Annotated in this window: 44 protein-coding genes and 8 tRNA genes; 43 read left to right on the top strand and 9 right to left on the bottom strand. The window is 42.4% G+C overall.

Translation table 11 applies throughout. From position 1 onward, the window contains the following. Positions 1-2 precede the first annotated feature (2 nt). The 16 genes from AB5916_RS15065 (at position 3) to AB5916_RS14990 (ending at position 11,556) form a co-directional block, all read left to right on the top strand. Positions 3-75, top strand: a tRNA-Asn gene (locus tag AB5916_RS15065). A gap of 15 nt (positions 76-90) precedes the next feature. Next, a tRNA-Glu gene (locus AB5916_RS15060) sits at positions 91-162 on the top strand. A 57-nt stretch (positions 163-219) separates the two neighbouring features. Continuing rightward, positions 220-292 (top strand) — tRNA-Thr (locus AB5916_RS15055). Between the two features lie 4 nt (positions 293-296). After that, positions 297-370, top strand: a tRNA-Ile gene (locus tag AB5916_RS15050). Positions 371-395: 25 nt separating this feature from the next. Further along, positions 396-469, top strand: a tRNA-Asp gene (locus AB5916_RS15045). 23 nt (positions 470-492) lie between these two features. Next, positions 493-565 (top strand) — tRNA-Val (locus tag AB5916_RS15040). Between the two features lie 25 nt (positions 566-590). After that, positions 591-676, top strand: a tRNA-Leu gene (locus AB5916_RS15035). Continuing rightward, positions 641-1,774: a choloylglycine hydrolase gene (gene bsh / locus AB5916_RS15030; protein ID WP_368191616.1), complete on the top strand. Its 1,134-nt coding sequence runs from the start codon at positions 641-643 to the stop codon at positions 1,772-1,774. The genes AB5916_RS15035 and bsh overlap by 36 nt, the downstream gene beginning before the upstream one ends. Before the next feature lie 275 nt (positions 1,775-2,049). Next, positions 2,050-2,868, top strand: coding sequence for a hypothetical protein (locus tag AB5916_RS15025; protein WP_368191615.1), 819 nt, complete (start codon positions 2,050-2,052; stop codon positions 2,866-2,868). Positions 2,869-3,212: 344 nt separating this feature from the next. Further along, a complete protein-coding gene (locus AB5916_RS15020) occupies positions 3,213-4,247 on the top strand; it encodes a DUF4428 domain-containing protein (protein ID WP_368191614.1) in 1,035 nt (344 codons plus the stop codon). 244 nt (positions 4,248-4,491) lie between these two features. Continuing rightward, the gene (locus tag AB5916_RS15015) at positions 4,492-6,159 is read left to right on the top strand and encodes a histidine kinase N-terminal 7TM domain-containing protein (protein WP_368191613.1); all 1,668 of its coding nucleotides are present in this window, start codon (positions 4,492-4,494) and stop codon (positions 6,157-6,159) included. Continuing rightward, positions 6,156-7,496 (top strand): ATP-binding protein, encoded by a 1,341-nt coding sequence (locus AB5916_RS15010; RefSeq protein ID WP_368191612.1) that lies wholly within the window; start codon positions 6,156-6,158, stop codon positions 7,494-7,496. Before AB5916_RS15015 ends, AB5916_RS15010 begins: the two co-directional genes overlap by 4 nt. After that, on the top strand, positions 7,444-8,070 hold the full coding sequence (locus AB5916_RS15005; RefSeq protein WP_158422186.1) for a response regulator transcription factor: 627 nt from the start codon (positions 7,444-7,446) through the stop codon (positions 8,068-8,070). The genes AB5916_RS15010 and AB5916_RS15005 overlap by 53 nt, the downstream gene beginning before the upstream one ends. Positions 8,071-8,154: 84 nt before the next feature. Next, the gene (locus tag AB5916_RS15000; protein ID WP_173727534.1) at positions 8,155-9,006 is read left to right on the top strand and encodes a hypothetical protein; all 852 of its coding nucleotides are present in this window, start codon (positions 8,155-8,157) and stop codon (positions 9,004-9,006) included. 80 nt (positions 9,007-9,086) lie between these two features. Then, a complete protein-coding gene (locus AB5916_RS14995; protein ID WP_173727536.1) occupies positions 9,087-9,611 on the top strand; it encodes a hypothetical protein in 525 nt (174 codons plus the stop codon). 124 nt (positions 9,612-9,735) lie between these two features. Next, on the top strand, positions 9,736-11,556 hold the full coding sequence (locus AB5916_RS14990) for a leucine-rich repeat domain-containing protein (protein WP_368191611.1): 1,821 nt from the start codon (positions 9,736-9,738) through the stop codon (positions 11,554-11,556). A gap of 132 nt (positions 11,557-11,688) precedes the next feature. Here AB5916_RS14990 and AB5916_RS14985 read toward each other — a convergent pair whose 3' ends face one another. Next, positions 11,689-12,294, bottom strand: coding sequence for a PQQ-binding-like beta-propeller repeat protein (locus AB5916_RS14985; protein ID WP_368191610.1), 606 nt, complete (start codon positions 12,292-12,294; stop codon positions 11,689-11,691). A 226-nt stretch (positions 12,295-12,520) separates the two neighbouring features. Between AB5916_RS14985 and AB5916_RS14980 the strand changes: the two genes are divergently transcribed. The 4 genes from AB5916_RS14980 to AB5916_RS14965 all read left to right on the top strand — a co-directional run bounded on the left by AB5916_RS14980 (position 12,521) and on the right by AB5916_RS14965 (position 14,938). Continuing rightward, on the top strand, positions 12,521-13,246 hold the full coding sequence (locus AB5916_RS14980; RefSeq protein ID WP_368191619.1) for a histidine phosphatase family protein: 726 nt from the start codon (positions 12,521-12,523) through the stop codon (positions 13,244-13,246). Positions 13,247-13,282: 36 nt separating this feature from the next. Further along, positions 13,283-13,648, top strand: a complete 366-nt coding sequence (locus AB5916_RS14975; RefSeq protein ID WP_368191609.1) for a hypothetical protein — start codon at positions 13,283-13,285, stop codon at positions 13,646-13,648. Positions 13,649-14,205: 557 nt separating this feature from the next. Further along, positions 14,206-14,541 (top strand): nucleotidyltransferase domain-containing protein, encoded by a 336-nt coding sequence (locus AB5916_RS14970; protein WP_158422193.1) that lies wholly within the window; start codon positions 14,206-14,208, stop codon positions 14,539-14,541. Beyond that, complete coding sequence (locus AB5916_RS14965; protein ID WP_158422194.1) at positions 14,534-14,938, top strand: HEPN domain-containing protein; 405 nt, start codon at positions 14,534-14,536, stop codon at positions 14,936-14,938. Before AB5916_RS14970 ends, AB5916_RS14965 begins: the two co-directional genes overlap by 8 nt. A 453-nt stretch (positions 14,939-15,391) precedes the next feature. Here AB5916_RS14965 and AB5916_RS14960 read toward each other — a convergent pair whose 3' ends face one another. Next, the gene (locus tag AB5916_RS14960; RefSeq protein WP_368191608.1) at positions 15,392-17,113 is read right to left on the bottom strand and encodes an ABC-ATPase domain-containing protein; all 1,722 of its coding nucleotides are present in this window, start codon (positions 17,111-17,113) and stop codon (positions 15,392-15,394) included. A gap of 183 nt (positions 17,114-17,296) precedes the next feature. Here AB5916_RS14960 and AB5916_RS14955 point away from each other — a divergent pair, with 183 nt between their 5' ends. From AB5916_RS14955 to AB5916_RS14930, 6 genes are all read left to right on the top strand, one after another. After that, positions 17,297-18,691 carry an aminopeptidase gene (locus tag AB5916_RS14955; protein WP_368191607.1) on the top strand — a complete coding sequence of 465 codons (1,395 nt, stop codon included), beginning with the start codon at positions 17,297-17,299 and terminating at the stop codon, positions 18,689-18,691. 18 nt (positions 18,692-18,709) lie between these two features. Further along, on the top strand, positions 18,710-18,877 hold the full coding sequence (locus AB5916_RS14950) for a hypothetical protein (RefSeq protein WP_262582991.1): 168 nt from the start codon (positions 18,710-18,712) through the stop codon (positions 18,875-18,877). 135 nt (positions 18,878-19,012) lie between these two features. Next, positions 19,013-19,086, top strand: a tRNA-Arg gene (locus tag AB5916_RS14945). A 311-nt stretch (positions 19,087-19,397) separates the two neighbouring features. Continuing rightward, the gene (locus AB5916_RS14940) at positions 19,398-20,522 is read left to right on the top strand and encodes a DUF362 domain-containing protein (protein ID WP_368191606.1); all 1,125 of its coding nucleotides are present in this window, start codon (positions 19,398-19,400) and stop codon (positions 20,520-20,522) included. Continuing rightward, on the top strand, positions 20,522-21,079 hold the full coding sequence (locus AB5916_RS14935; RefSeq protein ID WP_173727548.1) for an HD domain-containing protein: 558 nt from the start codon (positions 20,522-20,524) through the stop codon (positions 21,077-21,079). The genes AB5916_RS14940 and AB5916_RS14935 overlap by 1 nt, the downstream gene beginning before the upstream one ends. A gap of 87 nt (positions 21,080-21,166) precedes the next feature. After that, positions 21,167-21,901 (top strand): class I SAM-dependent methyltransferase, encoded by a 735-nt coding sequence (locus tag AB5916_RS14930; RefSeq protein WP_368191605.1) that lies wholly within the window; start codon positions 21,167-21,169, stop codon positions 21,899-21,901. A gap of 152 nt (positions 21,902-22,053) precedes the next feature. On the opposite strand, the gene AB5916_RS14925 is transcribed toward AB5916_RS14930, so the two are convergent. Together AB5916_RS14925 and AB5916_RS14920 are read right to left on the bottom strand one after the other, a co-directional pair. Next, positions 22,054-22,602 (bottom strand): hypothetical protein, encoded by a 549-nt coding sequence (locus AB5916_RS14925; RefSeq protein WP_368191604.1) that lies wholly within the window; start codon positions 22,600-22,602, stop codon positions 22,054-22,056. A gap of 142 nt (positions 22,603-22,744) precedes the next feature. Beyond that, positions 22,745-23,215, bottom strand: coding sequence for a hypothetical protein (locus tag AB5916_RS14920; protein WP_158422201.1), 471 nt, complete (start codon positions 23,213-23,215; stop codon positions 22,745-22,747). Between the two features lie 59 nt (positions 23,216-23,274). On the opposite strand from AB5916_RS14920, the gene AB5916_RS14915 reads away from it, so the two are divergent. Then, positions 23,275-24,360, top strand: coding sequence for a serine/threonine protein kinase (locus AB5916_RS14915; protein ID WP_368191603.1), 1,086 nt, complete (start codon positions 23,275-23,277; stop codon positions 24,358-24,360). A gap of 78 nt (positions 24,361-24,438) precedes the next feature. After that, complete coding sequence (locus tag AB5916_RS14910) at positions 24,439-24,876, top strand: GatB/YqeY domain-containing protein (protein WP_158422203.1); 438 nt, start codon at positions 24,439-24,441, stop codon at positions 24,874-24,876. Positions 24,877-24,942: 66 nt separating this feature from the next. Here AB5916_RS14910 and AB5916_RS14905 read toward each other — a convergent pair whose 3' ends face one another. Further along, positions 24,943-25,653, bottom strand: coding sequence for a glycosyltransferase family 2 protein (locus AB5916_RS14905; protein WP_158422204.1), 711 nt, complete (start codon positions 25,651-25,653; stop codon positions 24,943-24,945). A gap of 134 nt (positions 25,654-25,787) precedes the next feature. Further along, positions 25,788-26,279 carry a Gx transporter family protein gene (locus AB5916_RS14900; protein WP_368191602.1) on the bottom strand — a complete coding sequence of 164 codons (492 nt, stop codon included), beginning with the start codon at positions 26,277-26,279 and terminating at the stop codon, positions 25,788-25,790. 184 nt (positions 26,280-26,463) lie between these two features. Here AB5916_RS14900 and AB5916_RS14895 point away from each other — a divergent pair, with 184 nt between their 5' ends. The 15 genes from AB5916_RS14895 to AB5916_RS14825 all read left to right on the top strand — a co-directional run bounded on the left by AB5916_RS14895 (position 26,464) and on the right by AB5916_RS14825 (position 45,426). Next, complete coding sequence (locus AB5916_RS14895) at positions 26,464-27,105, top strand: FMN-binding protein (RefSeq protein WP_368191601.1); 642 nt, start codon at positions 26,464-26,466, stop codon at positions 27,103-27,105. Further along, entirely contained in the window at positions 27,102-27,866 is a 765-nt protein-coding gene (locus AB5916_RS14890) for a 4Fe-4S binding protein (RefSeq protein ID WP_368191600.1), read from the top strand. Before AB5916_RS14895 ends, AB5916_RS14890 begins: the two co-directional genes overlap by 4 nt. Before the next feature lie 228 nt (positions 27,867-28,094). Further along, positions 28,095-29,192: an FAD:protein FMN transferase gene (locus tag AB5916_RS14885; RefSeq protein WP_368191599.1), complete on the top strand. Its 1,098-nt coding sequence runs from the start codon at positions 28,095-28,097 to the stop codon at positions 29,190-29,192. Positions 29,193-29,274: 82 nt separating this feature from the next. Beyond that, positions 29,275-32,505 carry a penicillin-binding Tp47 domain C-containing protein gene (locus AB5916_RS14880; RefSeq protein WP_368191598.1) on the top strand — a complete coding sequence of 1,077 codons (3,231 nt, stop codon included), beginning with the start codon at positions 29,275-29,277 and terminating at the stop codon, positions 32,503-32,505. Position 32,506: 1 nt separating this feature from the next. Continuing rightward, entirely contained in the window at positions 32,507-33,985 is a 1,479-nt protein-coding gene (locus tag AB5916_RS14875; protein ID WP_368191597.1) for an FMN-binding protein, read from the top strand. 130 nt (positions 33,986-34,115) lie between these two features. After that, a complete protein-coding gene (locus tag AB5916_RS14870; RefSeq protein WP_368191596.1) occupies positions 34,116-35,015 on the top strand; it encodes a hypothetical protein in 900 nt (299 codons plus the stop codon). Positions 35,016-35,152: 137 nt separating this feature from the next. Further along, the gene (locus AB5916_RS14865; RefSeq protein WP_368191618.1) at positions 35,153-35,851 is read left to right on the top strand and encodes an ABC transporter ATP-binding protein; all 699 of its coding nucleotides are present in this window, start codon (positions 35,153-35,155) and stop codon (positions 35,849-35,851) included. Positions 35,852-35,863: 12 nt separating this feature from the next. Further along, the gene (locus AB5916_RS14860; protein ID WP_368191595.1) at positions 35,864-38,218 is read left to right on the top strand and encodes an ABC transporter permease; all 2,355 of its coding nucleotides are present in this window, start codon (positions 35,864-35,866) and stop codon (positions 38,216-38,218) included. A 42-nt stretch (positions 38,219-38,260) separates the two neighbouring features. Then, complete coding sequence (locus tag AB5916_RS14855; RefSeq protein ID WP_368191594.1) at positions 38,261-38,521, top strand: heavy-metal-associated domain-containing protein; 261 nt, start codon at positions 38,261-38,263, stop codon at positions 38,519-38,521. A 111-nt stretch (positions 38,522-38,632) separates the two neighbouring features. Next, entirely contained in the window at positions 38,633-39,505 is an 873-nt protein-coding gene (locus AB5916_RS14850) for a phosphoribosylaminoimidazolesuccinocarboxamide synthase (RefSeq protein WP_368191593.1), read from the top strand. Between the two features lie 82 nt (positions 39,506-39,587). Beyond that, the gene (locus AB5916_RS14845) at positions 39,588-40,763 is read left to right on the top strand and encodes an NADP-dependent malic enzyme (RefSeq protein WP_368191617.1); all 1,176 of its coding nucleotides are present in this window, start codon (positions 39,588-39,590) and stop codon (positions 40,761-40,763) included. A 102-nt stretch (positions 40,764-40,865) separates the two neighbouring features. After that, positions 40,866-41,315, top strand: a complete 450-nt coding sequence (locus tag AB5916_RS14840) for a group II intron maturase-specific domain-containing protein (RefSeq protein ID WP_368191592.1) — start codon at positions 40,866-40,868, stop codon at positions 41,313-41,315. 635 nt (positions 41,316-41,950) lie between these two features. Beyond that, the gene (gene ilvD / locus AB5916_RS14835) at positions 41,951-43,696 is read left to right on the top strand and encodes a dihydroxy-acid dehydratase (RefSeq protein WP_368191591.1); all 1,746 of its coding nucleotides are present in this window, start codon (positions 41,951-41,953) and stop codon (positions 43,694-43,696) included. A 1-nt stretch (position 43,697) separates the two neighbouring features. Then, positions 43,698-44,750, top strand: coding sequence for a sugar kinase (locus AB5916_RS14830; RefSeq protein WP_368191590.1), 1,053 nt, complete (start codon positions 43,698-43,700; stop codon positions 44,748-44,750). Positions 44,751-44,787: 37 nt separating this feature from the next. Next, positions 44,788-45,426 (top strand): bifunctional 4-hydroxy-2-oxoglutarate aldolase/2-dehydro-3-deoxy-phosphogluconate aldolase, encoded by a 639-nt coding sequence (locus AB5916_RS14825; RefSeq protein ID WP_368191589.1) that lies wholly within the window; start codon positions 44,788-44,790, stop codon positions 45,424-45,426. 542 nt (positions 45,427-45,968) lie between these two features. Here the strand turns inward: AB5916_RS14825 and AB5916_RS14820 are convergent. The 3 genes from AB5916_RS14820 to AB5916_RS14810 all read right to left on the bottom strand — a co-directional run. Further along, positions 45,969-46,334 carry a hypothetical protein gene (locus AB5916_RS14820; protein ID WP_368191588.1) on the bottom strand — a complete coding sequence of 122 codons (366 nt, stop codon included), beginning with the start codon at positions 46,332-46,334 and terminating at the stop codon, positions 45,969-45,971. A 238-nt stretch (positions 46,335-46,572) separates the two neighbouring features. Then, a complete protein-coding gene (locus tag AB5916_RS14815) occupies positions 46,573-46,863 on the bottom strand; it encodes a hypothetical protein (RefSeq protein WP_368191587.1) in 291 nt (96 codons plus the stop codon). Between the two features lie 640 nt (positions 46,864-47,503). After that, a partial coding sequence (locus AB5916_RS14810) for a transposase (protein ID WP_368191586.1) occupies positions 47,504-47,941 on the bottom strand: 438 nt, incomplete at its 5' end.

The following is a 47,941-nucleotide window of genomic DNA, read 5'->3' as shown; positions in this document are numbered from 1 at the left end:
ATTCCTCCTTAGCTCAGTCGGTAGAGCATGCGGCTGTTAACCGCAGTGTCGTTGGTTCGAGTCCAACAGGGGGAGTTTAAAATTAAATATGGCTCCATGGTCAAGCGGTTAAGACACCGCCCTTTCACGGCGGTAACAGGGGTTCAAATCCCCTTGGAGTCACTTACAAAATGAGATTTTTGAGAGGCTTAACTCTGACATTTGGTATGTTTTTTATGTGCCGATGTGGCTCAATTGGCAGAGCAGCTGATTTGTAATCAGCAGGTTATCGGTTCGAGTCCGATCATCGGCTTTTTGGACCTTTAGCTCAGTTGGTTAGAGCAACCGGCTCATAACCGGTCGGTCCTGGGTTCGAGTCCCCGAAGGTCCATTTTTGTTATATAAATATTTTTTCTGGCCCGGTGGCTCAGTTGGTTGGAGCGCCGCCCTGTCACGGCGGAGGTAGAGAGTTCGAGTCTCTTCCGGGTCGTTGCTGTATTTAGCAAATTTTATGGGGTCTTAGCTCAGCTGGGAGAGCATCTGCCTTACAAGCAGAGGGTCATAGGTTCGAGCCCTATAGGCCCCATCCTATTTTACTAAATTATATGCATGCCGCAGTGGCGGAACTGGCAGACGCCCGGGACTTAAAATCCCGTGGGTAGTGATACCCGTACCGGTTCGATTCCGGTCTGCGGCATTAATTAAAGCCCTTGATTTTCAAGGGTTTTTTTATGTTGTAGAAGATGACATTGATAAAAAGTATTCATTTGGCTATAATAAAAAAGAAAATACAGAACGTGTTATAGGAGAAACGATTATGTGTACAGCAGCTACTTATAAAACAAAAGACTTTTATTTTGGAAGAACGCTGGATTATGAATTTTCTTATGGTGATCAGGTTACTATTACACCTCGAAGCTTCCCGTTTCATTTTCGACATGTGAGAGAACTGAAGAACCATTATGCGATTATCGGGATGGCTCATGTTGCGGGAAACTATCCACTGTACTATGATGCCATCAATGAAAAAGGACTCGGTATGGCAGGTCTTAATTTTGTGGGAAATGCTTCTTATTCAGATGTACAGAGCGAAGTGGATAATATTGCACAGTTTGAATTTATACCTTGGATTTTAAGCCAGTGTTCCTCTGTAACAGAGGCCCGGGAATTGCTTCATCGTATTAATATAGTGAATACGCCTTTCAGTGAACAACTGCCTCTGGCACAGCTGCATTGGCTTATTGCTGATGAAAAGGAGTGTATTACAGTAGAATCTATGTCTGATGGATTGCATGTTTATGACAACCAGGTAGGAGTCCTCACAAACAACCCACCTTTTCCACAACAGATGTTTCAGCTGAATAACTATATGCATCTTTCTCCCAAACAGCCAGTGAACACATTTTCAAGTGATTTGAATCTTAATGCTTATAGCCGGGGAATGGGAGGTCTGGGTCTTCCTGGGGATTTATCTTCTGCTTCTCGCTTTGTCCGTGTGGCATTTACAAAAGTAAATTCATTTTCCGGTGAATCCGAGATGGAAAGCGTCAGCCAGTTTTTCCATATTTTAGGATCAGTAGATCAGCAGCGCGGTTGCTGCCAGGTCTCTGATGGAAAGTATGAGATTACGCTGTATACTTCCTGCTGTAATGCTACAAAGGGAATCTATTATTATAATACCTATGAGAATCACCAGATCAGTGCGGTGGATATGCACAGTGAAAATCTGGATAGCGATAAACTGGTTTGTTATCCGTTAATTCAGGGAGAACAGATTAAATATCAAAATAGATAACATTCTTCAATAGTATTAGATGCATTTTCAGATTTATATCTTTGCATCTACAGGAATGAGAGATATGTGTAGTATCTGTACTGAGTTAAGAATATGGCTATTTCCTTTATGCCGGGAAGTAGTCATATTTTTTTTGATGAATTTTTGGCAAAATACCTGGCAGGATGTTACCTGGAACAGTTACTGTCAGAAGTGCTAGTGTAAATATTGAAGTGTTTACGTATAATGAAGATGAACGAAAAACACACGAGTATAACAAGAAAGGAGATGTTTTTATGAACAAAAAAATGAAATTATGGGTGGCTGGATCTGTTGGAGTTATAATGGCAGATATGATGAGCGTGAGTGTTTATGCACTTGAAGAAAAGGACGTTATTGGAACCTGGTATGTAAATGAGCTTTCTATGGGCGGAAACATGACGTTCCATCCGGAATCAATGGGAATGGAAGTAACCGTTGACATTAAAGAAGGCGGACAGATAGAGACAACGACATCTAGTAGTGGAGAGGAGCCAGAGGTAGATCAGGCAGAGTGGAAAATAGAAGATGATAAATTACTGATAACCAATGATGGTGAATCTAAAGAATGTGAGTATGCTGATGGCAAGTTAACTATAGATGCAGACGGAATGACAATGATCATGAGCCAGGAAAAAGAAGAATATGAGCCATATGTACCTGGTGAACCGGTAGAAAATCCTGCAATAGAGGATTTTGAAGGAGAATGGATGTGTACTTTGATGGAAGCATTTGGAATGCAGATGCCGGTCGATGCTGAACTGACTGGATTCGAGATGATGCTGACAGTTCAAGGGGATACGGCTGAGCTTTCTTTAATAGAGAGCGGAGAAGAGAGCAAAGTAGAGCTTTCAGGTGAGGTGGAAGGAAATAACCTGATCTTGAAGGCTGTGTCCGAAGATGAGGCAGGGACTATGTTCTTCAGTTGTGATCTTATGAAGTTTACTTTGCTGGATGATGGAAAGCTTTGTTTTGAAGCAGACGCTGATGACAGTGAAGAATCAGAAGATTCTGAAACAGATGGGGAAGATTTCTCTGTAAAGACATATTTTGACAAAATAACTGTTACTGAATAGAGTAAAACACTGCCGTACCGGAGATATCTTATTCCAGTGCGGCAGTATAGGATTGCCAAGATGTGTAGAAAAATATGTGATGCGTTGCATGACGCACATCTTCCGGCAAGAATACCAAGGCATTTTTGAAATTCTTCTTGACTGAATTCAAGTTGAGCAGTTGCGAGACTTGGCGCGTGATTCTGGTCAGCGTAAGCTGACATATTCTTTACGGAATCACTGCGCATCCTCGCGAAGCGTTTATCTCAGTCGGAGATTGGACTCCCACTGAGACGAACTTGTTGTTACTCACCACCTGAAAGAGGTGGGAGTCTTCTCGACTGAGATAAAAAGGGAGGTAAGGCATGGGATTATTTGATAAAAAAATTTGTGATATCTGTGGAGAAAAAATAGGTTTACTTGGAAATAGAAAATTAGACGACGGAAATTTGTGTAAGGATTGTGCAAAAAAATTATCACCATGGTTTGAAGAGCGGCGGCACAGCACAGTAGAGGATATCAAACGTCAATTGGAATATCGTGAAAAGAATAAAAAGGCGGTAATGGATTTTTGCGTTACCCGTCAGATCAATACCAGAAATTACACTGTTTTTATTGATGATCATAAGGGAAATTTTACAGTTGCACGAAAACTGGATGTGAATGAAAACCCAGATATCGTTCCTTTATCAGCTATTGTGCAGTGCAGAGTAGAGGTAGAGCAACAGCAGCTTGAAGAAACATATACAAAGGATGGAAAGACAGTAAGCTATCAGCCACCAGTATATAACTATGAATATGATTATACGATGCGTATAAAGGTTAATACTCCCTGGTTTGATGATATGGATTTTCGTTTGAATACATTTTCCATAAGTAGTGAAAAGAGAAACGAATTGATGGAAGTAGAGCAGACGGGATATCAGATTGTTGCCGCACTGACACCAAATGCAGCCGGAATGCAGCCGGGAATGTCCGGGATGAACATGAACGGAGGGATGCAGCCAGGAATGTCCGGGATGAACATGAACGGAGGAATGCAGCCGGGAATGTCCGGGATGAATATGAACGGAGGGATGCAGCCGGGAATGTCCGGGATGAACATGAACGGAGGAATGCAGCCGGGAATGTCCGGGATGAATATGAACGGAATGCAGCCGGGAATGTCCGGGATGAACATGAACGGAGGAATGCAGCCGGGAATGTCCGGGATGAACATGAACGGAGGGATGCAGCCGGGAATGTCCGGGATGAACATGAACGGAGGGATGCAGCCGGGAATGTGCGGGATGAACATGAACGGAGGAATGCAGCCAGAGGGTAATTCCTGGAAATGTCAGTGTGGCGCAGAGAATACAGGAAGATTTTGCGAATACTGTGGTCTGCCGAGACCGTTTTAAAAATATAAACAAAAGGTTATGATAGACCGTCCTGTGACTCCCAATGAGATGAACTTGCTGTTACTCACCACCTGAAAGAGGTGGGAGTCTTCTCGACTGAGATAAAAAGATTTTGTGGAAGTTTCTAATGATTGCCAGCCTACCCGGTGTGAACAGATAACCAATTTCTCTAAAAACTATATGCCAGTACATGGGCTTTATAGTATACTTAGTACAATAAAGTATTAATGAGAGAGGAATTTTCATGACATACAATAAAAAAAAGATGCTGTCGTGTGGAGTGATTTTGATAAGCGTGTTACTGGCTTATATCTGCAGGCTGGCACGACCGGAAAATGTTTTTATGAGAAACATTGCAGACCAGTGCCGTAACTGTATTTATCTGGGTATTTACTGTGCCTGGGTGATTTACCTGGAAAAGCACGTAGTACATAAGAAAATGCGCAGATGCCTCACTGCAATTGGCTGTCTGATGGTATTCTGGTTTTTTGTAAGGACAGTGAAATTTCATATTCTTCATGACCCCCTTGGAGAACACGTTTGTTGGTATCTGTATTATATTCCAATGATTTTAATCCCGGTTTTGGGTTTGGCAGCAGCCATGTTTTTTGGTGAAAAGGATGAAGAGAAAACAGTCAGAAGAATCAAAATCCTGTTGACTGTGGCGGTGGTATTGATCGTAAGTGTTTTTACAAACGATTTACATCAGATGGTATTTCATTTTGCAAAACAGCCTCCATTTTCAGATAACGATTACAGTTATGGCATTCTTTTTATGGTGATACAGGGATGGATGTTGATTTGCCTGACAGGAATGGAAATCATACTGATCAGAAAAAGCAGAATCCCGGGAAAGAAGCAGTTCTGGCTGCCAATTATTCCGGGAATCCTGCTCCTGGGATGGAACATAGGAAATATATTCCGACTGCCTTTTATCCAAACCTTTGCAGGGGATATGACTGCAGTATGTTGTCTTTTAATGGCAGCAATTTATCAGGGCTGTATCTTATGCGGACTGATACAGACGAACAATCGTTATTTTGAATTATTTCAGACTTCCGGAGGATTGGATGCAGAGATCACAGATTATTCTTTTCAGCGTTATTATCATTCCGGTGATTTTCCGCAGCTTTCGCCTGAATTGCGTTCAATGATCGTTAACAGATCATTTGTACAAGAACAGGGGATTCGGATCAACCACATTCCCATAAGAGGAGGGCATCTGTTTTGGTCGGAAGATATTTCGGTATTGCTGGATCAATATCAGGATATTCGGGAACAGCAGGAAGAACTGATTGCTAGAAACAGGCTGTTGAAAAAAACCTATCAGAAAGAAGCAGAGCGGAGAAAAGCTGAAGAACAAAATCGGCTGTTAAATATGATACAGAGTCAGACTGCCGGCCAGCTGGAATTGCTGTCACAGCTGATGGATGAACTGGAAAAGACAGAGTCCAGGGAACGATATAATTGGATTCTTGGTAAAATTGTAGTTGTTGGTACGTATTTGAAGCGGAGAAAGAATCTGGTATTGACACAGTACACATCAGATGGAAATCTGCTTACAATGGAAGATCTTAGACAAAGCATTGCAGAATCCTGTGATAGCTTAAAACTATGCAAGATTCGTGCTGCTTATTACGTTGAAAGCGGAGATGTGCAGCTGAATGCAGATGATATACTAAAATGCTATGATACTTTTGAATGGCTTGTGGAACAGTTATCTGATGTTATGCATTCTATATTTTACCGTGTATCGCAGATTGATGAGGATCTTCGAATTTCCGTTCATATTGTGTCAGAAGCGGATCTGCGTGACTTAGTGTCGGAAAGACCGGAATTAAAAGTGCAGCAGGAAGATGAAAATGAATGGTTTGTTGGGTGTATCGTACTCAGAAAAGGAGGCAGCAGATGACCAGTTTTGGGGAATGCAGCATGGTAATGCAGAATTTTCTGATGATTCTCCTTGAGATATGCCTGATTCTGGAATTGATCCTTCTGATGGCAAGAATCACCGGTTTGTCCGGGAAAAAGAAAATCATAACGGCAATGACTGTTTTTGTAGTTTCTTTTATTCTTATGGGTTTTCTTATGAATGACCACAGGTATTGCCTGGGAGAAAGCGCATATCAGCCTATGCTTAGGTATCCGGTCAGCATTTTAATTGCAGTGGTGATTGTATTGACTTTGTATCTTTGCTGGGCGATCTGGAGGGAGAAACGCAGATATCAGCATTCTTTATCATACTGGTCTGTGAATGAAGCGGTGGATGATGTTCCCTGCGGGGTGTGCTTTTCAGATCCTCTGGGAAGGATTGTTTTATGTAATACCAAGATGCAGGAATTGTGCAGAATGATGACAGGTTCCTATCTGCAGGATTATGAAACCTTGCGAAAAGTAATGAATGGCGAGCCTGTTTCCGAAGGTTTTTTCAGGTTGAGCAGCGACAGCAATGTATTTTATTTTCCGGATGCTTCTGTTTGGATGTTTCAGGAATATCATCTGCAGGAACCGGATTTTGCGGGATACCTGCAGACAGTAGCTGTTAATGTGTCAGAAATATACTACAATAGTGAAAAAATCCGGGCAAACAATGAAGAATTGGCGATTCTGAACTGTAAGCTGGAGGAAATGTACGAAAAAATCGGAGATAAGATCAGAGAACAGGAAACTCTTGCTTTGAAAATGCAGGTTCACGATAATTTTGGACGAAGCTTACTGTCAATACGCAGAATATTGGAAAGAAAAGAAAAACAGGATAAAATGGATAAACAGTTGTCCACATTGAAGCACCAGGTTTATATTCTTACTGGTTCAACAGTTGAAAATATGGAAGAGCTGTATGAGGACACAGTGAAACATGCGGAAGAGCTTGGAATCTCCGTTCAGATCATTGGAAGCTTTCCGCAGCATCCTGCATATAGGCTGCTGGCAGACAGAGCAATTCGTGAATGTGTGACAAACTGCGCCAGACATGCCCATGGCAGTATCGTTTTTGTGAAGATAGATAAATGCGCAGATGAATACAACATTCAGATCACCAATGATGGAGATGCGCCTGAACAAAATGCAGAAGAAGGCGGTGGCTTGTCAGCACTGAGAAAAGCGGTTGAATCAGAGAAATGTATGATGCAGATTTCTTTTGCCCCTGAGTTTTGCCTGGTATTGAAAATGCCTCTGACAGAAAGGATGAGATTCGATGGTACGGGTACTGATAGTAGAAGATCAGAAGATCATGCAGAAGTATTTTGAATATATGCTTATGCAGGATTCGGAATTACGACATGTCCAGACGATTTCGGATGCCCGTGAAGCTGTAAAGATCTGTGGTTATTCGGCAATAGATCTTGTGCTTATGGATGTGCAGACATTTCATAATCATGATGGATTAAGTGCCGGCAAAACGATCAGGGAAAAGTATCCACATACAAAGGTTTTGATTGTTACTTCCCTGATTGATCCAAAAGTGCTGGAAAGAGCCAAAAGCGGATGTGCAGATAGCCTCTGGTATAAGGATCATGGTGAAGAGGAAATACGGAATGTGATTTACAGAACTTTAAATGGTGAGCGTGTATTTCCGGATGTAACGCCGAAGGTGGAACTTAACTGGATCACAAGTGGAGATATCAGCCCCAGACAGCTGGAGATGCTGCGCCTGTATATTCATGGAATGTCATATTCAGAGATTGCCAAGAAAATGGAATGTTCCACCTCTGGGGTAAGATGGAATTTTCAGGAAATGATTGCCAAGGCAGGATATAGCTGCAAGGAAGACCTGATAGCAGCTGCACTGGAAAGTAAATTGATTGTGACTACACTAAAATAGAAAATCCGTAACTGTGAGGATACAGAACAGTTATGAAAACACACAGAATGTAGAAACATATTCTGACAGGAAGGAGATACGAGCATGAAAAAATTTTCTGTTGTTGTATGTGTTTGTGCGGCACTGCTTTCTTTTGGTATTTATGGGAAATGTGTGAGAGAAGTGTCTGCCCAAATACCTGGGGCAGAAGAGAATCTGGCAATTTTAAGGGATATCATCAGGGAAAATGAATGTCAGGTGGGAATGGCATTTCTTGGATATACCTATGAAACTGCAGAAGCGTCAGATATACTTGAATATACTAAAATGGAAGAAGTGGCAGCGGCTTATCCTTTCTTACAGGAGGGGACAGTTGTTGATGCAGGGGGATATGAAATTTATGCTATTGTTCCGGGATGCGATTGTAAGATCAGTGTGTATCCGACTCAGATTACGGAAGATGGGGAATATCTGGATGACCTGAACGCCCCATATTATATAGGGCAGGAGGACGAAATCATTATATTGCGATGCAATATGAGTGAGATTCATTCCAATGTGATGGTTTCAGTGCAGAAGCAGAATATGAGTGTGCAATACCATCCTATGGTATCACTAAAGGACGGGCATCTTGCCACAGAAGCTTACTGTTATGATTTTTCCATATATCATGATTGGGAGGAGTATCACTCGGAGGATGATTCATCATTGGATATAAATATTGCCCGGGAAGTGCTTTCACAAACTGACGAGGTGCGTTACTATCTGGGGCTTGGTATGTCATTGTGGTATACAGGTACAGAGGAATACATTGAAGGAAGAAATTGTCCGGTATTTGTACTTGGAACAGATCATGAGGATCATTTTACAAAAGAAAATTATTATGCAGTAGGAGACAATGTGGTTTATTACTATGATGCGACAGGCGACGCATGGCTTCTGCTGGGAGCAGGCTGATAAAGGTATTTCGCAGGGACAGACAGAAGATTCACCAATATATCATTGCATTTGATTAACCAGAGAAAGAGGAAACAGACATGAGTGATTTTTTGACGGAAAAAAATAAAAAAGCAGGAGTTCTGGGGAAAATAAAATGGGTTCTTTGTGGCTTATGTATACTTTTGTCCCTGGGTGCTATTGGCGCCTCAGAAAAGTATATTGGTGAAAGACGATTGGGAATGGCAGCAACAGAGATCTTACTGGGATTGTTGTTTCTGTATCCTACTTTCAGGGAAATTCAGAAAATACGAAAGAAGAAACAAGCCAGTGAAATTGCCTGCTGGTTTGAATCTTATGCGCAGAGTACGCTCTCATTTGAAAAGTATGAGAAGGAGATGGGAAAAGGTGCAGTAAAAAAACTGGAAAAATATATTGCCAGAGGATATATTCGGAATATCCAGATAGACAGAGAAGGGGATTATATATTGATTACTGCACCAAACCGACGTGTGAATGAGAAGATTTATATTACAGTTACCTGTTCCAGCTGCGGCGCGAAGAATCAGGTCATAAAAGGCCGTCTGAGCAATTGTGAATACTGCGGACAGCGCCTTACCCCATGACGTAAGGTTTGAAAAGGGAGTAAAAGACTGTGTAGCTTACAGACATATCACCTGCCGGCGACATCATTTAGTACAGCTATTTGCAGAATGCTGTACTATGAAAGATTTGGAAAGGAGAATAGATGTGAAAAGCTTAAAAAGAATAATGCTTACGGCTGTATTTTTGTGTATGTTTCTTTTGTGTGCATGTGGAGAGAAGGAATCCAAAGAAGAGGCTGCGTCCACAGAGGCACCTGCCCCTACAGAGACACCAGCACCCACAAAAGCACCGGAACCGACAGTGACGCCAGAACCAACGGCCACACCAGCACCGACAGCGACACCTACACCGATTCCAGAGTACAAAGAGTATGATTATGCAGAAGGAAATCTTACGATTACTCTGCCCTATGAAGCGGAAGAACCAATAGAGCAGGAAGGCCAACTGGAATTTACAGATCCAAACGGGAAATGGACGATGACAATTGAGCCTATAACAGCAGGGCAGATTTCTAATTGTATTTTGAGTATAGAATCTGCACAGAAATACCGGGAAGAAGGCGCAAAGCAGGTCAAAACCGAAGAAACCAATATCTGCGGTATGAATGCAATTGTATTTAGTTCCAATCTGGATGAATCTAAAAACGGACCAGATCAGACCGCAATATATCTGGGCACAGGAGAGTATGCTGCGATTCTCAAATATGAGGATCATTATATAGGACCATGGGATGGCCTGCAGATTGAGGTAAAAACCACGGAACGTTTTGATGACATATATACAGTGATGGAAGATGAACTGATACAGACGGTACTGAATGGAATCAAATTCCAGGAAGGAATCCAGTATGAAGAAGTAACTTCCAAAGGAATTACAGTGAAAATGCCGACTCGATGGCAGGGCAGAGAATTAGATGATTTCTTTATAGGTGGAAAGATCCATTGTGCTTATGAGGGCCTCCTGAATATTCAGACTATTTCAGCTCCAGACGCAAAGGCACAGGCAGAATCAAGAGCAGACGGAGCCATAAAAGAAATAGACGTAGGTGACAGTCATTATTACGTGGCATGCAATAAGCAGGATTCGCACATAACCCTGCATAAGAACCTGACTGACCGGAAGAGTTTGGTGATACTTGTGAGTATTCCTGACTGCTCTGAAGAAGAGCTTTGGAAATTCCTGGACAGAGAAGAAATGAAAACATTATTGGAAAGTCTGGAGATCGATCAGGAGCTGCTTGAAAATCCTGAAAAGGGACAGAAGAGTGGTACAGGGTATGAAAAGAATAATGGGATGAAGGTAAGCGGTTATACAGGAGAAGAAACAGATCTTGTCTTACCTTCCAGTATCGATGGTACTGACATGAAGGGTGTTGCGGCAGTGGCATTTAAGGACAATACAAAGATTACTTCCGTTGAATGTCCGGCTGGAATGCTCTCGATTGATGACTCTGCTTTCGAGGGGTGTACCAGTCTGAAGAAAGTAATACTTCCGGATTCTCTGACATGGATCGGTCCGTATGCTTTTTCGGGCTGCACCAGTCTGGAAACAGTGGTTTTTGGAAACCGTGTTATGCAACTTCAGAACTCTGCATTTAGAAACTGCACAGCCTTGAGAGATGTGGATCTGTCATTAAAGAATCATTTTCTTGCAGATTCAGTTTTTGATGGCGCAGGTGCCGGAGGATATATTCACATAGGAAAGGGTTCAAAAATAGGAAGCTGCTGCTTTAACAGTTCAGGATTTGAGGAAGCGGTATTTGGAGAAGAATGTGTTTTTGAAGGTTACGGAACGTTTTCCGGTTCAAAAATTAAAAAGATCACATTGGGTGAGGGTATAACGGAATTACCATCCATGTTTGCTTCTTTCTGTGAGAATCTGGAGCAGGTAGATATGCCGGAAAGTCTGACGAAAATACCGGACGACTGTTTTGATGCCAGCCCAAAGATGGAAAAAGAAGAATAAAAAGAACAGTAAAAAGAACAGTAAAAAGAACAGTAAAAAGAACAGTAAGTTGATTATTGAACTGATGGGATTCATCAAAAACAGCGACAGGGCTCTGTCGCTGTTTTTGTGATTCATTTCATGATCGTTAACTTATGAATATTTTATGATTTTACCATTTTTTGAATTAAAAACAATTTTGTGTGTTTTATCAGATGAATAATCATCAGGACTGCATTCATACAGAATGGTTATCTTATTGCGGGAAACGGTTATTTTATAAGGCCAGTAATTACCGGTTTTGGATATGTTTGTTTTCCAGAGAATCTTGCCCTTTTTAGATACTTTGTAAACAGTTTGATCATAGTAGCCTGTTACATACAGGTTGCCATTTTTGTCAAATTTGCAAAGATGTCCTGCCGGACTGACTTTTTTTGCCGTCCATAATTTTTTGCCGTCTTTTTTTCTAAGGACAACGATTTTGGAATTATCAAAAATATAAACCTTATCCTTGCGGACGATACATTTGGTTTTAGGAAGCTCTGTAGCCGTGTATTTCTTTGTAACATATTTCCAGACCGCTTGCTTATTTGCGTCCAGCCCCCTTACGATCATGCGTTCTTTGGAATTTGTATAAGAGGTTTTGAACTTAACAGTTGTAGCTTCCGGACCGGCAGCCTGAGCTGGAACAGATATGATCAGTATGGAGAACAAAAACAATAGTGACATTAAAAGGATTGGTTGGATTTTCTTTTTCATATACACATGCTCCTTTCTGATAAATGAGTGGTTTAGGATTGGGCATAATATTATAAGCTCATCCTTGTAATCGCTGCACATCTTTTGATATTATTATCATACCATATTGAGAATAAAAATGTAAGCAGTTCAGTTACGGAAGATTGCTTCCTGTCTTGAGTTTTCATAGGATTTTTGGTATTTTATTCTACAGAATGAGTAATGGAATACAGAAAGGAATTTGAAAATGAAATTAATGATCGTGCGGCATGGAGAGCCGGATTACTCCATAGATTCACTGACACCGAAGGGATGGCGAGAAGCAGAATTGCTTGCAAAGAGACTGAGCAAGCTGGATATAAAGGACTTTTATGTTTCACCACTGGGAAGGGCACAGGATACGGCGTCCTTTACATTAAAGAAAATGGGGCGGCAGGCAAAAGTGCTGCCCTGGCTGCATGAATTTGATGCACCTATGCGTAAACCGAATTATCCGGAAAAAGATACAGTGACCTGGGACTGGCTGCCTCAGGATTGGATGGCTGACGAACGCTTTTTCCATTATGACCAATGGCTTGAAAATGAATATATGCAGAAATATGGGGTAAAGGAGAAATATGATCAGGTCATCCAGGAATTTGACCAGTTTATGGAAGGATATGGTTATAAAAGAGAAGGTCATTTTTATCGGGTGGTAAAAGCAAATCACGACCTGGTAGTCCTTTTCTGTCATTTTGGATTGGAATGTGTCCTTTTAAGCCATTTGTTGGGAGTATCACCTATGATCCTGTGGCACAACACCTGCGTGCTGCCTTCAGCTGTAACGCTTTTGATTTCTGAAGAACGTAAAAAGGGAATCGGTGCTTTCCGTATGAACTATATGGGGGATATTTCCCACCTGTATGCCGGTAATGAAGAACCGTCTTTTGCTGTCCGTTTTTGTGAAACGTTTGAAGATGATACACGGCACTGACAAGTGGAATTATACTTTTTTTTACCAAGGCTTTATATGCTGGGTCTGCGTGCGAATCTTGCAGCTATGTGGGTTCCCATTGCTGTCCTAATACTATGGGGACTGTTTGCGAACCGTAAGTTTAAGAATGCGGGGGCTAATATTTTATCCGGGATGCTTGGCTTGATTCTTGGGTTTAGCCCAATGCTTCTTTATGGAGCGTACACCCATAGCTTAAAAGATATGTTTCAACAGTCTATTTTGTTTAATCTGGCATATGCCGATAGTGGAAAATTCCGGATTCTTTCACTATTTACATCTGTAAAGACATCCTGGGTGGTTTACCTGTCCATGATTTCTTTATGCTTGGTTATTTTTTCCGGATATATATTGAAATTCAAGGTATTATATACAGCCTTATAATAGTTTTGGTGTTATTCCCCAGGAAAAATATTTTTACATTCCATCCATCAGTTATAGTAAATTTCCGGAACCCATTGACAGTCAGGCAGAATCCATATTAAGCGGCAGAAACGAGATCGTAGTGATCAAGTATAGGGATTATAAGAAAAAAAAGATTTTTCAAACGGCCAAGTATGATACACAGATAAAAACCTACTTAAAAAAGAATTATACATTAGTTGATGAAAATAAATATATGGAAATGTATATTAAGAAAGAGTAAAACTATAATGACTGAAACGTTTGAAACTCCCTTTTTCAATGTTGCAGTTGTAGAAAGGGAGGATATTAGCTATAATATAAAAAAGGAGTAAGCTGTTGAAGAGAGCAACTGGTCTTGACCAGGGGAGCGAGTGAAGCAATCGTTTTCACGGATGAATTAAAAGAGGATTTACTGCTGATGGATGAAGCAAAAGTAAGAAATGTATCAGTGCAGATGGACTTAGAATTATGGGAATCATAGGAATTCTTATGGCAATATATAAGGAACATGAATGTCTGATGAAGGAAGTGATTGTATGCCGGAAAATGTAAGCAGCATTATATATAATTTTTCACGGGAAGTGAAGCGTTTGCTGGGAGAAAAACTGACAAAGGTTATTGTATATGGTTCGTACGCCAGAGGCGATTATCGAGATAATTCTGACGTAGATATTATGATACTGGTAAAAATGACTGATGAAGAAATTCGGACTGTTAAAAACGATATTTATGATCTTGCTTTTGAGGTAGAGATGAACACAGGGATTGAAATATCTCCAGTTATCAAAAATGAAGAACAGTATGAATATTGGGTAGATACGTTACCTTTTTATCGAAACGTGAGGGATGAGGGGATAGTAGTTAGTGAGTGAAAAGAAAATAGATTTGTGTATATATCGCATGAGAAGCGCAATTGAGACGTTGGGTGTATCTGCATTATGTCTGGAAAGCCAGCATTATAAGGATTCAATAAACCGTAGCTATTATGCTGCCTTTTATGCGGTGAAGGCGGTGTTGGCTTTAGAAGAGATAGATTTTAAGAGACATAAAGATGCTGTTGCACATTTTAATAAGACATATGTTGCAACAGATATTTTTCCAAGAGAGATTGGAAAAAAACTGGGAAGATTAAAACAAGAACGTGAAACTAGTGATTATGACGATTTTTATATTGCGTCCTCTACAGATGCTGAAGAACAGTATGCAGCTGCAGAACTTATCATTGCTGAGGTAAAGAAGTATTTGGACAGGAAAAACATTCAATACTAAGGTTACTGGATATAATCTGGTGTTTGCAATGGGGGTGGCATGTTTATAATTGCTACCAGTTTTTTTATAAATTTTATAGATTTATTAGAAATAGGACAAAGTTTTCTCACATTTGTATTGTATGATATATACATCTTAAGAGAAAGAACTCTTAAGACAAACTCTTTCCTTTCCCTAGAAAAATGTAAAACAAAAACATAAACCACCACCTTATATACAAGAACAGTTATAGGGTGGTGGTTTTGTATATGCTGATTCAAGAATGCCTCGGCATTCTTGCTGCGAGGTGCGCGTCATGCAATTGCATGACATACTTCTCCTGCGCACCTCTGCAATCCTGCCGGAGGCTGTATCAGCTGGGGGATTGACTCCCACCACTGATATCAACTTGTTGCTCACCATCCTATAGAGGTGGGAGCCATCTCCCAGCTGATATATCAGTTTGTATGAAACTCAGGGTCTGCGGCAGCGGTTAAAACAGGAGTAGATTTCCTGGATCCTGGGGATAGCATAGCCACAGGAGGTATACCCGTCAAAGAAGAATGCAAGTCCTTCTTTTTCCAGATGGGAAGCAAGGAAAGCAATAATCTCATCAATTGTCCGTTTACCATCTATCAAATGTTCTGATGCATATTTTAGAAGCAGACCAAGAGAGGCGGTTTGCTCACTGTCGATCAGCTGTTCAATATAATGCAGGTCTATTTCCTGTTTACCAAGGGAAAATCCGTCACAGCCATGATTTTTGACTTTCAGCCGTTCAGGCTGATTTCTGGTGTTTCCATAATAATCCTTGTGTGTTTTTGTAGTGGGGGCTTTCGTCATAATCCGATGATTCTTTGGCAGTACAAAGTCTGGTGTGTCCGAAGCAGGAAGAGGGAAATCCAGGCAAAGCTTTTTGACTTTGGAGGTGATATCCACCGGAACATAGTTGTCCATCTGGATAACTGTATCTGCAATGTGGAAAAAAGCACCAGAGCTTCCTGCAACAAGAATAGTGGAAATCCCGGCTTTGGTATAAAGGTCCACAGCACGTTCCAAAAACGGGGTGATTGGCTCCTTTTCTCTAAGGATCACTTTTTGCATAAAAGCATCCCGAACCATAAAATTGGTAGCAGAGGTATCTTCATCCAGAAGGAATAAACGGCTGCCGGACTGGATACCCTCAATAATGGCAGCAGCCTGGGAAGTGCTGCCACTGGCATCCTCAGTACAGAAATTGCGGGTGTCTTTTTTATTGGGAAGATCATTGATGAACATGGAAATATCCACATCTTTAATAAAACGTCCGTCTTCGGAACGGAGTTTTTGTGCGGAGATATCTGTGATCACATATTCACGGCCATCCCCTGGAATATGATTATAGACTCCTAGCTCCAGCGCATTTAGAAGCGTGGATTTGCCATGGTATCCACCGCCCACGATCAGGGTAATGCCCCAGGGAATACCCATGCCTGTGATGGTTCCGTGATGAGGAAGATCCATGGTAATGCGAAGACTTTCCGGAGAAGCAAAAGGCACACAATTCTTCATTGGTTTTGATGAAATTCCACTTTCTCGGGGAAGAATGGCATTGTCAGCAACAAAAGCACATAAGTGGCGGACTGGAAGCTGCTGGCGGATATATTCCTGATCCTGGGCTGTATGGATATGTTTTTCCAGCTCTTTGCTGTTAAGGTTTCTGTAAAAAAAGGATTTCTGAACGCATACCGGCAGGAATTCAAAGAGTATTTTTTCAAGCTCTGCTGAATTGATTGTACGGCCGTTTGCCGGAAAGCCAATGAAAAAACGAACCACAATCTCCTGATCTGTAATCTGACAGGCAGTGCGGGAAAGTACCTCCTGTCCACAGTGCGTAACAAGGATCAGGCCGCTTTTCCCGGAGCCTTTTGCACGGAAGGTATATTGGCTGACCTGGCGCTCAAACTGTCTGGTAAGGAAGTCTGCAAGAGTAATTTGGGTAAGGGTATCCTGATAATATTCTGCAGGAATCCGGCTGTCTGTGTGACGGATCCGGATGCTTACGTGAGAGGGAGAGGCGAATGGATCGCCTTGTACATGGTCGATGGACAGGATATAGTTTTTAAATTGATAAGTTCCTTTTGTTGATTTATAAGCAGGATAGCTTTTTCTGTTAATGGAACGAAGAAGTTCCTGGAGCTGAGCCGCTGATTGCATAACATTTCCTCCTTTTGATCCTGGGTTCTTATGATTACTGTATCACAACTGTATTAAATAAAAAAGGATTTGTTCAGAGATAGGTGTTTTATCATACTGACATAATTCAGTGGAAAAAAAACGGATATTGGTTTATAATAAATAAAGATTTGTACGGTAAAAAAAGAAAGGCGGAACAGAAACATGGAACGTAGAAATGCATGGCTTGCTTATACAGAAGCAGAAGAAAAAGAACTGGAGGAAACAGCAGCGAAATATCGTTATTTCCTGGATCAAGGCAAGACCGAGAGAGAATGTGTTACACAGATCATCCGTGAAGCTGAGGCAGCAGGATATGAGTCTCTTGAGAAAAAACTGGCAGAGGGAGGATCTGTAAAAGCAGGGGACAAAGTATACACAGTTGGCATGAAAAAGATCATTGCCCTTTATCATATCGGCCAGGAGCCTTTGGAAAAAGGTATGAATATCCTTTGCGCACACATTGATTCTCCAAGGCTGGATATCAAACAGAATCCTTTGTATGAGGACACAGACCTAGCTTATCTTGACACACATTATTATGGCGGAGTAAAGAAATACCAGTGGGTAGCCCTGCCTTTGGCAATGCATGGTGTAGTCGTAAGAAAAGACGGTACAGTTGTTGATATAAAGATTGGTGAGGATGAGTCAGATCCTGTGCTTTATATTACAGATCTGCTGATCCACCTTTCCGCAAAGCAGCTTCAGAAGACAGCTGCAGAAGTGATCGAAGGAGAGAATCTTGATATCCTGATCGGTACCAAACCGTTGAAGGATCTGCCAGATGACAAGAAGAAAGAAGCTGTAAAAGAGAATGTGCTGAAGCTACTCAATGAAAAATATGGGATTGATGAGGAAGATTTTCTTTCAGCAGAACTGGAGATCGTTCCGGCAGGAAAAGCAAGAGAAGGCGGACTTGATCGAAGCATGATCATTGCCTACGGGCAGGATGACAGAGTTTGTGCATATACTTCACTGCTGGCACAGCTGGAGCTTGAGGATACACCAATGCGTACCCATTGCTGCCTGTTGGTAGACAAGGAAGAGATCGGAAGTGTGGGTGCTACAGGTATGCAGTCCAGATTCTTTGAAAACAGTGTGGCAGAGCTTATGGAAGCACTTGGACAGTACAGCGAGTTAAAGGTAAGACGGGCACTTTCCAGATCCAGCATGCTTTCTTCTGATGTAAGTGCAGGATATGATCCGGCATATGCAGAGGCTTTTGAAAAAAAGAATTCCGCATATCTGGGAAGAGGAATCGTATTGAACAAATTTACAGGAGCAAGAGGAAAGTCCGGTTCTAATGATGCAAACGCAGAATATGTGGCAAGAGTGCGCAAGATTTTTGATGACCACAACGTTGCATTCCAGACAGCAGAGCTTGGAAAAGTAGATTTTGGTGGCGGCGGAACCATCGCTTATATTGCAGCTCTTTATGAGATGGAAGTAATTGACAGTGGAGTGGCTGTATTAAGCATGCATGCTCCATGGGAAGCTACAAGTAAGGCAGATGTATATGAGGCTAAGAAAGCATATAAAGCTTTTTTGCTTGATGCCTAAAGCTTGGTAGAGCTGGCTATGAGGAATTTATTTGTAACCGTCAGGAAGACTGCACCTGGTGAATTGATGCTGAAGATCATCGGAATGGCGGCAATATATTTGGTATGTAGGGCAGTTTCAGCCAATCGGAGTGGTGAATATGCTGATTCTTCCGGCTTTATATTTAGTGGAAGCCTTGAGAAATAAAAGTGCGGTAAAGCAGTGTTAAAAAGTGCTGTAAAGCAATGTAAAAAAATGCGATAAAAAAATATAAAAAAGGCTTGACAAAAATGTCCGTATACGCTAATATATTCAGTGTTGCGAAACAAGTTCGCAAAAGATGTGCGTTTAGCTCAGCTGGATAGAGCGTTTGGCTACGGACCAAAAGGCCGGGGGTTCGAATCCTCTAACGCACGCTGATAAAAGAAAGGGACAGAGCATGAAGCTCTGTCTTTTTTTTACGCGAGCAACGAGCCAAAGTCCGTGCTTGCACGAGACCTTGGCGACTGCCGCGATAACTTGAGAAACTCGCGGAGCGTGTTTCTCATAGTTTGAGCCATTGCTATCGGGGCGGTTCGTTTTTTACGCAATTTAATTATTTAAAAAACTTGACTTCAAACATACTTTTGGTATGCTATTTAGTAGAGAATATGATCACTATGTGGAAGATATGGGATGTTTGTGTGATCATATGTCTGGAATATTCTTTTCAGGAGGTTTGTATATTATGGAAAAATCAACTGTTTATTTTACGGATTTTCGTTGCAAAGTGGGAACCAGCCAGCTGGATAAGCTGAGAAAGCTTTGCATTGCAGCAGGAATTAAAGACATTGATATGGATGGGAAATTTGTGGCAATCAAAATGCATTTTGGAGAGCTGGGCAATATGGCCTTTCTTCGTCCGAACTACGCAAAGGTAGTGGCGGATCTGTGTAAGGAGCAGGGAGGAATGCCATTCCTTACAGACTGCAACACGCTTTATCCGGGAAGCAGGAAAAATGCACTGGAACATCTGGACTGTGCCAATATTAATGGATTTAATCCCATTACTACCGGATGTCAGATCCTGATCGGAGATGGCTTAAGAGGTACGGATGAAATCGAAGTACCTGTGGTAAACGGAGAATATTGCAAGACCGCAAGAATCGGACGTGCTATTATGGATGCAGATATTTTTATCAGTCTTACCCATTTTAAAGGACATGAAGCTACCGGTTTTGGTGGAACCATGAAGAATATTGGAATGGGCTGTGGAAGCCGTGCAGGAAAGATGCAGCAGCATGCCAGCGGGAAGCCGGCCATCAACGCAGAAGCCTGTCGTGGCTGCAAACGCTGTTCAAAGGAGTGCGGAAGCGATGCCATTACATATGTTAATAAAAAGGCTGTGATCGATTATGACAAATGCAAAGGCTGTGGCCGCTGTATTGGAGCCTGTAGCTATGATGCAGTATACAATCCGAATAGCTGTGCAAATGAACTTCTGGATCGTAAAATGGCAGAGTACGCACAGGCTGTCTGTCATGGACGCCCTTGTTTTCACGTTTCACTGGTGCAGGATATCAGTCCTAACTGTGATTGCCATGGGGAGAATGACGCTCCAATCCTTCCAGATGTAGGAATGTTTGCAAGCTTTGACCCTGTAGCGCTGGATCAGGCATGTGCAGATGCATGTCTGAAAGAAACACCTATCAGGAACAGTCAGCTGGGAGAGCATCTGGCAGAGCCGGGCTGGCATTGTCATCATGATCATTTCAAAGATTCCAATCCCAATATTGAGTGGAAGGCAACATTAGATCAGGCCGAGAAGGTGGGACTGGGCACCAGACAATATGAATTGAAAGTTGTGAAATAATGGGCGATTATATTACAACTTTTACCGGGAAACATTTCTATCCTACAGATCCGGATCCTTCGGCAATCTGTATGGAAGATATTGCCCATGCGCTGCCTATGATATGCCGGGGAAATGGTCATGTACATTCCTTTTGGTCAGTGGCAGAGCACAGCATATGTTGTGCAAAGGAAGCACGTGCCAGAGGATTTTCAAATAAGATCATACTGGCATGTCTTTTACATGATGCAAGCGAATGCTATATGTCTGATGTACCACGGCCCTTTAAGAAAGAACTGGAAGCATATCAGGAGCAGGAAGATAAGCTTTTAAGCATGATTTTTAAGAAATTTCTTAATTCTGATCTGACAGAAACAGAGTGGGAAGCAGTGAAGACAATTGATAATGCTATGCTCTGGTATGATCTGGAAGAGCTGCTGAATGAAAAACAACCCGGGGACCCGCCGGAAATCCATATTAAGCTGGATTATACTGTGCGGCCGTTTGAAGAGGTGGAAGAAGAATACAGACGATTGTTTTATCTCAGCCGAGAAGACTCCCGTTTTTATAAAGGGTGAGAGATAAGAATCCTGTTGCTATATAGGCCGTATTATAATGCGTTCCACATGTATTTGGCCGGAAATTCCTGAAAGTGATAAGATCGTATGAATGATAATAAGTTTGTAATATGTGTTGAAAAAGGCGGTCAGCGTGACCAGGCAGAGTCTTTTGCCAGAAAGACTGGTAGCAGCATTGCCAGTCATCCTGGAAACGGTCTGACCGTGCTGTTTCATGCAAAAGGCGTTTCCCTTACAGGATATGGACTTGTATATCAGGGGGATTTTGAAAACATGCTTCACCGTGTGACCAACGGAAGGCTTCAGCATGAAATGCTGGTGCGCGCAGCAAAATCTGACAAAGAGGGGCGAAAAGCCATCGATGCAACAGCTGGTATGGGTGAGGATGCATTCCTTCTGGCGGCACAGGGATATGAAGTGACTTTGTATGAGCAGAATCCTGTGATTGCCATACTTCTAAAAGACGCACTTCGCCGTGCACGAAAGCATCCTGTATTGAAGGAGATTGCTGCCAGGATGAAGCTGGTAGAGGGCAACAGTGTGGAATGCATGAGAAAATTGCTGGATCCTGTAGATGTGATCTATCTGGATCCTATGTTCCCAGCCAGGCAGAAATCAAGCCTGATCAATAAAAAGCTTCAGCTGATCCAGAAACTGGAACCTCCATGTTCAGCAGAAACGGATCTTTTCGATGCAGCGATTCAGGCAGACCCGGAGAAGATCATTGTAAAAAGACCGCTGAAAAGTGAATTTCTTGCAGGCCGGAAACCTTCGTATACATTGAATGGAAAAGCAATTCGGTATGATTGTTATACCCGATGAGAAAGACCAACTTACATTTATATAGTCTCCAGTACTCAGTTTACAAAAAGAGAGATAAATTCACATTTGATATAGTCTCCGGTATTTTAGAGTTCAAAAAAGGCTGTGAGCTGCCTGAGAGGTGGCAGTTCACAGCCTTTTTGCGGGTCTGACTACTCAATTTCGTCGATATCCAGGGAGTACCCGAGAACTTCTCCAACATCGGTGCATTGTCCTTTCAGGGTAACAGTATCGCCTTTTTTCATATTGGAAATAGCATTGCGCTGTGCATCATCGGAAAGATAACATTGCACACCGTAAATGGAAAAGTCAGAATTTACAGGGTCAAGATTAATATACTTACCGGAAGAATCAATATTGGACAGCTTCCCTGTAATTTCCAGATAAGTGTCCTTGTAATGATCCGATGCATTCAGTGCGTTGTCTTCCAGTTCAGCTACCATATCATCTACGGATACAGATAAGTAAGTGATAGGTGTCACGGTTGTTTTTTCACCAGAGGAGCCTGCTGATCTTGAACCTTTGGAAGACTCCTTTTTACCTCCGGAAGCAGCACCTGCAATCATAAGGATCACAAGCAGCAGAAAGATCCATTTCAGCTTTCCACCCTTCACCTTTTTACGACACTGCGGACAGATTCTGGCATCAGCAGGAATTTCTGATTTACAATATTTGCATTTCTTGGTTTTTTCATTGTTCATATGTATTTCCCCCTCGTTTTGCATAAAAGTATAGCATATTATTAGGGTTATGATTCTCCCTCTAGGGGTGGGAAATTACGAAAAAAACGTACTGTGAAAGTGCTGAACATTTATGAAAAAGTATGAAAATTATAAGTATGTTCTATACAGATTCACTTTGCATGCCGCTGGATTTAAGTGGCTCAAACTGGTAGCGGCAAAGCTGTTCATTAACCTGAATGATACTGCCGGGACGATCATTAAAACAGATCATCAGCAGTGCATCCCGTGGAATTTTGGCGTAAAGCTGCGGCATTTCATATTTTTTCAAAGCCTGTTGTGTCTGAGCAAGCGTAAGCTTTCCGGCATAGCAGATCCTCAGGATCACATCTCTTTGCCGGGTCTTTTTTTCACCGGATAACAGTTTATACCCGTATCCTTCAGGAATTTGTGCCTGGAGAAATGTCTGCTGCTGAGTGATATGATTATTTTTCAGACATTCTTTCAGATAAACACCAAAAGGATTGAGGGAAGGAAGCAGACTGTCCTCATAGGTACGGCAGTACTGGTCATATGTTCCGGTATGGGTGTTTTCTAAAATCTCCTCTAGTTCTCTGGTATTTTTTGTGCACATAGAAACCTCCTTGTGATAAAATCATAGTACGTTGTAAGAAGAAAAGGAATGATAAGCTTATGAATCTGGAAAATCAGCTAGCTCTTTCTTATTATCAGGAAATTGCAGTTTTGAATGAAGAGCATCATATTTCAGTCGTTCAGCATCGTGAAACGAAGAAGATATATGTAAAAAAGCTTCTGACCGTTTACAACGGTGAAGTTTACCGACGTTTGCAACAGCTTAATTTGGAAGGGGTTCCAAGAATCAGGGAGTTTTTGGAAGGGGAAGGACAGGCGGTCCTTATTGAGGAATATATTTCAGGAGATACCCTTCAGGAAAAAATAGATGCCTGCAGATTAACGGAAAAGGATATCCGCCGATATACAGGAGAACTGTGCAGGATCCTGAACAGTCTGCATCAGCAGGAGCCTCCGATGATCCATAGAGATATAAAGCCTTCTAACATCATTATAACACCAGAAGACCGGGTAGTGCTGATTGATTTTAATGCTGCGAAAAGTTATACTCCGGGAAAAGCAGAGGACACCATGCTGATTGGGACAAAAGGCTTTGCGGCTCCGGAGCAGTATGGTTTTGGAAGCTCATCCCCGCTTACGGATATTTACGGGATGGGGGTGTTGATCAGGGAACTGACAGGACGGATCCGTGTATATGAAAAGGTTCCGGAGATTTACGAAAAGGTGATCCAGCGGTGTACCCAGATGAACCCAGAGGATCGTTATCAATCCGTACAGGAACTGGCTGCTGCTTTGGGGAACACTAAGAATTTCGCTTGCAGTAGTGGCGAAAGCCAGGAACAGAAGGAAACTCAGTGGAGAAAATACTGCCCGCCGGGATTCCGCACACCTGTATTGTGGAAGAATTTTCTGGCATTTGCAGGCTATTTTGTGTTGCTTAGTGTATCTATGGGGATTACTGTGGAAAAGACTTATGGGGCGGCACTTTGGATCAATCGGATTTGCTTTCTGCTTTGTGCTCTTGTATTGGTTTTTGTAGGCGGAAATTACCTTGGAATCCAGAAGCTGATGCCCCTATGCGGCAGTAAAAAGCGGAGCGTTCATTACCTTGGGATTGTTCTTCTGGATACGTGTCTGATCTTTTTATTGTTACTACTGTTGGAGATGGTCCTCAGGTATTTTTGAGTAATCATTTTGTGTTTTACAAGCAATTCGGAAAGTGCTATGATATCTTCAGAAAAGAATAAAGGAGGAATTTTGAGGATGACTCTTGAAGGTTTAAGAAAAGACATGGTTGCAGCCATGAAAGCAAAAGATAAAACAACAAAGGATGCGGTATCATCTCTGGTTTCCGCTGTTAAAAAAGCTGCTATTGATGCAGGATGCAGAGAGGATGTTCCGGAGAGTATGGTAGACCAGGTGATTCTTAAGGAATTAAAAACAGTAAAAGAACAGCTGGATACCTGTCCGGAAAGCAGAGAAGATCTGCATGCAGAGTATCAGGCAAGATATGATGTGATCGCCAAATACGCACCACAGCAGATGGGAGCAGAGGAGATCCGTGCATATCTGGAAGAGAAATTTGCTGATCTTCTTGCAACAAAGAATAAAGGCCAGATCATGAAAACTGTAATGGGTGATCTGAAAGGAAAAGCAGACGGCAAGCTGATCAACCAGGTGGTGGCTGATATTTGCAAATAAAACCAGACAAAACAACGAGGCCACGATTTGCGGCCTCGTTATATTATTTCAACAAATAAGAGCGAATCACAGCTCTTTTTTTAATTGCCGGAAATCCCCAAGAGCTTTCCAGCCAATTTTCACAATCTTTTTAATGTTGATGGAATTAGTACCGCCCTGTCTTGGTTTAAAGGAAATTTCAATAAATTTCACATGCTTTTTGTAGTATACAAAATAAGTGGTAAGCATGATATTGGGAAGATTGAAATCAGCAGGCATCTTTTTGATGAATTCTGCGGTCTGGTTTGCTTTCATAAGACGAAAAGGAGCATTGGCATCAGAAACACGGATACCAAAGATCATCCGAAGAAGTAAACAAACAATATTTTCCACAAATTTCCTGGATTTGCCGTCGCCTCGTACACTGCGCTGGCCGATCACTGCATCATAGCTGTTACGAGCTGCCCAAAACTGATGGAATTCCTCCGGGTTGGTCTGGCCGTCAGAATCTGTCTGGAAGATAAAATCAGCCCCATTTTTGATGGCGTAATCGTATCCGTAAAGCAAAGTAGGACCATGTCCGCCGTTAGGCTTGGTAAGAGGTGTGAGAAGCGGGCGTGTCTTGGCGCAATCACACAGGATCTGGTAGGTATTGTCTTTACTGCCGTCATTGATGATCACCAGTCTGGACTGTCCATCGCCGTTATATTTTTCTACAATCGGATACCATTCATCAATGGTACGCCGAATGTTGGTTTCTTCATTATAAGCCGGGATTACTATAAATAATTTATCCATGAAATTCTCCTTGTAATGTGTAGCGGAGCTGCCACCTGTTCTGATGCTTATAGGATACTATTTTCATGGGCGCTTGTAAATACTGGTGAACTATGTAGCCAACAGATGTTATGCGGCACTCTGCGTAGAGCAGATTATGAATAAGAGACGGGGACTCTTTTTTGTACTTCATCTGTGAGCCATCCGATCAGCAGGCCTGTGATCACACCAGACACCAGAAGTGCAGGTGCATAATACAAAAGGCTGGTATTTTCCACAATGACCATGGCTACAAGCAGCTGCCCCACATTGTGGGTGACGCCTCCTGCTACGCTGATGACTGGAATGGAAAAATCTGAGAATTTTTTCATAAGTGTCATGACGATAAGACTGAGGGCTGCACCGGCCAGGCTATAAAGAATGCTGAACATATTGCCAAAAAGAAAGCCGATCACCAGGATCCGCACTGCAGATACCAAGGTTGCTTCTTTTAATGAGTATCTTTCCAGAATAAAAAGAACACTTAAATTGGCCAGACCAAGCTTAATGCCCGGGATTCCGGCGAAAACCGGGATCAGTGTTTCTACGTAGCCAAAGATAATGGCTACAGCTGTAAAAAGCCCCAGATAGGCTGTTTTTTGTTTCATAGATTGCTTCCTTTCATACAAAGAGAATCATAACATGGTCAAAAAGAAAATGCAATGAAAAGTTAGAATATTAAAATATAAATTAGACATATATAACAAAAGTTATGGACATATAAAATGAAAGATGATACAATTCACAAGTTGGAAACATAATAGGTAAATAGCAAAAGGAGCAAACAGATTTATGAAAAATCAAAATTTCTATATGCGGGTTCTTTGCCTGGTGGTGATCATTGGTGCAGTCCTTTTTTATAATTCAAGAACCCAGGAAAAGGAATATCAGACACAGAATGAGGAGCTGACCAAGCGGGTAGATGCACTGGAAAACCAGCAGCAGGAAATCCTTACAGCACTTCAGGAAAACTTTGATGCACAGGAGAAGGCAAAGGCAGAAAGTGAAAAGCAGAAAGCTGAAGCGGCGAAAAGTGCAGAAAATGCAGACAGCGCAGAAAATACAGACAGTGCAGAAAATACAGACAGTGCAGAAAATGCAGACAGCACAGAAAATGCAGACAACACAGAAACTGCAACCAGTACAGACACAGCAGATCAGGTATATAAGGATGGAACCTATACAGGAGATGGTCAGGGATTTGGCGGCAATATCCAGGTACAGATTACCATTGCGGATGATACCTTAACGGATATTCAGGTAGTCAGTGCAGAGAAAGAAGACAGTGCGTATCTTTCGCAGGGAAAAGCAGTGATTGACCGCATCCTGGAAGCCCAGAGCACAGATGTAGATACTGTATCCGGTGCTACTTTCAGCTCTACCGGTATTTTGATGGCAGTAGAGGATGCCCTTGGAAAGGCGGAAAATCAATGAAAAAGCGAATAAGAAAAACCCGGCTGATCAGGGCCGGGATACAGCTTTTGTTCTTTATCCTGGCTCCTGCTCTTTTTTCTACTGCATTTGCAGGAGTCAGATCCATTTTCGATTCCATCTCGCAGGGAACACCGGTAGAATGGAATTCTTTTCTTGATATCACAGGGATCCTGGTGCTTGCAACGATTTTATTCGGGCGTCATTTCTGTGGTTATGCCTGTGCTTTTGGAAGTCTTGGGGATGCTTTATATGAGACCTTTTCCTGGTTCTGGATCAAAGTCCTGCACAGGAAAAAGAAACCGGCTTATCCGGAAAAAGCGGTTTATTTTATGCAGAAGATCAAATATGTGATCCTGGCAGCTATTCTGCTGGCCTGTGCCACCGGAACATACGGAAAGCTTCAGGGTACCAGTCCCTGGGATGTATTTTCCATGCTTCGTGCAGGAAGACTGCCGGGAGCGTCTTATAAGGTCGGAGTCCTCCTTCTTGTTCTGATCATGATAGGAATGTGTACCCAGGAACGGTTCTTCTGCCAGTTCTTTTGTCCTATGGGAGCTGTTTTTGCTATTCTTCCCATTGTGCCCGGAGCACTTCTGAAAAGAGACAGGGAGAACTGTCCCCAGAAATGCGGAGCCTGTAAAAAAAGATGTCCTGCGCATCTGGATATTGACGGTGATACGTCCAGATCAGGGGAATGCATCTGCTGTCATGCCTGCCAGGCTATTTGTCCAAAGCAGAACATCCATACAGGTGATGTATAAGGGATGTTAATGTTTGCAAAATGCTATGATGACATGGAACTAAAGCATAAGGAGAGGGTAATTCTATATCCGACAGTTAGAAGAAACTTACGGACGTTCTAAATGATAAAAAATGTTAGATAAGACTGATTGAAAAGAATTGACATTTTTTTCTATACAATATTATACTAACTAAGCACGGTTAGATGATACTAATAGATAGATCAGAAACAAATGAGAAAGAAATAAATGAGAAAGAGACAAATAAAAAAAGAAATAAATAAAAAAGAAATAAACCGAAAAGCAAATCCATATGGGAAATTCTTGCTTGCGGCAGTATGTGCAGCAGGGACAATCGCCCTATGTCAGGCGGCATATGCCGCAGAGCCTGAATTATATACAGCAACAGATCTTGCCATGGATACGGTAGTTACAGAAAGCATTTATACTACCGGGGAAGATGTGACCGGAGAGATTGGCACTCTGCTTCGGAAGATAGAAAGCGATTGGCTTTCCTGGACGCAGGAAGATTCCATGATCGCCAGGATCAATGCAAGTGAAGGGCAGACCATGGAAGTACCGGATCAGCTGGCTTCTTATCTGGAGAAAGTAATGCAGTTAAGTGAGAACAGTAACGGTGCATTGGATCCTACTCTTGGAAAGGTAATTCGTTTGTGGGATATTGGCGGCGAAAATCCTCGCATTCCGGATGAAGATGAACTGAAACAGCTTCTGGCATTAACCGGTTATGAGAAAGTTCATCTGGAAGGAAATAAGATCACTTTGGATGAAGGCTGTACTCTGGATCTTGGGGCAGTGGGAAAAGGAATCGGCTGTGCAGAGATTACAGATTATCTGCAGAAGCAGCAAAAGATCACGGCCGGACTTGTAAATCTTGGAGGCAGCAGCGTGCTGACTTACGGTACAAAGCCAGATGGAAGTAAATGGCAGATTGCTATCACGGACCCAAGGGATACAGAAGGGGATTATCTGGGAGCAGTTGCCCTTGACGGTGGAGAATTTCTTTCCACATCCGGCGATTATGAAAAGTACTTTATGGAAGATGGGGTCAGATATCATCACATTCTGGATCCTGAAACAGGATATCCTGCAAATAACGGTGTGTGTTCTGTAACCGTTGTGTGTGATGATGCAGTGGCAGCAGACGGCCTTTCCACAGCCTGTTTTATACTGGGCATGGAAAAGTCACAGTCACTTCTGGAAAAATACAATGCAGAAGCACTTTTTGTAGATGAAGACCATCATGTGACTATGACCGATGGGATGAAAGAACGATTTCGTCTTTTAAAGGACAGCTACACAGTAAAAGAATTACAGACCGATTAAAGAAATGATAGATGATTCCCAAAACATTTTTGGACGGGATATCTATAGATGAAAAATTATAAACTCAGAGAGGAGAGAGGTTATGCATAAGTGGAATGTATTGAAAAAAACAGCACCGGTTTTCTTAAGCCTGGCAGTGGCAGCAACCAGCATGCCAACCACAATCCTGGCAGCAGATGCATTTGGTGATGGTACCGTTGTAGAAACAGAGGATGTTTCCACAGAAGAAGTGTCAGAGGATGATTTGGCAGAAGAAGCATCAACGGATGCCAGCGTAGAAGAGGTGCCGGAGGACACTGCAGATGTGCCTGAAGAGGTAACAGAGGATGCAGCTTCTGAGGAGGATTCATTATTTACATCTGAAGAAGAGACTGTAGAGACCGATACTTTAGAGGCAGAGGATGTTGCTGATAGAGGTGAGGTTCAGGTTGCCGGTTACACCTATCCATGGACAAAGGTTGCAGATGGCTCCACTGCTCCGACAGGATACAATAAGATTGGTGATTCAAACGTTTACTATAAAGTAGATGAAAGCAACACTTATTTTTCATGGCGTTTTTATTATGGTAAGACAACTTTAAGTTATACAGATTTTTATAAAACAGGGCCATTTGACTCCACGGTTTATGATTCAGTAACTTCGGCAACAACGAAAAAGAATCAGCTTTTTGCAAATGCAGATGCAACTACACCTGATGAAAATGGATATAAGATCAATGGTGTGAAAAATGTAAGTGTTAAGGTTGGGGATAAGGACTATGTAGAGGCAAAGATTCTTGAAGCAGCAGGGGAACTTCCCACTGACGGTGTATATGCAAAAGCGGCAGGGATTGTATTGAATGAAAGTCCTACAGATGAAGTGGCTCAATATAAAGCATTAAGCTCCAGCGGCGCATACGGAAAATGGCAGATAGCAGATGCAGCACAGACAAAGGTAACGGATGCAACAGCAACATTAAAAACCTCTTCACACCGGGGAGATTATGTGATCAAGGTCAATGAGACAAGCACAAAGTATCTCCGCGATTCCAAAGAGGGAGATTTTGCGGTAGGTGCTAACGTACAGGGGGTGATCCTGAAAACAAAGAGTGGTAAGACAGTAGGCCTTCGCCATTTGCAGGAAATATGGGTAAAGCCATATGAACTGGCATTTTCCAAAGATGCAGGTCTTCAGGGAGAAACGATCACAGAGATTACCTACATTATTCCGGAAGGCAGATACGTATACTCTTTTGCCAATGGTATCTATGTAAAGAGACAGGCTACAGATGCTATGAAACAGGCTGTAACAGCATCTTTTGAAAACAAGAATACTGTCAAAGTAACAGGCCTGGACAAATTTAAAAATCCAAAGGTTTCTGTTTACTATGTGACAGGTTCCAGAAAAAATTCCGAGACCACCTACATGGTAGAGGAAACAGCAGTTACAGTTGGTGTGGACGGATCTGCAACAGTAACATTTGCAGATGAGAAGGTGGCACAGGCTGGCAAAGAGTACACCGTAAAGGTGACCAGTGATGATTATGCTGATCTTACCACTACAGCCGTAAGGTCTGAATCAAATGAATGGAGTTACATGTATGTAGGCCTTACCTGGTCTGAGTATTGGGCAAACGAAGGTGTATACATGGCAGGAAGCACAGAGGCAAATGCTGAGACTGACGATAGGGATGAACATGACAAAGGTGCATTTGATACAGTTACAAGAGCTACTGTGAATCATGGACTTCACAGAGGAAGCTTCCAGTGTACTACAGTTATTTATACAACAGACGGAAAAACATTCCCGGTTCAAAGCTGGAGTGCAGACGGCGGCACCATGAACCTTACAGACGGAAGCTCTGTCGGTTATAAAAGAGGCGTTATCACAGATGCTGAGGGTTCACATATCCTGAAAGAGTATGATGTATATGGTCTGAAATATGTGCCTGTAAAAGTCAATAATGAGGATCTGGAAGCTTTTAAAGCGGCTTACGGAAGCAAGATCGTAGAGAATGGCGCAGCCATGAGCGGCGGCTACGGAGAAATGAAGCTGAGTGCTTACACTGCAACTGCAACTGTTACTGAGAATACAAATGGTTTAAAGACAGCTGTATTACAGGAGAACGGAAGCTTTGCATTCAGTGCAAGAAACAATGCAGGTACAGAGTCCGGGCTTCAGGATCAGGCGTTAAAGACAGCGGATGGACTGGTCGTAACTGTAAAACCGGCAGATGGAAGCTACGGAGAATTTTTAAGAGTTGACCTTACCGGCAATTATGGTGATCTGGGTGCACATATGCAGGCAGTACGCTGGGATTACTATGGCACAGGTGAAACGGTTCTCGTATCTTATGGAACAAAATTCGCAGCAGATAACTGGATGCACAAAACAAACGGAATCCAGCTTGGACTGACAAATTCTCTTCGCTGCCAGCTTCCGGAAGGAACAGACGGAACCGGAAAATGGGTGATTACCGTTTATGCACTTGGATATGCAGATACACAGGTTACTGTTACTGCAGCAGAGGAAAATATAGTTAAGGCTATGGCCAATGCTACAGAAGAGGAAATTGCATCCGCAACATCTGCAGTAAATGCAGCAGAAGCACTGAAAGAAAGTGACTATACCCCAGAGTCCTGGGCTGCTATGCAGACAGAACTTGGCGAACTGAAAGATGCACTTAAAAAAGTAAAACCGAAGGCACCAGTATTAAATGAAGGTATCCAGCACTTGAACGCAGCGATCGCAGCACTTGTAAAGGCACCTGTCCCTACTGCAGTGCCGACACAGCCAACTGCCACACCAACGCCTTCTGCAGAACCAACCGTAACGCCAACACCTTCCGTAGAGCCAACAAAGACACCAGCACCGGAAGTGAAACCTTCTCTTACTGTTAAGAAAGCTGTACTTAACCTGAAGACCAGAAAGTCCGCAGCTATCGTACCGGTACTTACCGGAATCAGCGGAAATATAACTTATAAATCAAGCAACAAAAAGGTTGCTGCTGTTAATTCCAAGGGTAAAGTTACAGCGAAGAAAACAGGTAAAGCTGTGATTACTGTGAAATGCGGAAATTACAAAACAAAGGTAACTGTTTATGTAAATGAGAAGCTGAAGCTGAAGAAGTCTTCCGCAGTGATCAAAGTAAAAGGCAAAGCGGCTATCAAGGCAACCTCAAATATCTCCGGTAAGATCACATACACTTCCAGCAATAAGAAGATCGCAGCCGTTACATCCAAGGGTGTTGTAAAGGGCGTAAAAAAAGGAAAAGCAACCATTACAGTAAAATGTAATGGTGTATCTAAGAAATTTAAGGTGACAGTAAAATAATATGAGTAAAAAATACAGCCATTGGGGAAAGCTTGCACCAGCGGCGGTTGTAATAGCAGCCATTCTTGTATCCGGAAAGGGCGATGAAGTCCTTTCCGGACAGGAAACTGCACAGACACAGATCGTGAAGGCTTCCCAGTTGGCAATCTGGAAAACGGAACCCGTTTCTGAAACGGAAAATACAAAGAGCCAGACAGGTACAAAAAGTCAGACAGGCACAAAAAGCCGGTCTGACAAAACAAGTAATAAGAGGAATAGTATTAAGAAGGCCAGTCATACAAGACCGGCCTCTTCCTCGTCAGGGGCAGCAGCCGGAAACGGAATGGGAAGTACCCAGACGCCTGTCGCAGCAGTTCCGTCAGATGGTTATCGGGACGGTACCTATACAGGAAGCGGCACTGGTTTCGGGGGACAGATTTCCGTACAGGTCACGGTTGCAGGGGGAAAGATCACAGCTGTGAACATTGTAAATGCCAGTGGCGAGACAGGCAGCTATCTTTCTAAGGCACAAGGGGTGATCAGCAAGATCCTTTCAGCCCAGAATCCAAATGTGGATGCAGTCAGTGGAGCTACCTATTCCTCCAACGGGATCATTTCTGCTGTCCAGAATGCCCTTTCCCAGGCAGTTAAAAACAGTTCTGATCCAGATGAGGCTTCAGAGGAAGAAGAGCATCTAAGTGAAAAGGAAATGAAAAAGAACCTGTCACAGATGCTGTCCGGGATTGATGAAGGAGTCGCAGATGGTTATGAAGACGGAACATATCAGGGAAGCTCTCAGGGCTTTAACGGGATCGTTACGGTAACGGTTACTATTGCAGATGGCAAGATCACCCAGATCACTTCCAGTCACAAGGATACTCCAAGATTCTTCCAGAAGGCATGGGAGGGCATCCAGCCAAAGATCCTGGCAAATCAGTCCATGCAGGGGGTGGATGCAGTCAGCGGAGCTACCTATTCTTCCGCCGGGATCATGGGCGCAGTAAATGAAGCTCTTAGTAAAGCAAGGAAAAGTGTGGAGGTTCCCTCACAGCCGATAACAGTACCGGAGGATGTTCCGCTTACCCAGCCGGACCAGGATGATCCGGAACCCACAACTGTACCAGCGCCTACAGCCACACCAATACCGTCAGAAACACCGATACCAACACCTATCCTGGCACCAGAAGAGCCGGAGGTTTCACCGGGAGCGGAAGCAACGCCTGCACCTTCTGTTCTTTATAAGGATGGAACCTACACGGGACAGTCCTATGGATACAGTGGTATTGTAACAGTAACGGTAACGGTTTCAGGAGGCAGGATCACTGCTATAAGCCAGACTAACAGTGATTCCGGGGAATATTTTGGTGATGCATGGGAAAGCATTTACCCACAGATCCTGGAAAAACAGGAAGCGGAAGGAATTGATACAGTCAGTGGGGCAACTTTTTCATCAGAAGGCATTCTGGATGCAGTTAAGGCAGCTCTTGTCCAGGCAAAATAAAGAGGGCTTATGCCCCTGAAATTTTTTCACAACTGCTTTTCATCTTGATTATTCGGACAAAAGTATTTACAATTAATTCGGATATACTTTTTGGGGAAAAGGAGTTGTTACAATGAGAATCACTGTAAACATGAAGAAGACAGCAATGTGGCTTCTGGCGGCAGCGTCTGTGTGGGCTTCTGCCGGTCTGCCATTGCAGGCTCAGGCACAGATTCAGGAAGGAACTGTTCAGAATGAGGCGGATGCAGCATCGGTCTTAGTTCAGAAAAAACAGGGTCTGATCCGGGAAGGCAGGAATTACTGCTATTACGTAAAAGGCCAGAAGGTACGCCGTGTATGGAAGAAGATCCGTGGTCGGAAATACTACTTTGGAAATAATGGCAATGCTGCAACTGGATCTGTACAGATTAAGGGTACCTACTATATTTTCAACGAAAAGGGACAGCTTCTTGCACCAAGGCGAAATGCCATTATGAAAGTAAAGAATGCATACTATTATGTGAAGCCTTCAGGAACTCCTGTTACCGGTTGGAATGTGGTAAAAGGAAAGCTGTATTATTCCTACAGAAATGGTAAATGTGCAGCCGGCAGGACTGTTGGGGAGATCCGCTTCACTAGGAACGGATATGCCAGGGACGATATTAACACCAGGCTGAAGATCAAGTGTATGGAAGTGCTCAATAAAGTGACCACGCCTTCTGCTTCAACCGATACAAAGCTGAGGCAGTGGTGGTATTATCTGAATACGATCCGCTTCCAGTCAAATAGATTTCCTATTACCAGTCAGAAGAGCTGGCCCAAATATTGTGCCTACGATCTTCTGGATACCATGTGCGGCAACTGCTACGGGTTTGCCAATGCATTTGCAGCACTTGCAAAGGAACTGGGATATAAGCCTTATGTGATCGAGCTGCCCATGACTCATTGCTGGGTTCTGATCGATGGCGGATACTGGGATAATATGGGGAATAAAATGGGTGTACCTAATTCTCCAAACCGATATAATTCCGATCAGATTTATAAATTTTAAAGAAAAATGGCACTAATTGAGAAAAATAACTCAATTGGTGCCATTTCCTTTTGGGGAGAAAAGCAGTAGAATAATTGAAGTTAGATAATACTAACAAAAAGAAGGAAGGAGATTCCCAAAGGGAAGAAAAAGAAGTTATGTTTTTGGAAATACATAATCTGAAAAAAAGTTTTGGAGATGGAGAAAGTAGGACAGAGGTTCTGCGAGGGATTGATTTTTCCGTTGCAAAAGGGGAAATCTGTGTGTTGCTTGGGCCATCCGGATCAGGAAAGTCAACACTGTTGAATATTATCGGTGGAATCGATGATGCAGATGAGGGGTATATTTCTATTGAAGGTGAAAAGACCGCAGATATGAATGAAAAGACCCTTACAAAATACAGAAGAAAGCATCTGGGTTATGTGTTTCAGATGTACAATCTGATCCCGAACCTGAATGTAAAGGAAAATGTGGAAGTAGGGGCTTACTTAAGTGACAAGGCATTGGATATAGATGATCTTTTGAAAACACTGGGACTTTATGAACACAGACATAAGCTGCCCAATCAGCTTTCCGGCGGACAGCAGCAAAGGACTGCCATTGGAAGAGCAATTGTAAAGAATCCGGATATCCTGCTTTGTGATGAGCCCACCGGTGCCCTGGATTATAATACGTCCAAGGAGATCCTGAAGCTGATCCAGGAGGTGAACCGGAAATATGGCAATACAGTGATCATGGTAACACATAATGATGCCATCAAGAATATGGCAGACCGTGTGATCAAGCTAAGGGATGGGCAGATCCGGAAAAACTATGTAAATGAAACCAAGATCTCTGCGGAAGATCTTGACTGGTAAGGCGGTGAAATGATGAAAAATCCATTATTGAAACGTCTCCCAAAAGAATTAAAGGCAGATCTGGGAAAATATCTGGTGATCTTTCTTTTTATGATACTGACCATTGGCCTTGTGTCTGGATTTCTGGTGGCTGGATCCAGCATGTCAGCTGCCTATGATGAAAGCTTTAAAAAATATAATATAGAAGATGGTAATTTTACACTGTCTTCAAAGGCTTCTCAGGCACAACTGGGAAGGCTGGAAAAGGAAGGCGTCAGGATTGAAGAAAGCTTCTTTGTGGAGGAAGATGCAGACGCAGATTCTGACGGGAAGACAGACGGAACCATGAGAATTTACAAGAACCGGACAGGCATGAATCTCATCTGTGTGATGAAAGGAGAGCTTCCAGAGGCAGAGGATGAGATCGCCATTGACCGTATGTATGCGGATAATAACAATCTGTCTGTTGGGGATTCCATGAAGATCGCTGATAAGGATATGAAGATCACAGGTCTGGTGGCCTTGTCCGATTACAGCTGCCTTTTTTCTGATAACAGCGATATGATGTTTGACGCTGTAAAGTTTGGGGTTGCTATTATGACAGATCCCGGTTTTGACAGTCTGGGAACTACTCATCTTTCCTATCGGTATTCCTGGCAGTATGATAAAGCTCCAAAGAACGAAACAGAAGAAAAAAATATGTCTGAGAACTTTATGAAGGTTCTTGCCAGAAATGTTTCTCTTACAGATTATATCCCACAGTATTCCAATCAGGCGATCCATTTTGCAGGGGATGATATTGGGGGAGACCAGACCATGATGGAGGTTCTGCTGTATATCCTGATCGTGATCATGGCCTTTGTATTTGCTGTCACTACTAATAATACGATCACAAAAGAGGCTTCTGTGATCGGTACTTTAAGAGCCTCAGGATATACCAGAGGAGAACTGCTGAAGCACTATATTGCACTGCCTATTCTTGTAACACTGGCAGCTGCTGTGATCGGAAATATATTAGGCTATACTTATTTAAAAGATATCTGTGCAGATGTGTATTACGGAAGCTACAGCCTTCCCACCTATGTGACACGGTGGAATGGAAAGGCCTTTGTGCTTACCACAGTAGTGCCTATTGTACTGATGCTGGTGATCAATATTGTGCTGATCTACCGAAAGCTGACTCTCTCACCGCTGAAATTCCTCCGCAGGGATTTAGGCAGATCCAAAAAGAAAAAGGCAGTGCGCCTGCCGGCATTCAGCTTTATGAACCGGTTTCGCATCCGTATTATCCTGCAGAACAAATCAGGTTATATTACTTTATTCATTGGTATTTTATTTGCCAATATCCTGCTTCTGTTCGGCATGATGATGACTCCGCTTCTGTCAAATTATCAGAAGAAGATCGTGGATAACATGATCGCAAAGTATCAGTACATGTTAAATGTACCGGAGGACGAAGAGGATGAGGAAGAGAAGTCAGAGTCAGATGAAAACAAGCTTACATTGGTGGGAATTCTGCAGAAAATCCTTACTCCCTCCCTGGAGACAAAGACAGAAGGGGCAGAAAAATTTTGCGTCTATTCTTTGAAAAATATGCCGAAGAACCGTGACGGAGAGAGCATCACTGTGTACGGTATCCAGGATGACAGCCAGTATGTAGACCTTGATTTTAAGGATGAGGGCATATATCTGTCTGACGGGTTTGCTGAAAAATATAATATTCACATAGGAGATGAATTAATATTAAAAGAACCGTATGCAGACGATACTTATACCTTTAAGGTGGCAGGAACCTATGATTATCCGGCTGCGCTGGCAGTGTTCATGCCTATTCAGGAGTACAGGGAAACTTTTGATAAATCAGAAGATTATTTCAATGGGTATTTCTCAGATGAAGAGATCAAAGATATTGACGAACGGTATATTGCTGCTACGATTACAGAGGATGATCTGACTAAGGTATCCAGACAGCTGACTGTGTCCATGGGAAGCATGTTCTATATGATCAATGTATTTTCCATTGCGCTCTTTGCAATCCTGATCTATCTGCTTACGAGACTGATTATAGAGAAGAACACTGCATCTATATCTATGGTAAAGATCCTAGGCTATGAGAATAAAGAAATTATAAGCCTGTATCTTACCTCTACAACCTGGGTGGTGATTTTCTCCATTGCCCTCAGTCTGGCAGCAGCCACATGGATCATGATGCTGATCTATAAGGTGATTATGATGGATTTCAGCGGCTGGCTGACCCTGTATCTGGACCCAGTGATCTATCCGGAAATGGCTGCCATGGGACTGGCTGTTTATGGTGTTGTGGCTGCGCTTCAGTACAGAAAAATAAAGAAGATCCCGATGGATCAGGCCTTGAAAAACGTAGAATAAATTTGTAAAATGCGTAAAATAAAATAGAAAAGAGGAAAAATTATGATACAGATTACTATGAAAATCAATGGTATGCAGTGTGGGATGTGTGAGTCCCATATCAATGATTCTATCCGCAGGGTATTTCCTGTGAAAAAGGTTACATCCTCTCATACAAAAGGTGAAACTGTGATTCTGACAGAGGAAGACATTCCAGAGGGTAAGCTGAAGGCTGTGATCAAGGAAACAGGCTATGAGCTTAAGGGGATGAAAAAGACACCATATGAGAAAAAAGGGTTCTTTTCCGGATTACGTAAGAAATAAAAATGAGAGTGAAAGAAATAAGCCTTTGTTTGGCTTGACAGGAACGGGGGAATAGTGTTACCTTTATCCCGTTGAATGAAATAAATACGGAAGCTGACGAGGTGTAAAAAAATGCAGGAAATGAAGCCAATCAAAGAAGGTAAAGTACGTGAGATCTACGACAATGGAGACAGCCTGATCATGGTTGCCACAGACCGTATCAGTTGTTTTGATGTAATCCTCAATAATGAAGTTACCAATAAGGGCAAGGTGCTTACTCAGATGTCCAAATTCTGGTTTGACCTTACCAAAGATATTCTCCCGAATCACATGCTCTCTACAGATGTGAATGATATGCCTGAATTTTTCAGACAGGAGAAATATGAGGGTAAGAGCATGATGTGCAAGAAACTGGAAATGCTTCCATTGGAGTGCATTGTCCGGGGTTATATTACAGGAAGCGGCTGGGCAAGCTATAAGGAGAACGGAAAGGTTTGCGGAATCAGCCTGCCAGAGGGACTGAAAGAGTCTGACAAGCTGCCTGAGCCTATTTATACACCGTCTACAAAAGCTGAGATCGGTGATCATGATGAGAATATTTCTTTTGAGCAGAGCATTGACCATCTGGAGAAATATTATCCGGGCAAAGGTAAGGAGTATGCAGAGAAACTCCGTGATCTGACCATTGCACTTTATAAGAAATGTGCAGAGTATGCACTGGAGAAGGGAATCATCATTGCAGATACCAAGTTTGAGTTCGGACTTGATGAGGATGGCAATATTACTATTGGCGATGAAATGCTTACACCTGACAGTTCCCGTTTCTGGCCTGCAGATGTATATGAACCGGGACATGGACAGCCGTCCTTTGACAAACAGTTTGCCCGTGACTGGCTGAAGGCAAATCCGGACAACAACTGGACTTTGCCGCAGGAGATCGTGGATAAGACAATTCAGAAATATCTGCAGAGTTATAAAATGCTTACAGGCAAAGAACTGGACTGATCTTTAAAACACCGGCATAAGTGGGGATATCCGGTGGTTCATTTACTGCCATATAATTAAGTTAAAGAGAGGGATGAATGAAATGGATTATGCGAAAGAATCATTGAAGATGCACTATGACCTGAAAGGAAAGCTGGAGATCAAATGCCGCGCAGCAGTAGACTCTAAGGATGCATTAAGTCTTGCTTATACACCAGGGGTAGCACAGCCTTGTCTGGAGATCCAGAAGGACATTAATAAAAGCTATGAGCTTACCAGACGTTGGAACACAGTTGCTGTTGTGACTGATGGTACTGCAGTTTTAGGACTTGGAGATATCGGACCGGAGGCTGGTATGCCGGTTATGGAAGGTAAATGCGTGCTGTTTAAGGCTTTTGGCGATGTAGATGCCATTCCATTATGTGTACGCAGCAAGAATGTGGATGATATTGTTGAGACTGTACGCCTTCTGGCAGGCAGCTTTGGCGGAGTAAACCTTGAGGATATTTCTGCGCCAAGATGTTTTGAGATTGAGAAGAAGCTGAAAGAGTGCTGTGATATTCCAATTTTTCATGATGACCAGCATGGAACGGCAGTGATCACTTTGGCTGGTGTGATCAATGCATTGAAAGTAGTTGGCAAAAAGATGGAAGACATTAAGATCGTTACATCAGGCGCTGGTGCAGCAGGGATTGCGATTATCAGGCTTTTGATCTCCATGGGTCTTAAGAACGTGATCATGACTGATCGTAAGGGTGCCATCTATGAGGGCAGAGAAGGTCTGAATCCGATCAAGGAAGAAATGGCAAAGATCACAAATGCAGCTCATGAAAAGGGTACTCTTGCAGAAGTGATCAAAGGTGCAGATGTATTTATCGGTGTATCTGCTCCTGGAACACTTACTCAGGATATGGTACGTACTATGGCAAAGGATCCGATCATCTTTGCATGTGCTAACCCCACACCTGAGATCTTCCCGGATGAGGCGAAGGCAGCAGGTGCAGCTGTGGTTTCCACTGGGCGTTCTGACTATCCAAATCAGGTAAATAACGTACTTTGCTTCCCAGGCATTTTCCGTGGAGCATTGGATGTACGTGCATCGGATATCAATGATGAGATGAAGATCGCTGCAGCCTATGCTATTGCAGGACTGGTAAGTGATGAGGAACTGAATCCGGAGTACATCCTTCCGGCTGCTTTTGATCCAAGGGTAAAGGATGCGGTTGCAAAGGCAACTGCAGAAGCTGCTATTAAGAGCGGTGTTGCAAGGATCAAATAAGCTTTTAAAAACATCAAAATGATTTACTAAGGGCTGTCGCATTCGTTTGCGGCAGCTTTTTTTGCTTTATAGGAGCGTGCCCAAAGTCTGTTGCAATATATCATGGGAAAGCTGGACTTGAGATTACATCCAGTAAAAACTAGAATAATAAACATGTGGGACGGAACAGAAGGATTTGACTTTCTTGGACTGCACCACAGGAGATTTTCGAAAATAAATAAGAAAGGGAACCGATATGGAGAGACATATCAATACCCAAGCAAGAAGGCCATGATGAAAATGAAACGGACTGTCAAAGAGAGTATAAATCAAAGATATCTGTTGGTAAAAACAGAAGAATTGATAAAAGTTCTAAATTCCAAAATAACAGGATGGAGAAACTATTATAAAACAAGGAATGACAGAAAGTGGATGCGGGCAATAGACTGGTATATTTTATGTAGTTTTTGCAGATGGAACAACAAGAAGTGTCAGCAGACGCGGAAACTAAAGGGGCTGTATGCGACTAAACTGCGATTACAGGAAAAAGGCTTACAACTAATGGCGTCATGATGTAATACTGTAGAAAGAAGAATGTCGAAAAGCCGTATGAGGGAAAACCTTACGTACGGTTTGATGAGGGGAAAGAGGGCAAAGCCCTCTGACCTACTCTACAATATAAAATGGACGAAATCAGCGAAGCTGAAGTATCGTTACTTTAATATAGCAGTTATTTATTATTTACTGTACTAGAAGTCATTCCTTTTGGTGTATTTTGAAATATTTTTTGTACAGTTCCCCGATATCTGGCTTCATGGCGTCTTCCCCCTTGTATCTTACTATTCTTTTTATTTATGATAATGTCTTTCAATTCCCATGCAAAACGTTAATATGCACAAAAATATGAAAAATAATTTAGATGAAATTACAGTATTGCATTTTGAAAAAAGAAAATATATGATGAACACATCAGATGACTTTGGTGTCAAAACACTAAAATCATGATTACACGGATTGTTCCGTGCTTTACACTCACACAATTCTTTTCCCTATTCGCACATTGCGGGATTAACATCCCACTTTTATGCTCATATCGGGGTGTGTCCCAAGGTCATTCTCTCATCCTTGTGCAAGCACAGGTGGGAGAATGACCTTGGGACACTGTAATCTTTAGATGAATTTCAGATGAATTAAGGAATGATAAAATTATGAAGTTGAAAAGTCAGGAAATGAGAAAACTTGCACCGGAGCTTGATCCTTTGCGTCTGGGAACCGGATGGAAAAAAGAGGATTTGGGCAAGGTACAAGTGATGGTAGAAAGTACTTACGGCGACAGCCACCCGGGAAGCGGACATTTAAATGTTCTTGTGGGAGAAGTGAGAAAAGGGATCGCTGAAGAAGGGGGATTCGGCGCACGTTATTACTGTACGGATATTTGCGATGGGGAAAGTCAGGGAACAGATGGAATCAATTACAGCCTGGTAAGCCGTGAAATGATAGCCAACATGATTGAAATCCATGCGAATGCAACACCATTTGATGCAGGCGTATATCTTTCAAGCTGCGACAAAGGGGTTCCCGGAAATCTGATAGGCCTAGCCAGAGTCAATATCCCGTCTGTATTTGTGCCGGGAGGAACCATGAATGCAGGTCCCGAAATGTTGACTCTGGAACAGCTTGGCATGTATAGTGCAAAGTTTGAACGTAAGGAAATTGATGAGGAAACGTTTGACTGGGCAAAGTGTAATGCATGTCCAAGTTGCGGAGCCTGTTCCTTTATTGGAACTGCATCTACCATGCAGATTATGGCAGAGGCGCTTGGCCTTGCACTTCCTGGTACAGCACTGATGCCATCTACAAGTCCGGATCTTCTTGAATTTGCCAGAGAAGCAGGGAAACAGGCAGTAAGGATTGCACAGATGGAAAACATGCGTCCATCGGATATTGTGACCATGGACAGTTTTGAAAATGCGATTCTTGTACATGCTGCGATTTCTGGAAGTACAAATGCACTGCTTCATATTCCGGCAATTGCACATGAGCTTGGCATTGAGATTACCGGAGATACTTTTGACAGACTACACAGAAATGCCAGATATCTTCTGGATGTGCGCCCTGCAGGACGCTGGCCGGCAGAATGTTTCTATTATGCAGGGGGTGTACCGGCTATCATGGAAGAAATCAAAGAACATCTTCATCTGGATGCGAAGACTGTTACAGGAAAAACATTAGGCGAAAACTTGGAAGAAATGAAACAGAACGGATTCTATGAAAAATGTGAAACATGGCTTCAGGAGTTTAATAAACGTTATCATGTAAATCTTACAAGAGAGGATATCATCCGTCCATATAACAAAGCAATAGGAACAGATGGAAGTATTGCAATTCTCCGTGGAAACCTGGCACCGGAAGGCGCTGTGATTAAACATACTGCGTGCCCGAAAGAAATGCTTAAATCGGTCCTCCGGGCAAGACCGTTTGACAGCGAAGAAGAATGCCTGGATGCGGTAATAAAACATAAGGTGCAGAAAGGAGATGCTGTTTTCATCCGTTATGAGGGACCGAAAGGAAGCGGGATGCCGGAAATGTTCTATACTTCTGAGGCGATCAGCAGTGACAAAGAGCTTGGGAAGAGTATTGCGCTGATCACGGATGGCCGCTTTTCCGGCGCATCTACCGGTCCGGTAATCGGACATTGCAGTCCGGAAGCTGTTGATGGCGGTCCGATTGCACTTGTGGAAGAGGAGGATCTGATCGAGATCGATGTTATGGAAAGAAAACTGAATATCATTGGAATTGCAGGAGAACGCAGATCCATGGAAGAAATCGACCAGATTCTTACAGAAAGACGTAAGAAATGGAAACCACGGGAGACAAAATATAAAAAAGGTGTGCTGAGATTTTTCAGTGAGCATGCTGCAAACCCGATGAAAGGAGCTTATCTGGAGTATTAATATGAATCATAAATTTATTACAATCGGTGAGATTATGCTGCGCCTGACACCACCGGATTATGAAAAAATCAGAACAGCAACCACTTTTGAGGCAAGATATGGGGGAAGTGAGGCAAATGTTGCTCTTTCACTTGCGAATCTTGGTATAGATACATCATTCTTTACAGTCGTTCCGGAGAACAGCCTTGGAAAAAGTGCTGTGCGCATGATGCGAAGCAATGATGTGAATTGTGACAGTGTGGTTTATTCCACGGAAGAAGAAACGCCTACGCACCGACTTGGAGTTTATTATTTGGAAACAGGCTATGGGATTCGTCCAAGCAAAGTGATTTATGACAGGAAACATAGTGCTTTTTCAGAATACGATTTCAGCCAGACAGATATAAAAAAACTTTTGGCGGGCTATACATGGCTTCACGTAAGTGGCATTACATTGGCGCTTGGAACAAAATGCCGGCAACTGATCATGGCATGTCTGAAGATCGCAAAGGAAAACAAAATGACAGTCAGTTTTGATGGAAATTTCAGAAGTAGTTTGTGGAGCTGGGAAGAGGCAAGAGATTTTTGCACGCTTTGCCTTCCATATGTGGATGTCCTTTTTGGAATAGAGCCTTATCACATTTGGAAAGATGAGGAAAATCATCATGCAGGGGACGTAAAGGACGACATTCCGCTTCGGCCGGACATCAAACAGCAGGAGAAAGTGTTCGAAGCAATCGTGAACAGATATCCGAATATAAAATGTATTGCAAGACATGTGCGCTTTGCACATAGCTGCAGTGAAAACAGTCTTCTGGCCTATTTCTGGTTAAATGGAAAAATCTATGAAAGTAAACGGCTGACCTTTCATATTCTTGACAGAGTAGGGGGAGGCGATGCGTTTGTCAGCGGCATTATATATGGACTGATGAATCGGTACACACCTGAGGACATTGTGAATTTTGGCGTTGCGGCAAGTGCAGTGAAACATACAATCCATGGTGATGGAAATATAACGGATGATGTTTCACTGATCAGACATGTGATGGAAATGAATCTGGATATAAAGAGATGATAGAACTATTCAGCAGTTTCAGTGAAAGGAAATTCTAATGAAAGATATAGAAGAGCGATTTAAAGAACTTGGAGTGGTTCCGGTAGTAGTACTGGAAGATGTAAAAGATGCGGTGCCGTTAGCTGCCGCATTGGTTGAAGGCGGACTTCCATGTGCAGAAGTGACTTTTCGTACAGAAGCGGCAGAGGAGTCTATTCGTATGATGACAGAACAGTTTCCGGATATGCTGGTTGGAGCGGGAACTGTGCTTACGGTTGAGCAGGTTGATGCAGCCGTCCGGGCAGGGGCGAAGTTTATTGTGAGTCCTGGATTTGATGCAGAGATTGTGGACTATTGTCTAAAAAAAGAAATTCCCGTTTTTCCGGGCTGCATTTCGCCTTCTGAAGTTGCACAGGCAGTAAAAAGAGGTCTTAAAGTAGTTAAATTTTTCCCCGCAGAGCCGGCTGGCGGGATTCCAATGATCAAGGCAATGTCAGCTCCATATACGGGACTTAAGTTTATGCCTACAGGAGGGATCAATGCAAAGAATCTTGAAGAATATCTTTCCTGTGATAAGATCGTCTGCTGTGGGGGAAGCTGGATGGTGAAAGGAGATCTTGTGAAAGCCGGAGAATTTGATAAAATCAGGCAGCTGACAGAAGAAGCACGCAGACTGGTCGACTTCTTTAGAAGATAAGCAAAGTACATATAGACTTCACAAATAAATGGCGTTCATCTCTCGACAGTGCTTCAGACAAAGCTGTTCGGCCAGAAAGACCAGCAGGGATTGAATCTGTGAAGTTTGTATTTCACGGAGGTTGCTAACGGCAGTTATTCATGTCTTTTCGATGAAGGATCTAAACGCATAGTCATAAAGCGAAATAGCTTTCTTTTCAAAGTTCAAGATCCGCAGAAACGTAAGATACTGTTGGCGAAGAGCTTCCAAGGTGCCGTCAGAGCAGCATGCTTTATTAGAAAGAAACAGTTTCCATTGAAAACAGTCGGTATCTGCTACTCCAAGCAGTACACAGACAGAACGGCGTCGGATTTTTTCCGTTCTTCAATGAGCCGTTCTGATGCTTTTGGGTGGTATCTTTGACAAAAGCATTACAGGATTCTCTTGTGAATATGGTACTCCGGGGAAGATAGAGAAATGTATATAACTCCATGCCTGCATGTACTACTATCTGGTAGATGTGGAAAGATGGAGATAGGCCATTTCACTTTCTGCCCGGCGAATCAGATACCCTGTATCAATCCTGCCATCACTGACCGGAAAGGACATGCTTTTGAAAACTTTCTTTGATTCACTAGCGGTAGGAAGACTCGGCTTATTATAAAGCTTTCTTTACAGTGAAAAAGTATTTGTTCCGGCTTTTTGTCTACCAGACGAACTGCATGTAAAAGTTGAAAACGGAGATCCGGTGTCACAGCACGGGTAACATAGACATCATATAGTTCTTGACAAGGCACGTAGATACCAAGATAATCATCATATTCGCCCAGATATTTCAGATTATTTTTCTGAGCATGATATGTTGATGGATCAAGATGCAATTTTTGCTGTTTGAGAACAGCATTTACCATTTCTTTTAACTGATTCACCTTAATGCTCCTTCCTGCCACAGGTAAATCCTGTAGTCAATATCTGGATAGCAATTGAGGGTGTAAAGGAAAACATTATCAGCAAAAAATATCTCTACAGATATCAAATTATCGGCATATTTTCGCGGATCTTTCATAGAAATTCTAATAACGTTTTTGTCGATAACTTTCGATTTTCGAGGCGGTGGAGACAGGATTACGACATCATTAAAGTTTTCCAGATTCTGATAAGCGCTGTTTATAACCAGTTCATCTTGTGTGTATCTGGTGATCGCTGTTTTAAGTTGTCAGGTACAAGATATTTAGGAAGTGCTCCGTAAGATTCTAATGCATGAACGGTTACGGTAATAAAGTTGGGAAGCTTTTTATTTTCAAACGCTTCGGCATAAACAAGGTTGCTTACGCCAACAGTCGTGACAAAGAAATGAACTTTCTTAAGGTCACCCGTGATTGAATCCATAAGTATTTCCGGCTGGTCACCGATCCAGCCGATACAGACTTTCTCACCGAGGATCCGTTCCACTACCATGCTGACAGCTTCTGAACAGTAATTCTTTTCAAAAAACGTTTAAAATGCAGGCGATATTGTGTGTACTGATAACCGGAAGGACATTCTTTCTTGTATTTCAGCCAGAGATAGAATAGGTTGGTTTTGCTTCTTGGTGCAGTCAGTCTGTCATATATCATTTGATGATCCGGCATGAAGGAATTGTTTTTTCTGCGTAAATTTTCTGGTGGAAAGAATAAATGCACCACCTCATCTGCGGACATTTGTTTCAGCGTGTCAAGGTCTGAAAGCGGCGCATAATCAAAGAAATCGTGCTACGGCCGATGTTGTACCGGCTCAATCATCATAGGATATGCCACGCTGACGCATATCTATGATTCCAAAGATTGTAGTACAGTTTTGCATAAGTGTATGCTTTTTCATAGATGTTTTTACTTAGGCGTTTGCGAAACGCCAAAAGGCGTATAAATACGACATTTTTTTATTGTTAAAATAAACCTGAATTATTCATGGAACAATATCTAAACTGATAACTGTACCATGAAATTAAAAATTGATCTATGCAGTCATAACATCGCTCAATTTCTCCGTCAAAAGGGCGCAAAGTCCCTATCGCAGAGTTCAGAGCAATTGTTAAGTTGTCAAGGTTCGTTAATAGTTGCTATTCTAGCTGTATATTTAGCTTACCAATATTAGAAATTGTCTCATAGAATTCACTTTTATAAGGACAACTACTACACAGCTTGAATGTGATATATCTTGCTGAACGCACTACTTTTGCAGCAATCTTCAGCAGCTTTAAACGGACGGTATCAATACGTTGCTTTCGCATATTTTCTGATAACGCCAATCGTCTAAAACAATTAAATATGTTGTATGCAAGAGCGTGTACTTGAAGTCTGGTGGCATTTACAATTCGGGTATGACTGCTTACGGAAGCAAAATCAAAACCAGATTTGCTCTCTTTGATAAAGTTTTCCATCAGTCCTCGCTTACAGTAAAATTTGATAAGATACTCCGGCGATGAATCCATGTTTGTGACAATGAATGTGTACATGTAAACCATCTGGTTTTCCGGCTTTTCAACCTTGCATACTAC

Source organism: Blautia sp. 1033sp1_1033st1_G9_1033SCRN_220408, assembly GCF_040929965.1.
GTDB lineage: Bacteria > Bacillota > Clostridia > Lachnospirales > Lachnospiraceae > Blautia_A > Blautia_A ammoniilytica.
This window is presented reverse-complemented; position numbering and strand designations above follow the sequence as displayed.

What these genes read in the sequence shown, in the direction of transcription:
- AB5916_RS15025 (WP_368191615.1), top strand. Translation starts at nt 2,050, where the DNA reads ATGAACAAAAAAATGAAATTATGGGTGGCTGGATCTGTTGGAGTTATA.
- AB5916_RS15020 (WP_368191614.1), top strand. Translation starts at nt 3,213, where the DNA reads ATGGGATTATTTGATAAAAAAATTTGTGATATCTGTGGAGAAAAAATA.
- AB5916_RS15015 (WP_368191613.1), top strand. Translation starts at nt 4,492, where the DNA reads ATGACATACAATAAAAAAAAGATGCTGTCGTGTGGAGTGATTTTGATA.
- AB5916_RS15010 (WP_368191612.1), top strand. Translation starts at nt 6,156, where the DNA reads ATGACCAGTTTTGGGGAATGCAGCATGGTAATGCAGAATTTTCTGATG.
- AB5916_RS15005 (WP_158422186.1), top strand. Translation starts at nt 7,444, where the DNA reads ATGGTACGGGTACTGATAGTAGAAGATCAGAAGATCATGCAGAAGTAT.
- AB5916_RS15000 (WP_173727534.1), top strand. Translation starts at nt 8,155, where the DNA reads ATGAAAAAATTTTCTGTTGTTGTATGTGTTTGTGCGGCACTGCTTTCT.
- AB5916_RS14995 (WP_173727536.1), top strand. Translation starts at nt 9,087, where the DNA reads ATGAGTGATTTTTTGACGGAAAAAAATAAAAAAGCAGGAGTTCTGGGG.
- AB5916_RS14985 (WP_368191610.1), bottom strand. Translation starts at nt 12,294, where the DNA reads ATGAAAAAGAAAATCCAACCAATCCTTTTAATGTCACTATTGTTTTTG.
- AB5916_RS14980 (WP_368191619.1), top strand. Translation starts at nt 12,521, where the DNA reads ATGAAATTAATGATCGTGCGGCATGGAGAGCCGGATTACTCCATAGAT.
- AB5916_RS14975 (WP_368191609.1), top strand. Translation starts at nt 13,283, where the DNA reads ATGCTGGGTCTGCGTGCGAATCTTGCAGCTATGTGGGTTCCCATTGCT.
- AB5916_RS14970 (WP_158422193.1), top strand. Translation starts at nt 14,206, where the DNA reads ATGCCGGAAAATGTAAGCAGCATTATATATAATTTTTCACGGGAAGTG.
- AB5916_RS14960 (WP_368191608.1), bottom strand. Translation starts at nt 17,113, where the DNA reads ATGCAATCAGCGGCTCAGCTCCAGGAACTTCTTCGTTCCATTAACAGA.
- AB5916_RS14955 (WP_368191607.1), top strand. Translation starts at nt 17,297, where the DNA reads ATGGAACGTAGAAATGCATGGCTTGCTTATACAGAAGCAGAAGAAAAA.
- AB5916_RS14950 (WP_262582991.1), top strand. Translation starts at nt 18,710, where the DNA reads ATGAGGAATTTATTTGTAACCGTCAGGAAGACTGCACCTGGTGAATTG.
- AB5916_RS14940 (WP_368191606.1), top strand. Translation starts at nt 19,398, where the DNA reads ATGGAAAAATCAACTGTTTATTTTACGGATTTTCGTTGCAAAGTGGGA.
- AB5916_RS14935 (WP_173727548.1), top strand. Translation starts at nt 20,522, where the DNA reads ATGGGCGATTATATTACAACTTTTACCGGGAAACATTTCTATCCTACA.
- AB5916_RS14930 (WP_368191605.1), top strand. Translation starts at nt 21,167, where the DNA reads ATGAATGATAATAAGTTTGTAATATGTGTTGAAAAAGGCGGTCAGCGT.
- AB5916_RS14925 (WP_368191604.1), bottom strand. Translation starts at nt 22,602, where the DNA reads ATGAACAATGAAAAAACCAAGAAATGCAAATATTGTAAATCAGAAATT.
- AB5916_RS14920 (WP_158422201.1), bottom strand. Translation starts at nt 23,215, where the DNA reads ATGTGCACAAAAAATACCAGAGAACTAGAGGAGATTTTAGAAAACACC.
- AB5916_RS14915 (WP_368191603.1), top strand. Translation starts at nt 23,275, where the DNA reads ATGAATCTGGAAAATCAGCTAGCTCTTTCTTATTATCAGGAAATTGCA.
- AB5916_RS14910 (WP_158422203.1), top strand. Translation starts at nt 24,439, where the DNA reads ATGACTCTTGAAGGTTTAAGAAAAGACATGGTTGCAGCCATGAAAGCA.
- AB5916_RS14905 (WP_158422204.1), bottom strand. Translation starts at nt 25,653, where the DNA reads ATGGATAAATTATTTATAGTAATCCCGGCTTATAATGAAGAAACCAAC.
- AB5916_RS14900 (WP_368191602.1), bottom strand. Translation starts at nt 26,279, where the DNA reads ATGAAACAAAAAACAGCCTATCTGGGGCTTTTTACAGCTGTAGCCATT.
- AB5916_RS14895 (WP_368191601.1), top strand. Translation starts at nt 26,464, where the DNA reads ATGAAAAATCAAAATTTCTATATGCGGGTTCTTTGCCTGGTGGTGATC.
- AB5916_RS14890 (WP_368191600.1), top strand. Translation starts at nt 27,102, where the DNA reads ATGAAAAAGCGAATAAGAAAAACCCGGCTGATCAGGGCCGGGATACAG.
- AB5916_RS14885 (WP_368191599.1), top strand. Translation starts at nt 28,095, where the DNA reads ATGAGAAAGAGACAAATAAAAAAAGAAATAAATAAAAAAGAAATAAAC.
- AB5916_RS14880 (WP_368191598.1), top strand. Translation starts at nt 29,275, where the DNA reads ATGCATAAGTGGAATGTATTGAAAAAAACAGCACCGGTTTTCTTAAGC.
- AB5916_RS14875 (WP_368191597.1), top strand. Translation starts at nt 32,507, where the DNA reads ATGAGTAAAAAATACAGCCATTGGGGAAAGCTTGCACCAGCGGCGGTT.
- AB5916_RS14870 (WP_368191596.1), top strand. Translation starts at nt 34,116, where the DNA reads ATGAAGAAGACAGCAATGTGGCTTCTGGCGGCAGCGTCTGTGTGGGCT.
- AB5916_RS14865 (WP_368191618.1), top strand. Translation starts at nt 35,153, where the DNA reads ATGTTTTTGGAAATACATAATCTGAAAAAAAGTTTTGGAGATGGAGAA.
- AB5916_RS14860 (WP_368191595.1), top strand. Translation starts at nt 35,864, where the DNA reads ATGAAAAATCCATTATTGAAACGTCTCCCAAAAGAATTAAAGGCAGAT.
- AB5916_RS14855 (WP_368191594.1), top strand. Translation starts at nt 38,261, where the DNA reads ATGATACAGATTACTATGAAAATCAATGGTATGCAGTGTGGGATGTGT.
- AB5916_RS14850 (WP_368191593.1), top strand. Translation starts at nt 38,633, where the DNA reads ATGCAGGAAATGAAGCCAATCAAAGAAGGTAAAGTACGTGAGATCTAC.
- AB5916_RS14845 (WP_368191617.1), top strand. Translation starts at nt 39,588, where the DNA reads ATGGATTATGCGAAAGAATCATTGAAGATGCACTATGACCTGAAAGGA.
- AB5916_RS14840 (WP_368191592.1), top strand. Translation starts at nt 40,866, where the DNA reads ATGGGAAAGCTGGACTTGAGATTACATCCAGTAAAAACTAGAATAATA.
- ilvD (WP_368191591.1), top strand. Translation starts at nt 41,951, where the DNA reads ATGAAGTTGAAAAGTCAGGAAATGAGAAAACTTGCACCGGAGCTTGAT.
- AB5916_RS14830 (WP_368191590.1), top strand. Translation starts at nt 43,698, where the DNA reads ATGAATCATAAATTTATTACAATCGGTGAGATTATGCTGCGCCTGACA.
- AB5916_RS14825 (WP_368191589.1), top strand. Translation starts at nt 44,788, where the DNA reads ATGAAAGATATAGAAGAGCGATTTAAAGAACTTGGAGTGGTTCCGGTA.
- AB5916_RS14815 (WP_368191587.1), bottom strand. Translation starts at nt 46,863, where the DNA reads ATGGTAGTGGAACGGATCCTCGGTGAGAAAGTCTGTATCGGCTGGATC.